We start from the raw sequence: 57,671 nt of genomic DNA, 5'->3' as shown, positions 1-57,671 counted from the left end.
CGCCAGCTTCGGCCTGCGCAACCGTATCGTGCGCATGCCACTGCTCAAAGGCACTGTGTCGATGACCCTCGACGGCAAGCAAGGCTGCCAGAAGCTCATGGGCCGGATCAAAAACCCGGACCTCGGCTCGATGCGCATCCTGCACCTGCCCCACTCGTGGAACCACTGCATGGGCGATCACATCATCGCCTTTACCGTGTGGCCGATCAGCGCCCAGGAAACCCTGGTCACCACCAAATGGCTGGTCCACAAGGATGCCGTGGAAGGCGTGGATTACGACGTCGAGCGCATGCGCCAGGTATGGGACGCCACTAACGACCAGGACCGACGCCTGGCCGAAGAGAACCAGCGCGGGATCAACTCCACCGCTTACCAGCCCGGGCCGTACTCCAAGACGTACGAGTTTGGCGTGGTGAACTTTGTGGATTGGTACAGCGAACGGATGCTGAACAACCTGGGCGCTGAACCTGCGGCGTACCTCAAAGGCGTCGCGGCTCACGAATAACTGAGCCACCGGCAACCAAAATGTGGGGGCCGGCTTACTTGCGATCGTGGTGTATCAGCCAACTGAGTTGTTGAATGACACTACGCTATCGCGAGCAAGCCCGCTTCCACACGCAGATTTGCGCTGTACAAAAAACATCCAACAATGCGCAGGCCCTCTGATATTCACGCTCCCAGCCTTTACCCAACAACTTATCCACAGAGCCACCCACAGCAATTGTGGGCAACTGCCCTTCTCTCTCGAAATAAAATCAAGAAAATCCGTGACTTATTCAAAAACCGCGTATTTATCCCTGCCTGATCACTTTTTGATCTAAAGCCCTGAAGCCACGGTTCATGTGGGCTGCAGCGGTACGCGAACACCTTATCCACAGAAGCACCAACAGACTTTGGGGGCAACTTTGGCCGACCTGTGGAAAACCTGTTAAAGCCAAGCAGAATCGGGGCTTGGAGGGGATTTAAAGGCTGAATGTACGATATTGATCAGATTTTGACCAAACAAGTAAAAGCCTCTGTCTACGCGGTCTGCAGCGGATAGCAAACATCTTATCCACAGAAGCACCAACAGACTTTGGGGGCAAGTCGAGATCGGGATTTTGCTTTTTCCACAGAAAAACCCGAGTAAAAACCGAAGGTTATGTTGATCAGTTTTCGTACAGTGGGCTGCGGGCCTTTATTTGCCTGGGGTCCAAGGAGCCGCGAACAGGTTATCCACAGATGCGCCAACAGGGATTGTGGGTAACCAGTGATCACAACGTGTTGGTCGCCCTCCAGCGCAGATTAAGACCGTTCTGTAGGACATAGACTTCTGTCGCTAAGGACGCTTCCTTTTCGTCGCTGACGGGCCTGCCTGTGGGCTTGAGAACGGGTCGCGTTCGTCGTCTTATTTCCAGTGCCCTGTTGGCGAACCGGAGAGAAACACGGATGAATAAAGGATATTTCATTGGCCTGGGTGACAAGACCACCTGCGGCGGCGAAGTGCTGGATGGTGATAAAAGAATCAATTTCTATGGCCTGCTTCATGCTTGCGAAGGTGACCGGGTCACCTGTGGCAAGAACGGCGAGACGTATAAGATCCTCGGCGGCATTTCCCACATGAACAGTCATGGCAGGCTTATGGCTGGCACGCTGGACAGCGTCAGCGGTTGCCCTTGCCAAGCCCGACTGATTCCTTCGGTGTCCACGGCCTCCTACAGCAGCCTCAGCGCTGCACCGCGAGCCGCTGAAGCGGCCCCAGCCACTCGTTCTGTGGCGCCGCATCAAGCCAATTTCACCCCTTCGAACACGCCAGCCCCAACGCCATTCACCAGCCTGCAGGGCCAGGAACCGGGTTTCTATATTGCGCCCAAAAGCATGACCCGCGAAGCACTGGAAGCCACGCTGTTCCCGGTGCGCGATCCGGCGGTGATGAGCAAGTTCCAAGCGCTCAATCCGAATGTCGGCGATGTGAAAGCCGGCTCGATGATTGTGCTCAGCGACCCGCACAACATGTCCTGCACCTACCCGGAAGCGCAATTGATGCAGGCCGCGCAACAGGTCCAGGCGTCCCTCGATCCCCTGACACCGGAGGAGGCCGAGTTCATGCTCCGCCACGCGGCTGAAATCGCCAGCTTTAGCGGGCAGACCTCAACCTGGCTTGGCGTCAGCGCGGTGGTGATGGAAAAGCACCTGAGCAACCTGCGCGACACCCTGCAAGCCATGGAGCGCTTGCATCAGGAAAGCTATCGTCAGCACGGCCACCTGAAATCACCGCAGTTCTTCGCCGATCGCCGACACCTGATCAACCAACTGGATGCCCACCTGTTGAACTCCACTCGATTGCGTGGCCAGACAACCTTGGGCGACCACCCGAAGTTGAAAGCGGCGCTGGGCATTTCCAGCAAGAGTCTGGTGCATCACTGGAACAAGGCCGGTGCACCGGGGCAGATTCCGGGCTATGCCACCCATGTGGAAGCGACCAGTCGTGCGGCCAAGTACATGACGGCGGGGGGGTATATCGGTATCGGGATGGGTGGCGTGTCTTCGTTACTGGCGATTCAGCAGGTGTGTAACGGCGATTCTGGAGAGGCGTGTAAGAGGGTCAAGTTTACGGAAGGGGGGAAGTTTGGCGGATCCACCGCTGTTGGTACTTGGGGTGGTAGGGCTGGCCAACTTGCCAGTGGTCCGATCTGCGTGGCGCTTGGTGTTTCTACGGGTATAGGAGGGGTTGTGTGTGTCGCGGCCTTGGTAGGGGCTAGCGCTTGGGTGGGTACAACTCTCGGTGGCATGGGTGGCGAATACATGGGTGAGAAAGTCTACGAGGTTACTCAGCCGTGACGAGTATCGACACTTGGTCTCCCTGGATTGCGATTATTGTCACTGGTGGCCCATTTCTGCTTGGAATATTGAGTACGGCATTCAGTCTGTACCTGAGCCGCTGCCACCTGGACGCCATCAAGGACGCCTTGAAGAACAGCCGTTATATCTATATTTGGGGATCAAGCCTGGGGAAACGAGGTTTGATTTGGTCCCTCTTGGAGATCGCAAAAATCACCCAGATGATTCTTATGCCAAGGTCATCACTCATCATCGGCGAACTGGACCCTGACGATCTCGAAAACTTCCCCCCGAACCTTAAACGGCTATTGAAAATCGACTTTGCGATATTGATTATTGGTTGTGTTTGGGTGGTGATTGTATTTGTGCTGGTGAAGTTCAGGTGACTTGGGGTGGCGGATGGGCAGCCAGTTATACCAGTGGTCCGATTTGCCTGGCGCTTGGCGTTTCTACAGGTATCGGCGGTGTGGTCTGCGTCGCGGCCATAGTGGGGACTGGCGCTTGGGTGGGTACAACTCTCGGTGGCATGGGTGGCGAATACATGGGTGAGAAAGTCTACGAGGTTACTCAACCGTGACGAGTATCGACACTTGGTCTCCCTGGATTGCAATTATTGTCACTGGTGGCCCAGGTTTGCTTGCGGCTACAGGCCTTGCATACAGTTTGTACCTGAGCCACCGTCACCTGGACGCCATCAAGGAGGCCTTGAAGAACAGCCGTTATATCTACCTTTGGGGACCAAGCCTGGGCAAGCGGGGTTTGATTTTGTCGCTTCTGGAAATAGCGAAAATCGCCGGGATGGTTGTGTGGTCGAAGGCGTACATCCGTATGGGAGAGGTGGACTCTGTTGATGTAGAAAATTTCCCCCCTCACCTGAAACGGCGCCTGATCGCAAATATGACCATGATCCTCACTTCCATGGCCTGGATGGCAGGTGTAGCTGTGCTGCTGAAGTTCAAGTGACTGGATTAATTACGACTCCAGATTGAAAGCAATCCTCAGACCTTCGAGTCGTAGCCTGCGGCATCACCGGGGCCGAAGCGGATACCCGGGTATGCCACCCCTATGCAAGTGACCCGCCGTGCCGCCCCGTACATGACCACCGGCAGGCATATCGGTCTCGGGGTTGGCGGGGCGTTATCGTTGCGGGTGCTTAGCGCACCACACCTTCCTCGATCAATAACTTGAGGATCGCCTGGGCCCCCTCTTCCGGACTGACGCCCTTGAGTACTTGCCCACCGCCGCCACTGGCCTTGGCCGTCGCAGCCTTCATCCGGTCAGCGCCGCTTTTGGCCTTGATCACCTTCAGACGCTTAGGCCGGGGCTTGGCCGGTTGCAACACGGCGCCTGTGAATAACTCATCCTCCACCACATGCACCTCGTGGGCCTCCAATACGCCCCGCTGCGCCGGACCGTAGGCACTTTGCCGAGGTTTGGGTGCGGCGTTGTCCACCGTGGCGAGGAACGGCAAGCGCACTTTCAAACGGCGCCGTTGACCGCGTGGCAGGGCTTGCAGCACATGGGCCACGCCGGCATCGATGGATTCCACCTGGGCCAGGCCAACGATCAGCGGCCAACCCAACTGGTCGGCCAGCAGGTACGGCAGCATCCCCGAACCTTCACCGGTTTCCGCCTGGCTGCCGGTGAGGACCACTTGGGTGTCGGAACCGCGCAGATAATCACTGAGCACCGGCAAGGCGTCGGCGCCCTCCGGTTGTTCCAGCACGTACAGTTGGGTAAGCCCCATGCCCAGATAAGCGCGCAGGGTCGGTTCGGCAATATCGCCTGCGTGCAGCACTTGCAGGTTATCCCCAGCCAGTTGCAAACCCAGTTCCACGGCGCGCGCGTCTTGTTCGGCACGGCGCGGCCGGCCGGAGGTCGGGTGGGCGCCGATAGACACCAGGCTGATTACATTGGTCGTCATGGCCATATCCTTTACTTAAGCCGCATCGCGCTTGGCGCCATTGCGGTAGGTCTCGACCGCCGTGATCAAGGCTTGCAGAATCGCGGCGCTTTCGCCGATCACCGACAAGTCGGCACGCTTGATCATGTCGCAACCGGGATCGAGGTTGATCGCCACCACCTTGTCGCAGGCACCAATGCCTTGCAGGTGCTGGATCGCCCCGGAAATGCCCACGGCCACGTATACCCGGGCGGTCACCCAGATGCCGCTGGCGCCGACCTGACGATCACGCGCCATAAAGCCATCGTCCACCGCGACCCGCGAGGCCCCTTCGGTCGCGCCCAGGGCGGCGGCGGTCTGGTGGAACAAGTCCCAGTCCTTGACGCCGTTGCCACCGGAGAAAATAAACTCGGCTTCGGCCATCGGAATCGCGCCGGGGTCCACCGCGACCGCGCCCAGGTCTTCAATACGCGGCAAGCTGCGCGCCAGGGCTGTGGATAACTCCACGGGCAGCACTTCATGCCGCGTGTCACTGACCGGATCCGCGCACTCTGCAGCGGCCAGAATCATCCGCGGCAATGGCCGTACCAAGTCTTCCTGGCCCGCACCGGCACGGCCGATGCACGTTTGGTCCTTGACCTGCCAGACACGCGTGGCCGGGCGTTCCTGGATGCTCGCCGCGAAGCGCCGGCCGAGTTCCGCGCCGCCGCTGCGGCTATCCGGTAGCAGCCAGTGGCGCGGGTTGAACTGGTTATCCACAGCCCGCAGGCCCTGGACCCGCTGTTCCGGTGAATAACCCTCGAACACTGGACCCTCCAACACCAGCAGGCGGTCCACTCCGGCGCTGTCGAAGGCGCTTTCCTTATGCTCACCGAACACCACCGCCAACACCGCGCCGTCGCTGCCGGCCAACTGTCGCGCCAGGCCCAGCAAGTCGCGGTCGTGGCTGCTCAAACGGCCACCGACCATGTCCGGCACTACGTTGATATAGAACGCCGGGGTCGTGATCTGATGCAGTGGCAGTTGCACCGCCACCGCCGCCGTACGCTTGGCCGCACCGCCCTGCTGGGCGCCGCTGCGGTCTATACGCTTGATGCCGTTGGGGCCGATAAAACCGACACCGTGGACATTTTTGCGCACCACACCGTTGGGCCCCATCCAGCTGTGTTGTACCGGCTGCATGGCCGCGTGCAGCGGATGCAGGCGGTTGCGGGCGATCCATTCGGCCCGTGGGTCGCGGCGAATAATGTCGCTCATCAATGCACCTCCGCGGGTTCACGCTTGGCCGGTGTGCTGGCGGCTGCGGCGTCGTCCAGCAACGCGTCCGCCACCAACTCGGCAATGTCCTTGATCAACGGACGCGGTTCGACCACGCCTTCGAGCATCGCCGTACATTGTGGACAGCCCACGGCCACCAGTTCGGCGCCGGTCTCGCGGATGTCTTCCATACGCATATCGGGAATCCGCTGCTTGCCGGGAATATCGGTGATCGGCGCTCCGCCACCGCCACCACAGCAGCGCGAACGGAAACCGGAGCGTTGCATTTCCTTGACCTCGATACCCAGCGCCCGCAGCACATTGCGCGGTGCTTCGTACTCGCCGTTATAGCGACCCAGATAGCATGGATCGTGATAGGTCACGCTATCGCCTTTATGCCGGCCCAGGCTCAGTGCGCCAGCCGCGATCAACTCGGCCAGATAAGTGCTGTGATGCTGCACAAGGTAGTTGCCGTCGAACGCGCCGTATTCGTTTTTCAGCACATGAAAGCTGTGCGGATCGCAGGTGACGATGCGCTTGAAGCTGTACTTGGCCAGGGTCTGGATATTGCGTGTCGCCAGCAACTGGAACGTCGCTTCATCGCCCAGGCGCCGCGCAACGTCGCCGCTGTCGCGCTCTTCCAGGCCGAGCACGGCGAAGTCGACCTTGGCCGCTTTCAACACTTTGACGAACGCGCGCAAGGTGCGCTGGTTGCGCATGTCAAAAGCACCGTCACCGACCCAGAACAGCACGTCAGCGGTCTTCTTCTCGCTGAGCAGGTTCAGGTTCAAATCCGCCGCCCAGTTCATCCGCCCGCCCGGGGCAAAACCGCCGGGGTTGTCGGTGGCGATCAGGTTTTCCAGGACTTCGGCGCCCTTGTTCGGGGTCGCGCCTTTTTCCAGGGTCAGGTGGCGGCGCATGTCGACAATCGCATCGACGTGCTCGATCATCATCGGGCACTCTTCCACACAGGCTCGACACGTGGTGCAGGACCACAGCGTCTCGGCATCCACCAGGCCGTTGACGATCGGCTGGTGCGGATTGCCGCCGTGTTCACCAATCGGTTTGCCTGGATAAGGGCTGCCGGCGAACTTCGCATCGGTGCCACCCGCCAGGCCGACCACCATGTCCTGGATGAGTTTTTTCGGGTTCAGCGGCTGGCCGGCGGCGAATGCCGGGCACGCGGCTTCGCACTTGCCGCATTGCACGCACGCGTCGAAGCCGAGCAGTTGGTTCCAGGTGAAATCCTTGGGTTTTTCAACGCCCAGCGGGGCGTTTTTGTCTTTCAGGTCCAGCGCTTTCAGACCGGTCGAGCGGCCACCGCCAAAGCGTTCCGCGCGACGGTGCCAGGCCAGGTGCAAGGCACCGGCAAAGGCGTGTTTCATCGGGCCGCCCCAGGTCATGCCGAAGAACATCTCCGACACGCCCCACAGCACACCTACACCCAGCAACGCCGCCAGCAGCCAGCCGCCAAAGTCCGCCGGCAGGATGCCGGCTACCGGCAAGGTCACCAGGAAGAAACTCACCGAGAACGCCATCAGGCTTTTCGGCAGGCGCATCCACGGGCCTTTCGACAAGCGTGACGGTGGATTGCGGCGACGCAGATAGACAAAGGTGGCGCCGACAAACATCAGCACCGAAGCCAGCAACAGCGCATAGCCAAGGAGGCGATTGTGCAGGCCGAAGCCATGCACCAGCACCGCCAGCAGCGCCGACAGCACAAAACCCAGCGCCGTGGCGACGTGGGTATTGGCGATGTACTTGTCGCGGGCGACCACATGGTGCAAGTCAACCATGTAGCGCTTGGGCATGGCCAGCAGGCCGCCGAGCAAATCCACCTTGGAAGCCCGGCCACGACGCCACATGTTCACCCGCCGCAGGGCGCCCAAGACGGCAAGCCCCAGGGCAGCAAACAAGAGAATAGGAAGCAAGATGTTCAACATAGTGAAGCTCCCAAAGACCACACAGGTCTAATGTGGGAGCGGGCTTGCTCGCGAAAGCGGTGGTCCGCCACCGGATGCATCGACTGACACACCGCCTTCGCGAGCAAGCCCGCTCCCACATTTTTTACCGAGCCCACATGGGCTCGGTGTCGGGTCAGAAATCCTTGCACAGGCGCAGGGCGTCATAGATCGCGGCGTGGGTATTACGCTGCGCCACACAGTCGCCGATGCGGAACAGCAAGTAGCCCTCGCCCGCCTCGCTCAGGCACGGCTGCGGCTGGATCGCGAACAACGCTTCGACGTCGATCTGGCCTTTGTTGCGCGAGCCCGGCTTGAGCGCGTAGTAGATCTCTTCGTCAGGCCGCACGCCGTTCTCGATCACCACCTGATCGACGACGCGTTCCTCCTGGGCGCCGGTGTATTCGTTCTCCAGCACCGCCACCAGCTTGTCGCCTTCGCGATAGACCTTTTCCAGCATCATGTCGCCGGTCATGATCACTTCCTTGGGGTACATGCTGCGGTAGTAGGTCGGGAACGACGTTCCGCCCACCGCCACGCCCGGCTTGATGTCGTCGGTGACGATTTCGACCTGGCTGCCTTTATCCGCGAGGAAGTCGGCCACCGACATACCGGTGAACTCACAGATAGTGTCGTAGACCAGCACGTTCTTGCCCGGCGCAACCTTGCCGTCGAGCACGTCCCAACTGCTGACCACCAGCCCTTCGGCCGCGCCCCAGTGTTCGTTCTGTTCGATGAACGGATGCCCGCCGACGGCCAGCACCACCACATCCGGACGCACGTCGAGAATGGTCGCGGCATCCGCGGCCACGCCCAGGCGCAGATCGACTTTCAAACGCGCCAGTTCCAGTTGATACCAGCGGGTGATGCCGGCGATCTGATCGCGCTGTGGGGCCTTGGAGGCCGTGGTGATCTGGCCGCCAATGAACTCCTTTTTCTCGAACAAGGTCACATCGTGCCCGCGTTCGGCGGCGACGCGTGCGGCTTCCATCCCTGCCGGGCCGGCGCCGACCACCACCACCTTGCGCTTGGGCCCGGTGGTTTTCTCGATGATGTGCGGCACGCCCATGTATTCACGGGAAGTCGCGGCGTTCTGGATGCACAACACATCCAGGCCCTGGTATTGACGGTCGATGCAGTAGTTGGCGCCGACGCACTGCTTGATCTGGTCGATCTGGCCCATCTTGATCTTGGCGATCAGGTGCGGGTCGGCGATGTGCGCACGCGTCATGCCGACCATGTCCACGTAGCCGCCTTCCAGAATGCGCGTGGCCTGGTTCGGGTCCTTGATGTTCTGCGCGTGCAGCACCGGGACCTTGACCACTTCCTTGATGCCGGCCGCCAGGTGCAGGAACGGCTCCGGCGGATAACTCATGTTCGGGATAACGTTGGCCAGGGTGTTGTGGGTGTCGCAACCCGAGCCCACCACGCCGATGAAATCCAGCATGCCGGTGTCGTCGTAGTACTTGGCGATCTGCTTCATGTCCTCGTGGGACAGGCCGTCCGGATGGAACTCGTCGCCGCACAGACGCATGCCCACGCAGAAGTCGTCACCGACCTCGGCGCGCACGGCTTTCAGTACTTCCAGGCCGAACTTCATGCGGCCTTCGAAGGAGCCACCCCATTCGTCGGTACGCTTGTTGACCCGCGGGCTCCAGAACTGATCGATCATGTGCTGGTGCACCGCGGACAGTTCGACACCGTCCAGGCCACCGGCCTTGGCGCGTCGCGCGGCCTGGGCATAGTTGCCGATCACGCGCCAGATTTCCTCCGGTTCGATGGTCTTGCAGGTCGCGCGGTGTACCGGCTCACGCACGCCGGACGGCGACATCAGGGTCGGCCAGTTGAAGCCGTCCCAACGCGAGCGACGGCCCATGTGGGTAATCTGGATCATGATCTTGGCGCCATGCTTGTGCATGGCGTCGGCCAGGTTCTGGAAGTGCGGGATGATGCGATCGGTGGACAGGTTCACCGAACTCCACCATTCCTGCGGGCTGTCGATGGCCACCACCGACGAACCGCCACAGATCGCCAGGCCGATGCCGCCCTTGGCTTTCTCTTCGTAGTATTTGACATAGCGGTCGGTGGTCATGCCGCCGTCGGTGGCATACACCTCGGCGTGGGCAGTACTGAGCACGCGGTTGCGAATAGTCAGTTTGCCGATCTGGATCGGCGCGAACATTGCTTCGAAAGCCATGGCAGGGTCCTCGACTTACAGCGGCTTGACGGTGAACAGGCCATCGTCGTGGCCTTCTTCGGAGCCGCCGTAGACTTGTTCGGCGACGGTGCGAATGCTGCTGCCGCGCGCTTGCAGGATCTGGTCCATGGCGCCGGCAAACCAGCCGGTGAACATGTAGTCGACCTTGCGCCCGACCTTGCCGTACACGTAGACGAACGCCGAGTGTTCCAGCTTGACGCTGGCGGTGCCTTTGTCGAGGTCGATGTCCTGGATCTTGAACAGGCCCCAGCCGCGTTGCGACAGACGTTTCATGTAGTGCTCGAACACCGCGACGCCTTCCAGGCCGTGGCACTCGGCCTCTTTCTCGCACCAGTGCCAGGCGGATTTGTAGCCGGCCTTGTAGAGGATTTCAGCGTAGGCGTCAGCGCCGAGGACTTCTTCGATACCCATGTGGTTGTTGACGAAGAAATGACGCGGCACGTACAGCATCGGCAAGGCATCGGAGGTCCAGATACCGGTTTCGCTGTCGACTTCAATAGGTAATTGCGGGGCGATCTTGGCCATGGAAACTTAACTCCAGAAAATTCGTGATGTTGTGCATTTCGTAGCAGCTGTAGAGGTACCAGGCTGCGTTGCGTGTCCGCAGGACCGCCCTCGGGGGCCGCTTCGCAACCCGGCGCAGCCTCGTACCTCGACAGCTGCTACGGGGATCGTTGTTCAGGGGTGGGCTTATTCGCCCCAGACATCCTTGAGGACGTTGACCCAGTTCTCGCCCATGATCTTGCGTACCACATGCTCACTGTGGCCGCGCTTGAGCAGGGTCTCGGTGAGGTTGGGGAACTCGCCCACCGTGCGGATGCCCAGCGGATTGATGATCTTGCCGAAGCTGGTCAGGCGGCGGGCGTAGCCCTTGTCGTGGGTCAGCATTTCGAAGAAATCCTGACCATGGCCCTGGGTGAAGTCGGTGCCGATGCCGATAGCATCTTCGCCGACGATATTCATGGTGTATTCGATGGCTTCGGCGTAGTCGTCGATGGTCGAATCGATCCCCTTGGCCAGGAACGGCGCAAACATGGTCACGCCGACAAAACCGCCGTGGTCGGCGATGAACTTCAGTTCTTCATCGGATTTGTTGCGCGGATGTTCTTTCAAACCCGACGGCAGGCAGTGGGAGTAGCACACCGGCTTTTTCGATTCGAGGATGACTTCTTCGCTGGTTTTGGAGCCGACGTGGGACAGGTCGCACATGATGCCGACGCGGTTCATCTCGGCGACGATTTCACGCCCGAAACCCGACAGGCCGCCATCGCGCTCGTAACAGCCGGTGCCCACCAGGTTCTGGGTGTTGTAGCACATCTGCACCACGCCAACGCCGAGCTGCTTGAAGATCTCGACGTAACCGAGCTGGTCTTCAAAGGCATGCGCATTCTGGAAGCCGAAGATAATCCCGGTCTTGCCCTGCTCCTTGGCACGACGAATATCGGCGGTGGTTTTCACCGGGATCACCAGGTCGCTGTTTTCGCGGATCAAGGTCTGGCTGGCGACGATGTTATTGATGGTGGCCTGGAAGCCTTCCCATACCGACACGGTGCAGTTGGCCGCGGTCAGGCCGCCCTTGCGCATGTCTTCAAACAGCTCGCGGTTCCACTTGGCAATGATCAGCCCGTCGATAACGATGCTGTCGGCGTGCAATTCGGCTGGGCTCATCAGGCGTCCCCTTTATAGGTGATTCATGCGCCGAATCGTCTGCCGGCGCTTTGGGGCCAGCATATGCCCAGGGACTGACCGAGCCGGGTGCAAAAACGACAGGGGAATTGCCGAAAGCGTCAATCGACGACAAAGGGTGCACAGACGTATCTGTCTTGCGTCTGTTCTTTGCCCTACGCTTGAGCCAGAATTTGACGATCAACCGATATGAGACGGCGTAATGAAACCGATTTTCCTGGCCCTGGCACTTATCGCAAGCGCTGTTCACGCAGCCGAAGACCCCGACAGCACCCCGTGCGACGGCATCGAAAACGACAAGCAAACCCTGGAATGCGCCAGCTACAACAAAACCACCGCCGCGCAGTTGCTCAACGACAACTATCACAGCCTTCAGGAACGCCTGGCCAACCTCTATGGCAGCGCCCCCTCCGAACTGGCGGACATAACCGCTCGTCTGAAGGATGCCCAGCAGAAATGGGAAAAACTGCGCGACGCGGATTGCGCCATCGAAACCTTCCCGGCAGTCAGCGGCAGCAAGGCCTATGCGATTGCACAGAACGACTGCCTGGCGCGGATGAGTGATGAACGGTCGGAGTTCCTCGAGTCGATCGGACAGGAGTAGGTAGTTTCAATGGGTATTGAGGAAGATCGACATTACTGACATCGGTTATCCAGCGAACACTTCATCTTAAATAGGTTATTGAATGAACATCTGCGGCATCGAAATCAAAGGCAGTGAAGCCATGATCGCCATCGCATCGCTCGACGGTCAGGCATTCAACCACATTGCCCTGGCCACCAAGAAAATCGCGCTGGAAGACGATGATGAAGCGGCCAACGTCAAAGCGTTCGCGGCCCAGGTAAAGGCGTTCGTGCAGGCCAACGCCATCACCCGTATCGCGATCAAGAAGCGCGGTAAGAAAGGCGAGTTCGCCGGTGGCCCGACCACATTCAAGATCGAGGGCGTGTTTCAGTTGCTCGACGGCTGCGAGGTGATATTGCTGTCGCCGCAGACCATCAACGCACAGAACAAAAAACACGACTTCGCCCTGCCGGCGACGCTGAACAAGTATCAGCATGAGGCCTATAAAACGGCGTGTGCGGCGCTGCTGAAAAAGTAGACACCGCGAAAGAGGGCTGGCCCTGTGGCTGGGGCTTCCCTTTGACTTGCCTATGGCTGGGGCTTTCCTGTGGCGAGGGGGCTTGTCCCCCGTTGGGCGGCGCAGCAGCCCCAATAAAACCACTGGGGTGTGTCAGGAACTAGGCGGTGGCAGATTCAGGGCTGCTGCGCAGCCCAACGGGGGACAAGCCCCCTCGCCACAGGACAAGCCCCCTCGCCACAGAACAAGTGACTTCCTCACAGAACAAGTCACCTCCTCACAGAACAAGTCACTTCCTCACAGAACAAGTCACTCCTCACAGGACAAGTCACTTCCTCATGGGACAAGTCACCCCTCAAACCACCTCCCCGCGCCGATCCTCCCGCGGGCATTTGGCAAATCGCGCCCGGTAGCTGCGGGTGAAATACGACGGCGATTCAAACCCGCACGCAATACTCACCTCCAGCACGCTCAGACCGCTCTGGCGCAAGAGCTGTCGGGCCTTTTCGAGGCGCAGGCCGAGGTAGAAATTGCTCGGGGTGTCGTTCAGGTGCAGGCGAAACAGGCGCTCCAGTTGACGGCGTGTGACCTTGATTGATTCGGCCAGCGCCAGCGTGCTTAACGGCGGTTCGGTGTGTTGCTCCATCTCGCCAATGACCTGCACCAACTTCTTGTTAGTGATGCCGTAGCGCGTGGCAATTTGCATGCGCTGGTGGTCTTTGCGCGGGCGGATGCGGCCAAGCACGAATTGTTCGGACACCTGAATCGCCAGATCCGCGCCGTGCGCCTGGCTGATCAGGTCAAGCATCAGGTCGATGGAAGCCGTGCCGCCGGCGCAGGTGATGCGCCGACGGTCAATTTCAAACAGCTCCTGAGTCACGCTGAGCTGTGGATAAGACTCCTTGAAGGCCTCGATCGCTTCCCAATGCAGGGTCAGCCGATGACCGTCGAACAAGCCGGCCTCGGCCAGCACGCAGGCACCGGTGTCGATGGCGCCGAGGATCACGCCCTCGTGGTCGAGGCGGCGCAGCCAGTGCTGCAGGGTCGGAGTGGCGAATTTCAGCGGTTCGAAACCCGCCACCACCAGCAGGGTCGCGCCCTTTTTCAGCGGTTCCAGGGCCGCGTCGGCGTTGACCGACATGCCATTGCTCGCGAGCACCGCGCCCCCATCGGCACTCAACACGTGCCAACGGTACAACTCACCACGAAAACGGTTGGCGACACGCAGCGGTTCAATCGCGGAAATAAAGCCAATGGCGGAAAACCCCGGCATCAGCAAAAAGTAGAAGTCCTGGGACATGGTGCGCGCTCGTGGGACGGGTAGCGTGGTCACTGTGATACGCCAGTTCAATCGGTCATTCAAGAACACAGGTCGCCGCAGTGCAAGAGCGGGTCGCCGCCGTGCGTTTTATCGCCGTTCAAGCTGCGTAAGTTGGCTACACGGTGCACAAAGACGCCGAACTCCACAATAACGATCTGCCGAGGGCCCCACCATGAACCGAATGATCAGCCGCTGCGTGCTTGCACTTGGCGTCAGCGCCATCTTCAGCACCAGCGTATTGGCAGCCGATGCAGCGTCCTGCCGAAACGTGCGCATGGGCGTAGTCAACTGGACCGACGTGATCGCCACCAGCGCCATGGCCCAAGTGTTGCTCGATGGCCTCGGCTACAAGACCAAACAGACCAGCGCGTCCCAGCAAATCATCTTTGCCGGGATTCGCGACCAGCGCCTGGACCTGTTCCTTGGCTACTGGAACCCGCTGATGACCCAGACCATCACGCCGTTCGTCGAAGCCGGGCAGGTGAAAGTACTCGACAACCCCAGCCTCGAAGACGCCCGTGCGACCCTGGCGGTGCCAACCTACCTGGCGGACAAAGGCCTGAAAAGCTTTGCCGATATCGCCAGGTTCGAGAAAGAACTGGGCGGCAAGATCTACGGCATCGAGCCGGGCTCGGGCGCCAACACCCAGATCAAGGCGATGATCGCCAAGAATCAGTTCGGCCTGGGCACATTCCAACTGGTGGAATCCAGCGAGGCCGGCATGCTCGCCGCCGTGGACCGCGCCGTGCGCCGCAAGGAGGCCGTGGTGTTTTTCGGTTGGGCGCCGCACCCGATGAACGTCAATGTCGAGATGACCTACCTCACCGGCAGCGAGGGCGCTCTCGGCCCGAATGAGGGCAAGGCGACCGTCTGGACCGTAACCGCGCCGAACTACGCAGAACAATGCCCGAACATCCACAGACTGCTGACGAACCTGACCTTCACCGCTGCCGACGAGAGCCGCATGATGCAGCCGCTGCTGGAACACAAGGACGCCCTCGTATCCGCCAGGCAGTGGCTCAAGGATCATCCGCAAGACCAGCAGCGCTGGCTGCAAGGCGTCACCACCTTCGACGGCAAACCAGCGGCGAGCCATCTGCAACTGAGTAGCCAATAACCTTTTTAGACACACCGTTTCGCAGCCGATGGCGGCTGCGAACGGCATCATCACGCCTGTAAGGAACCCGACTCATGAATCACGACGTCATCATCACCTGCGCACTCACCGGTGCTGGCGACACGACCGCCAAGAGCCCGCACGTGCCGGTCACCCCCAAGCAAATCGCCGCTGCCGCCGTCGAAGCGGCAAAAGCCGGGGCCACGGTCGTGCATTGCCACGTGCGTGATCCGCACAGCGGCAAATTCAGCCGCGATGTAGCGCTGTACCGCGAAGTGATGGAGCGCATCCGTGAAGCGGACATCGACATCATCGTCAACCTCACCGCCGGGATGGGTGGCGACCTGGAAATCGGCGCTGGCGAGCATCCCATGGCATTCGGTCCCAATACCGATCTGGTAGGCCCGCTGACTCGGTTGGCCCATGTGGAAGAACTGCTGCCGGAAATCTGCACCCTGGACTGCGGCACCCTGAACTTTGGCGATGGCGACACTATTTACGTTTCCACCCCGGCGCAACTGCGAGCGGGCGCCAAGCGTATCCAGGAACTGGGCGTGAAGGCCGAACTGGAAATCTTCGACACCGGTCACCTGTGGTTCGCCAAGCAGATGATCAAGGAAGGCCTGCTGACCGACCCGTTGTTCCAGCTGTGCCTGGGCATTCCGTGGGGCGCACCGGCGGATACCACCACCATGAAAGCGATGGTCGACAATCTGCCCGCCGATGCGGTGTGGGCGGGGTTCGGGATCGGCCGCATGCAGATGCCGATGGCGGCCCAGGCGGTGTTGCTGGGCGGCAACGTGCGGGTGGGTCTGGAGGACAATCTGTGGCTGGACAAGGGTGTGCTGGCGACCAACGGACAGTTGGTGGAACGTGCCAGTGAAATCCTCAGCCGCCTCGGCGCGCGGGTCATGACCCCGGCCGAAGGTCGCCTAAAAATGGGCCTCACTAAACGCGGTTAACCACCAGCCGAAACCGGATCAAAAGTGTGGGAGCGGGCTTGCTCGCGATGGCGGTACATCAGCACTGAATACATCAACTGACACACAGCCATTCGCGAGCAAGCCCGCTCCCACATTCGAGCCGGTGACCACACACAATCTGCGAATCCCCAAGGAACGTCACCATGCGCTTTATCACTGAAATCAAAACCTTCGCAGCCCTGGGCAGCGGAGTTATCGGCAGCGGCTGGGTGTCCCGCGCCCTGGCTCATGGCCTGGATGTGGTGGCCTGGGACCCGGCGCCCGGCGCCGAAGCGGCGCTGCGCAAACGCGTGGCCAACGCTTGGGGCGCATTGGAAAAACAGGGCCTGGCAGCGGGCGCGTCCCAGGACCGCCTGCGGTTTGTCGCCACTATCGAAGACTGCGTGAAAGACGCCGACTTCATCCAGGAAAGCGCCCCGGAACGCCTGGAACTGAAACTCGAATTGCACAGCAAGATCAGCGCCGCAGCCAAGCCCGACGCCTTGATCGGATCCAGCACGTCCGGACTGTTGCCGAGTGAGTTTTATGAGGGCTCCACCCACCCGCAACGCTGCGTGGTCGGCCACCCGTTCAACCCGGTTTACCTGCTGCCGCTGGTGGAAGTGGTCGCAGGAAAACACACCGCGCCCGAAGCTGTGCAAGCGGCCATCAAGGTCTATGAATCCCTCGGCATGCGCCCTTTGCATGTGCGCAAGGAAGTCCCTGGTTTTATCGCTGACCGCCTGCTGGAGGCACTCTGGCGCGAGGCGCTGCATCTGGTCAACGATGGCGTCGCGACGACCGGCGAGATCGATGACGCGATTCGCTTTGGCGCCGGTTTGCGCTGGTCGTTCATGGGCACGTTCATGACCTATACGTTGGCGGGCGGCGACGCCGGCATGCGCCACTTCATGGCGCAATTTGGCCCGGCGCTGCAATTGCCGTGGACCTATCTGCCTGCGCCCGAGCTGACTGACAAGCTGATCGATGATGTGGTTGAAGGCACGCGCGAACAGTTGGGTGACCACAGCATCTCGGCGCTGGAGCGTTATCGTGATGATTGCTTGCTGGCGGTGCTGGAGGCGGTGAAGGTGACGAAGGAGAAGCATGGGATGGCGTTTGCCGAATAGGGTTGGGTTGACCCAAGAGCCGCCCCTCACCCTAACCCTCTCCCCGGAGGGGCGAGGGGACCGATTGGGGGATATTGCAGTTTTACGCCGACCTGAAAGGTCAGCTGTGAATCCATAATCAATACGGTTTTTCAGGTCGCAAATTTTCTCAGCACACTTCGGTCAGTCCCCTCGCCCCTCCGGGGAGAGGGGACTGATTGGGGGATATTGCAGTTTTACGCCGATCTGAAAGGTCTGCTGTGAATCCATAATCAATACGGTTTTTCAGGTCGCAAATTTTCTCAGCACACTTCGGTCAGTCCCCTCGCCCCTTTGGGGAGAGGGTTAGGGTGAGGGGCTGGCCCTCAAACCCACCACATTATTATCTGCGGAACCCCCAACCATGCCCGCTCTCACCACCTACAGCACAAAAATCATTCCCGACTGGGTCGACTACAATGGCCATCTGCGTGACGCGTTCTACCTGCTGATTTTCAGCTACGCCACCGATGCGCTGATGGACACCTTGGGGCTTACCAGCGACAACCGCGACGCCAGCGGCCACTCGCTGTTCACCCTGGAGCTGCACCTCAACTACCTGCACGAAGTCAAGCTGGGGGCCGAAGTCGAAGTCCTTACCCAACTCATCGCCCACGACCGCAAGCGCCTGCACCTGTATCACAGCCTGCACCTTGTCGGCGACGAAAAGGAGCTGGCCGGCAACGAACAGATGCTGTTGCACGTTGATCTGGCAGGGCCACATTCGACGCCGTTCAGCGAGGCCGTATTGGCCAAGCTGACGGCCATCAATGACGAACACCTCGAGCTGCCCAAACCAGCCTTGCTCGGCCGGGTCATCGGTCTTCCCTCGCAAAAATAAGGAATCGCAATGCACACCGCCACCGCTGTTGCCGACTTCCGCACATACCCGTTGATCAGTGCCCTGACCCACCTTGAACGATTGCCCGATCAGCTGCGGGTGCAATGGGCCGACGGTCGGGTCAGCCCGTTTCATTATCAATGGCTACGGGACAACTGCCCGTGTCCGCAGTGTGTCTACAGCGTGACACGTGAACAGGTACTGGAAATTGTCGATGTCGACGAGGACCTGGTAGCCGTCGACGCCCACATCGAACAAGGCCTTCTTTGCGTACGCTGGCACGGCGGCCACACCAGCCGCTTCGATCCAGGCTGGCTTCGGGCTCACGCCTACGACGACGAATCCCGCGCCGAGCGCCTGGCAGCCAAACCGAAGAGCCAGCTCTGGGACCGCGCGTTCGAGTGGCCGGTCTTCGATTACGCCGCGCTGATGGAAGATCCCGCGGCCCTGCTGCAATGGTTGCTGGCGCTACGTGACAGCGGCCTCACTCATGTGCGCGGCGTGCCCACCGAGCCCGGTTCACTGACACTGATCGCCAAACGTATTTCGTTTATCCGCGAGAGCAACTTCGGGGTGTTGTTCAACGTGCAATCAAAGGCCGACGCCGACAGCAACGCCTACACCGCTTTCAACTTGCCGCTGCACAGCGATTTGCCGACTCGCGAGCTGCAACCGGGACTGCAGTTCCTGCATTGCCTGGTGAACGATGCCGACGGGGGCGAGAGTATTTTTGTCGATGGGTTCGCGATCGCCAACGCTCTGCGTGATGAGGACCCTGAAGCCTTCCGCGCCCTGTGTGAAATTGCGGTGGAGTTTCGCAACAAGGATCGCCACAGCGACTATCGGCGCCTGGCACCGATTATCGCCCTGGATGCCTTGGGCGAAGTCGCCGAAATCCGCATGGCCAACTTTCTGCGCGGGCCGTTCGAGACCAGCGTGGCGCAGATGCCGTTGCTGTACCGTGCATATCGGCGTTTCATCGCCATGACCCGCGACGAGCGTTTCCGCCTGGTCAAGCGCCTGAACCCCGGCGAGCTGTGGTGTTTCGATAACCGTCGCACCCTGCATGCGCGCAATGCCTTTGACCCCGCATCCGGCGCCCGGCACTTCCAGGGTTGCTACATCGACCGGGATGAGTTGCTGTCGCGCATCCTGGTGCTGCAGCGCTAGAAAAAAAGCCCCGATCAAGCCGTGACAAGATCGGGGCTGAGTGCCTTGTGTGAGCCGTGCATCCCGAGGGTGACCAAACCGTCAAGCTGCTAGCTTGAAACCAGTGTGCCTAGTCCCTGCGCGGAGCAGTTAGCCGAAAACGACCTGCTCATAGGTGTCACGGTCATTCGTGCATTCAGGCCTTGCCGGCCCGCCAATGGCCCACCAGAATCAAGCCTGATCTCCCGCTCTTTTCACCAGGATGAACGTCATGATGCATGCGGATTTGATTGACCAGGATGACCTGCTGAGCCAACTGCGCTCGCTGGGTTTCGAGGTGTCCAGCGGCGCCACCGCCGAGCAGGCGTGCGAATGTGCAGTGCGCGGCCTGGACCCGGCACGGGCCAAGGCACTCAAGGGCATGGTTGAGCAGATGTACACCAGCAGTGCAACGATTTTGCCGGCGGTGCGCCAGGCGATCGATAAGCAGTTGTTGCCAGCGTTGGTGGCATTCAGGCAGGGTTCCGGGGGCTGATCCACCGCTATCGCGAGCAAGCCCGCTCCCACATTTTGACTTGTGAACACGGTCAAATGTGGGAGCAGCGGTGCGACGATTCGATTTGCTCGCGATGCAGACGCCTCGGTCTACAGCCTTACGCTGGCGAACGTCGACTCATTGCGCGCCTGGCTCAAGGCCGACATCGGCCCGGACAACGGTGACAACACCAGCGCCGTCGGAATCGGCATCATCGCCACTTGCTGGGTAGTATTGGAGCCCACGCGCTCATCGCGAGGCGGAATGCCGAAGTATTCGCGGTAGCACTTGGAGAAGTGCGGTGTAGACACGAATCCGCACACCGAGGCGACTTCGATGATCGACATCGGCGTTTGCTTGAGCAATTGCCGCGCACGGATCAGGCGCAACTTGAGGTAGTAGCGCGACGGCGAGCAGTGCAGGTATTTCTGGAACAGTCTTTCCAACTGCCGCCGGGAGACCGTGACGTACACCGCCAGCTCATCCAGGTCGATGGGTTCCTCCAGATTGGCTTCCATCAGCGCCACGATTTCCTGCAATTTCGGCTGGTTGGTGCCGAGCATGTGCTTGAGCGGTACACGCTGGTGGTCCTGCTCATTGCGGATGCGTTCGTAAACGAACATCTCGGAAATCGCTGCCGACAATTCACGACCGTGGTCACGGCTGATCAGGTGCAACATCATGTCCAGCGGCGCGGTGCCGCCGGAGCTGGTAAAGCGATTGCGGTCCAGGGTGAACAGGCGCGTGCTCATCGATACCCGTGGAAAGGCTTCTTGCATAGCCGCCAGGCATTCCCAGTGCACACTGCAGTCAAAACCGTCCAGCAGCCCAGCGCACGCCAGGGCCCAACTGCCAGTACAGACGGCGCCGAGGCGACGCGACTGGCGCGCCTGGCCCTGCAGCCAGGACACGTGCTCACGGGTCACCGAACGCTGGATCCCCACGCCGCCACAGACAATTACGGTGTCGAGGGCCGGCGCTTTGTGGATGGAGGCATCGGGGGTGATTTGCAGCCCGTCGCTGGCCCACACCTGGTTGCCGTCGACACTCAGGGTCGTCCAGCGGTACAGCTCGCGACCGGACAACTGATTGGCCATGCGCAGCGGTTCCACCGCGGAGGCCAGGGAAATCAGCGTGAAATTGTCCAACAGCAAAAAGCCGATGGATTGAGGCGCACGGTTCTGGGGTTGAGCCCCGGCGTTGGACGATGTCATCGCGGTATCTCCTCACACAAAGCGGGTGATGGCCTCAGGCGAGGCTCTTGTTATTGCGCTCATCATCCGGCGGGAGAGAGGCTTTGGAATTGATAGAGCAAATGCCATGCCTAAACTTGAATGCACATTCAATAAATCCTGAAAACGACCTGCTGAAGCCTTTAAACAAGCCCGCGGATCGAGTGTCGGATATGACCCGAAAAGGAGGTGCGAGCAGTCCCGTCCCGGGGCTGTGAGCAGAACGGTAGCACTTGTGGGAAGGCGCTTTCAGCGTGTGTAGGAAGTGTGTCACCGCAAGCACAGGTGACGAGTGGTCAGGCGCAAAATCGTTTGCAAGCTACTTATCTATTTGCGACGCGCTAAAAGGTGGCGCTCGGGGGTTCTATGTTCACTTTATGAGCAGGGTTGCCTGCGCTATCGCATTCGCGAGCAAACCCGATCCCACATCTGTTCGGCGTTCGCAAGAGGGCTCGGGCGAACGTGGGAGCGGGCTTGCTCGCGAATGCAGCCGACCCGGTTTTACGGGATCAGCACTCCACCATGCTCACGGCCAGGCCGCCTCGCGAGGTTTCCTTGTATTTGTCGTGCATGTCCGCCCCGGTATCGCGCATGGTGCGGATCACCCGGTCCAGCGAGATGAAGTGCTGGCCGTCGCCGCGCAATGCCATCTGCGCCGCATTGATCGCTTTCACCGCGGCGATTGCATTGCGTTCGATGCACGGCACCTGCACCAACCCGCCGACCGGGTCGCAGGTCAGGCCCAGGTTATGCTCCAGGCCGATTTCCGCCGCGTTGCACAATTGCTCCGGCGTGGCGCCGAGAATCTCCGCCAGGCCCGCCGCCGCCATCGCACAAGCCGAACCCACTTCCCCCTGGCACCCGACCTCGGCGCCCGAGATCGAAGCATTCTTTTTACACAGAATCCCCACCGCTGCCGCACCGAGAAAGTAGTCCACCACGTTGGCTTCGGTGACCTCCTCACTGAACTTCATGAAATAGTGCAGGACTGCCGGGATGATCCCCGCCGCGCCATTGGTCGGTGCCGTGACCATGCGCCCGCCGGCCGCGTTTTCTTCGTTCACCGCGAGCGCGAACAGGTTGACCCATTCCATGGCGCTCAGGGTCGAGCCGATCACATTGGGCTTGTTCAACTCCAGCAAACTGCGGTGCAACCTGGCCGCTCGTCGCCGTACATTCAGGCCACCAGGAAGAATGCCTTCGTGCTTCAGGCCCTGCTCCACACAGTCTTGCATGGCGTGCCAGAGCGTCATCAAGCCGCTGCGGATTTCCGCCTCCGAACGCCAGACTTTTTCATTGGCCAGCATCAGCTCGGCAACCCGCAGGTTGTGGGTCTTGCACAGGCTCAGCAACTCCACTGCGCTGGAGAAATCGTAAGGCAACTCGGTGCGATCCGTGTCCGCCACGCCGCTGCGGGCCTGGGCCTCGTCCACCACAAAACCGCCACCGACCGAGTAGTAGGTGTCACGGTGCAGCTCGGCCTCATCACCGAACACCACCAGGGTCATGGCATTGGGATGGAACGGCAGGTTTTCATCGAGCAGGCGCATGTCCCTTGACCACAGAAAAGGCACCGGTAACCGGTTATCCAGCAGCAGTGTGTTAGTCTTTCGGACGGTATCGATGCGGGGGCCGATCTGAGAGGGGTCAATCGCATCCGGCCATTCGCCCATCAGCCCCATGATCACGGCGTTATCACTGCCGTGGCCAATACCGGTGGCCGACAATGAGCCGTAGAGTTGAACCTCGACGCGCCGCACCTGCTCCAACATACCGCGTTCGCGCAGCACCTGAACGAACAACGCCGCAGCCCGCATGGGGCCGACGGTGTGAGAACTGGAAGGGCCGATGCCGATCTTGAACAGGTCGAAAACGCTGATAGCCATTGCCGTGAAACTCCTCGATAGCACACGCCAGGCGCAATAACACCTGGTGGCGGAGCTGCTACGCTCAAGTCGCCTGATGGCGGCATCATCAAGCTTTCGTTGCTCCCTGCGGCGTCTCACACCGACATACCCATGCTCGCCAGCGTCGTCCCCGTGCATTGGGGCGAAATGGCCGTTTTTTGCGGTGCAAATCGCCAAAAAGTACTGTTTTGGCTTTGGAAAAATCTGTATGCGACGTCACCGACACTGGATACGACCATCCCTGTACTGGATACGACGCCCCCTGTAGGCGTCAGATTTTCACTGGTACATGATCAGTCTCGACTCGTTTGCAAGGCACTGAGGCCGCGCGTTCATCGCACGCCCCAATTGCAACACTTATAAGCGCGGTCAAGCACCGCTAGAAAAACACCAGGAGTCCACGTTCATGAAAGGTTCCCACCCGTTGTTGTTGACCGCCATGCTGAGTCTGTCGCTCGCCGCCAATGCTGCTGAGCCGGAACACTGCAGCACTGTCAACTTCTCCGACGTCGGCTGGACCGACATCACCGTCACTACCGCGACGACCAGCGTCGTCCTTGAAGCCCTAGGCTATAAAACCAAGACCACGATGATTTCCGTACCGGTGACCTACAAGTCCCTGGCGGACGGCAAGAACATGGACGTGTTCCTCGGCAACTGGATGCCGACCATGGAAAACGACATCAAGCCGTACCGTGACGCCGGCACCGTCGACACCGTGCGCGCCAACCTGGAAAACGCCAAGTACACCCTGGCGGTCCCTGAGGCGCTGTACAACAAAGGCCTGAAAGATTTCGCCGACATTGCCAAGTTCAAGAAAGAGCTCGGCGGCAAGATCTACGGCATCGAGCCGGGCAACGATGGCAACCGCACCATCCAGAGCCTGATCGACAAGAATGCCTTCGGCTTGAAGGACGCCGGGTTCAAAGTGGTCGAGTCCAGCGAAGCCGGCATGTTGTCCCAAGTCGAGCGCGCCGAGCGGCGCGGGACCGATGTGGTGTTCCTGGGCTGGGAACCACACCCGATGAACACCCGCTTCAAGATGAAGTACCTCACCGGCGGTGACGATTCGTTCGGCCCCGATTACGGCAAGGCCACCATCTACACCAACACCCGCAAAGGCTACGTCGAGGAATGCAGCAACGTGGGTCAGTTGCTGAAAAACCTGGTGTTCAGCCTGGACATGGAAAGCACCCTGATGGGCAATGTCCTGGACGACAAGATGAAGCCCGAGGCCGCGGCCAAGGCCTGGCTGAAAAAGAATCCGCAAGTGCTCGACACCTGGCTCGCCGGGGTAACCACCATTGATGGCAAACCCGGAGCGCAAGCGGTGAAAACCTACCTCGCCAACTAGGCGAATACTGCCCCCCACACACAACCGCTAACCCCGGGTCGGCGTGCCGCCCCGGGATGTTTTCCCACTTCGCATGTGGACACTCACTACCATGCTGACTGATCATAAAATCCCGCTAGGCCAGTACATCGCTGCCTTCGTCGAATGGTTGACGCAAAACGGCGCCGACTACTTCGACGCAATCGCATCGACACTGGAAACGATGATTCAAGGCGTGACGTTTGCGCTGACCTGGTTCAATCCACTGGCATTGATCGGTCTGATTGCGCTACTCGCTCACTTTATTCAACGTAAATGGGGATTGACTGTTTTTGTCATCGCCTCTTTTCTGCTGATCCTCAACCTGGGGTACTGGCAGGAAACCATGGAGACCCTGGCGCAGGTGCTGTTCGCCACCCTGGTCTGCGTGGTGATTGGTGTGCCGCTGGGGATCGTCGCCGCACACAAGCCCATGTTCTTCACCGTGATGCGGCCGGTACTCGATCTGATGCAGACCGTACCGACCTTCGTCTACCTCATCCCTACCCTGACCCTCTTCGGGCTGGGTGTGGTGCCCGGCCTGATTTCCACGGTGGTGTTCGCGATTGCCGCACCTATCCGTCTGACTTACCTGGGTATCCGTGATGTACCGCAAGAGTTGATGGACGCCGGCAAGGCCTTTGGCTGCTCGCGCCGTCAACTGCTCTCGCGCATTGAGCTGCCCTACGCCATGCCGAGCATTGCCGCCGGCATTACCCAATGCATCATGCTCTCGTTGTCGATGGTGGTGATCGCCGCCCTGGTGGGCGCGGACGGCCTCGGCAAGCCCGTGGTCAACGCGTTGAACACCGCCGACATTGCGCTGGGCTTTGAAGCCGGCCTGGCCATCGTGCTGCTGGCCATCATGCTCGACCGCATTTGCAAACAACCCGATGCCAAAGTAGGGGGTGATGCATGAGCATTATCCGATTCGACAATGTCGACGTGATCTTTTCCAAAGACCCACGCGAAGCGCTCAGCCTGTTGGACCAAGGCCTGAGCCGCAATGAAATCCTGAAAAAGACCGGGCAGATCGTCGGCGTGGAAAACGCCAGCCTGGATGTCGAGAAAGGCGAGATCTGCGTGCTGATGGGCCTGTCGGGTTCCGGCAAGTCGAGCCTGCTGCGCTGCATCAACGGCCTCAACACCGTCAGCCGTGGCCAGCTGTTTGTCGAGCACGAAGGTCGACAGATCGACATCGCCTCGTGCACCCCGGCAGAGCTGAAAATGATGCGCACCAAACGCATCGCCATGGTGTTCCAGAAGTTCGCCCTGATGCCGTGGCTGACGGTGCGTGACAACATCAGCTTTGGCCTGGAAATGCAGGGTCGCCCCGAGAAGGAGCGGCGCAAGCTGGTGGATGAAAAGCTTGAGCTGGTCGGCCTGTCCCAGTGGCGCAACAAGCGGCCTGACGAACTCTCCGGCGGCATGCAACAGCGCGTCGGCCTGGCGCGCGCACTGGCAATGGACGCCGACATCCTGTTGATGGACGAGCCCTTCTCGGCCCTCGATCCGTTGATCCGCCAAGGTTTGCAGGATGAATTGCTGGAGCTGCAGCGCAAGCTGAGCAAGACCATTGTCTTCGTCAGCCACGACCTCGACGAAGCGCTGAAACTCGGTAGTCGTATTGCGATCATGAAAGACGGCAAGATCATCCAGTACAGCGTGCCGGAAGAGATCGTGCTGAACCCGGCCGATGAGTATGTGCGCACCTTTGTCGCGCATACCAACCCCTTGAACGTACTGTGCGGCCGCAGCCTGATGCGCACCCTGGACAACTGCAAGCAGGTCAACGGCTCGGTATGCCTGGATCCGGGTGACGATTCCTGGCTGGAACTGGCCGAGGGCAACACCATCAAGGGCGCCCGACAGAATGGCATGCCGATGAACCTGCAAAACTGGGCACCGGGGCAAGCCGTGGAAGGCCTGGGCCGCGTACCGACGCTGGTGGATTCGAATATCGGCATGCGCGATGCGTTGCAGATTCGCTACCAGACGGGCAACAAGCTGGTGCTGCATGACAACAACAAGGTGGTGGGGATCTTGGGAGACAGTGAACTCTACCATGCCCTCCTGGGCAAAAACCTGGGCTAGCCCCTTGATCGTCCGCCCATCACTGTAGGAGCGAGCTTGCTCGCGAGAAACGAATAGGCGACACGGGCTGCCAGATATCGCTGCGTTATCGTTGACGTTTTTCGCGAGCAAGCTCGCTCCTACAGTGAAGCGGTGGTGTCAGGGAGACACCACCGGCCTTTCGACTATCAGCTATACACCCGGCCGAGGAGTTGCCGATGGCTTTCAAACTGATCGAGCACATCCCGGGTAATCTGCTCCGGGGTGAAGCCCATCAGGTCGTATTCCTGAGGCCCGTTGTGCAGGTAGACCTCGGCACGGTAGTAACGGGTGCGTTCTTCCTCGGGCAGATCGCCAGGCGCCGCCGTGTAGCCATCCAGGCTCACTTCATACACAAACGGATTGCCTTCCGGCATCTCGATCCGCACGCCAATGCAACGCTTGGACTTACCCAACAAGGTCTGCACTTCCAGCCCCTGGTCCCGCAACGCAACAGCCGCTTCTTCCAGCGCTGGCGTGACCTTCTTGTCCATGAAGCGCTGCACGATGGCCTGGCTCGGTTGCAGCTCCAGCGCGGTCAAACGCTCACTGAAACCACGCCGACCACGTTCAGCCAGTTGCGCTTGCTCCTGTTCGATCGCCACATCCTGGCGCATGGCCTTGTGCAGGCCGAACATGAAGCAGATCAGTACCACCGAGAACGGCAGTCCGGCCAGCACTACCATGGTTTGCATGGCTTCAAAGTTACCGGCAAACAGCAGGCCGACGGTCACCAGGGTGATCACCGCCGACCAGAAAATCCGCAGCCAATGCGGCGCATCCTCGTCAACGCTACCGCCCTTGCAGGACAGGTTCGCCATCATCACCGCGCCAGAATCCGCGGGCGTCAGGAACAATACAAAACCGACAAAGATCGACACCCCGATCACTACTTTCGACGCGGGGTAATACTCCAGCAACTGGTAGATCGCCATGGATGGCTGTTCCAGCGCCGTCTTGCCCAACTCCACCGCGCCATGGTTGAGTACCAGGTCCAGGGCCGAGTTACCGAAGATCGACAGCCACGCCAGGGTAAAGCCCAGCGGGATCAGCAGCACGCCGGCCACCAGCTCACGCACGGTACGCCCACGGGAAATACGCGCGATGAACATCCCCACGAATGGCGCCCAGGAAATCCACCAGGCCCAGTAGAACAGTGTCCACAAGCCCATCCAGCGCTCGGATGCCGCACCGTCGCCTTCATACACATACAGGTCGAAGGTTTTCAGCACGAGGCCGTTCATGTAGTCACCGATGTTCTGCACGAAGCCGTTGAGCAAATGCAGGGTCGGTCCGAACAGCAGCACGAAAATCAGCAAGCCACTGAACAACACGATGTTGAGGTTGGACAAGCGACGAATGCCGTTTTCCACCCCCGACACCGCCGCGATGGTCGCCACGCTACTCATCACGATGATCACGATCAGCAGGTTAGTGTTGCTGTGTGCCATGCCGAACAGGTTCTCAAGCCCCGACGACACTTGCATCGCGCCGATTCCCAGGTTGGTCACCAGGCCCAACAAGGTCACGAACATGCCGAAGCCGTCCACCGCGTGACCGGCGGCGCCCTTGACCCAGCGCTCGCCCACCAGCGGGTACAGCGCCGAACGCAACGCCAGCGGCTGGTTATGACGGTAGGCAAAGTACGCCACGGCCAGGCCGACCAGCGCGTAGATCGCCCAGCCATGCAGGCCCCAATGCAGGAACGTCAGTTGCAGGGCCTGGCGCGCGGCCATCTGGGTCGCGGCCGCGCCTTCGGGCGGGTTGTAGTAGTGGTCCAGCGGTTCGGATGCGCCGAAGTACAACAGCGAAATACCGATCCCCGACGAGAACAACATGCCGGCCCAGGCACCGTAGCTGAAGTCCGGTGTGTCGTCCTTGCTGCCCAGCTTCAACTTGCCATAGGACGAAAATGCCAGGCCCACCACGAATACCAGGTAGGCGGCGATGACCACCATGTAATACCAGCCAAAGCTTTTCGAGAGCCAGGTCTGGGCGACGCCAAGCAGCCTGCCGGCCTCTTGCGGGGCACTAATCAAAATCGCAGTCAACAACAGAACCAGCGCGGTAGAGGTGTAGAACACCCAACCGTTGACCCGTACCTTTTCCGGCGGGGTCTTTATAAGAGAGGCAGAACTCATGGCACAGATGCTCCAGGCAGTGCGAGAGAGGAACGCAAGGCAGCGCTTGACCCATGCCATCGTTTTTTCGGCAGCCGACGGACGGGTGATATAAAGACACCCCGAAAATCGTTGAGCCCCGGCGAAGCTGTGACTTCGGGCGTTTCAAAGGTTTTTCAGGTGTCAGATGTCGCCGTCTGCGGGTAGGCAATACCTGCAGGCAGCGACCATTTGTCGCAGATCTTATTCTTTGTTGATTGAACGTTCAATCAAAACAAAATAGACTGGCCCGCAAGCCGACGGACGTTGATCGCTCGTCGCCAGGCCTAAGGAGAGGTGCTACATGCCCAAGGTCGGTATGCAACCCATACGCCGCCAACAGTTGATCGAAGCCACATTGACGGCCATCGATCAGGTTGGGATGGGAGATGCCAGCATTGCGCTGATCGCCCGTCTGGCCGGCGTTTCGAACGGCATCATCAGTCACTACTTTCAGGACAAGAATGGCCTGATCGCCGCCACGATGCGGTACCTGATGAATGTGCTGATCGAGAACGTCCACGAACGTCGGCGTGACCTGGCGGATGACAGCCCACGGGCGCATCTCCAGGTGATTATCGGAGGCAACTTCGACGCCAGCCAGGTCAACGGCCCGGCGATGAAAACCTGGTTGGCCTTCTGGGCCGCCAGCATGCACCACCCGTCTTTGCACAGGTTGCAGCGGATCAACGATCACCGTCTGTATTCCAACCTGTGTTGCCAGTTCCGCCGCGTGTTGCCAGTGGCCGATGCACGCAGCGCAGCCCGCGGCCTGGCGGCCCTGATTGACGGTTTGTGGTTGCGCGGCGCCCTGTCGGGAGACGCTTTCGACACGGAGCAGGCGCAACGGATCGCTTACGAATACATGGATTTCCAATTGGCCAAGCAGGTGAGTTAGAGCACACATAAACGCTCAACCCCTGAACGTCCGCCGATCAGTGCTGCCACCACTCAATGGCCCACTTTTCAGCGGGTAACGCCAACCACTTATGCACTTGCGAGGACTTTATGGCCCGTTTCGAATTGCAAAAACTCTACATTGACGGCGGCTACAGCGACGCTGGCAGCGATGCCACCTTCGAAGCCATCAACCCGGCTAACGGTGAAGTTCTCGCCAACGTGCAACGCGCCACCTTCGATGACGTTGAGCGTGCTGTGGTCAGCGCCGAAAAGGGCCAGAAAATCTGGGCCGCGATGACCGCCATGGAACGTTCGCGCATCCTGCGTCGCGCCGTCGACATCCTGCGCGAGCGCAACGATGAACTCGCCGCACTGGAAACCCTGGACACCGGCAAGGCGTTCTCCGAAACCAAATATGTCGACATCGTCACCGGTGCTGACGTGCTGGAATACTACGCAGGCCTGGTGCCCGCCATCGAAGGCGAGCAAATCCCGCTGCGTGACACCTCCTTCGTCTACACCCGTCGCGAACCGCTGGGCGTGGTCGCCGGTATCGGCGCGTGGAATTACCCGATCCAGATCGCTCTGTGGAAATCCGCTCCAGCCCTGGCGGCCGGTAACGCGATGATCTTCAAGCCAAGCGAAGTGACTTCCCTGACCACCCTGAAACTGGCCGAGATCTACACCGAGGCCGGCGTTCCAGCAGGTGTGTTCAACGTACTGACCGGCAGCGGCCGTGAAGTCGGCACTTGGCTGACCGAGCACCCGCGCATCGAGAAAGTCTCCTTCACCGGCGGCACCGACACCGGCAAGAAAGTCATGGCCAGCGCTTCGAGTTCCTCGCTCAAGGAAGTGACCATGGAATTGGGCGGCAAGTCGCCACTGATCATCTTCGACGACGCCGATCTGGATCGCGCCGCCGATATTGCGATGATGGCCAACTTCTACAGCTCCGGTCAGGTCTGCACCAACGGCACCCGCGTATTCGTGCCCACGCATCTGCAAGCGGCGTTCGAGGCCAAGATCGTTGAACGCGTTGCGCGCATCCGCGTCGGCGACCCGCAAGACGACAACACCAACTTCGGCCCGCTGGTCAGCTTCGCCCACATGGAAAGCGTGCTCGGCTACATCGCCAAAGGTAAGGAGCAAGGCGCACGCCTGCTGTGTGGCGGCGACCGCCTGACCGACGGCGACTTCGCCAAGGGCGCATTCGTGGCACCGACCGTGTTCACCGACTGCACCGACGAGATGACCATCGTGCGTGAAGAAATCTTCGGCCCGGTGATGAGCATCCTCACTTACGAAACCGAAGAAGAAGTGATCCGCCGCGCCAACGACACTGACTTCGGCCTGGCTGCCGGCCTGGTGACCAAGGACCTGAACCGCGCCCACCGCGTGATTCATCAACTGGAAGCCGGTATCTGCTGGATCAACGCCTGGGGCGAGTCCGACGCCAAGATGCCGGTTGGCGGCTACAAGCAGTCGGGTGTCGGCCGTGAAAACGGGATCAGTTCGCTGAACAACTTCACGCGCATCAAATCGGTACAGGTCGAGCTGGGCGACTACGCCTCGGTGTTCTAAAGCCGAGCCTTGCGTTGCCTGCGAGGCCGCCATCGCGAGCAAGCCCGCTCCCACATGTTGACCGTATGAACCCGATCAACTGTGGGAGCTGGCTTGCCTGCGATCGAGTGCGAAGCACTTGCCAGACCTGACCAAATTTCAAAGAGGGTGCATTTATGTCCCAAGAATACGACTACATCATTGTTGGCGCGGGATCGGCCGGTAACACCCTGGCCACCCGCCTGACCGAAGACGAAGGCGTCACCGTCCTGCTGCTGGAAGCCGGCGGCCCTGACTACCGTCTCGACTTCCGTACCCAGATGCCCGCCGCCCTGGCGTTCCCGCTGCAAGGCCGTCGCTACAACTGGGCCTACGAAACCGATCCAGAGCCACACATGGATGGCCGCCGCATGGAATGCGGTCGTGGCAAGGGCCTGGGTGGCTCTTCGCTGATCAACGGCATGTGCTACATCCGTGGCAATGCCATGGACTACGACAACTGGTCGAAACTGCCGGGCCTGGAAGACTGGAGCTACCTGGACTGCCTGCCGTACTTCAGAAAAGCTGAAACCCGTGACATCGGCCCCAACGACTACCACGGTGGCGACGGCCCGGTCAGCGTGACCACGCCTAAAGCCGGGAACAACCCGCTGTTCCACGCCATGGTTGAAGCCGGCGTGCAAGCCGGTTACCCGCGTACCGAAGACCTGAACGGCTACCAGCAAGAAGGCTTCGGCCCAATGGACCGCACCGTGACGCCGAACGGCCGTCGGGCCAGTACCGCGCGCGGCTACCTGGACGTGGCCAAGAAGCGTTCGACGCTGACCATCGTCACTCACGCGCTGACTGACAAAGTCTTGTTCGAAGGCAAGCGTGCCGTGGGTGTGCGCTACCTGATCGGCGCTGCCGAAGAGCGCGTCGAGGCCCGTGCCCGCAAAGAAGTGCTGGTGTGCAGCGGCGCTATCGCTTCGCCGCAACTGCTGCAACGCTCCGGCGTTGGCCCGGCCAAGCTGCTGGAAAGCCTCGACATCCCGGTGGTTCATGACCTGCCAGGCGTCGGCGAAAACCTGCAGGATCACCTTGAGCTGTACCTGCAATACGCCTGCACCCAGCCCGTCTCGCTGTACCCGTCGCTGCTCTGGTACAACCAGCCGGCGATCGGTGCCGAGTGGCTGTTCAACGGCACCGGTATCGGCGCCAGCAACCAGTTCGAAGCCGGCGGGTTCATCCGTACCCGTGAAGACTTCGAGTGGCCGAACATCCAGTACCACTTCCTGCCGGTCGCGATTAACTACAACGGCAGCAACGGTGTGAAAGAACACGGTTTCCAGGCGCACATGGGTTCCATGCGCTCGCCAAGCCGTGGCCGCGTGCAATTGAAGTCGAAGAACCCTCGCGACTACCCGAGCATCCTCTTCAACTACATGGCCACCGAGCAGGACTGGCAGGAATTTCGCGACGGCATCCGCCTGACCCGTGAAATCATGCAACAGCCGGCACTGGACCCGTTCCGTGGCCGCGAAATCAGCCCGGGCATCGAGGTACAGACCGACGAGCAACTGGATAAATTTATCCGCGAGCACGCCGAAACCGCGTTCCACCCGTCCTGCTCGTGCAAGATGGGCACCGACGAGATGGCCGTGGTCGATGGCGAAGGTCGTGTGCATGGCATGCAGGGCCTGCGGGTGGTCGATGCCTCGATCATGCCGATCATCACCACCGGCAACCTGAATGCGCCGACGATCATGATCGCCGAAAAAATCGCCGACAAGATCCGTGCCCGCCAGCCACTCCCACGCAGCACAGCCGACTACTACGTGGCGGGCGATGCGCCAGTGCGTGGCAAGCCGATGCGTGAAGTGGGGCCGATGGCGCAATAACTGATACACCGCGGCGCGCCCTTCGCGAGCAAGCCCGCTCCCACATTTTGATGTGTGAATACAGTCAAATGTGGGAGGGGGCTTGCTCCCGATGGCCCCCGACCAGCCAACACAAATCTTCTCAGCCCCTTCCTGCACCGCCCTGCCCTTGATCCCATCCCCCGCGACGGCCTACTCTAATGGTCGCGCAAACGTTTCACCTTCCCACCGACGCGCCGACACTTGTCCGGCCACGAGGCTTTCTCATGTTTGATGTCGTTTCTTCGAGCAAATGGCCTACCGGCTTTCTGATCAATCCAAATGTTGAACCGCTGGACCCGAAATGGCTGAAGGAATTCAGCAAGATCCCGGCCGCTGCCGTCAGCGATTGCCTGGGGCGTAACGTCGGTGGCCTGGGCCTCAAGGCCTTCCATGGCAACGCTCCGATGCTCGGCAGCGCGCTGACCGTGCGCGTGCGTCCAGGTGACAACCTGATGATTCTCAAAGCCATGCAGATGGCCCGTCCGGGCGATGTGCTGGTGATCGACGGCAGCGCCGACCTGACCCGCGCGGTGTTCGGCGGCATCATGCGCGCCATGGCCTTGAAGGCCGGCATCGTCGGCGTGGTGATCAACGGTGCCTTGCGCGACCTCGACGAATGGCAGACCGGCGAACTGCCAGCGTATGCCATCGGCGGCGTACACCGTGGTCCGAGCACCGACGGCGGCGGCGAAATCAACGTGCCGATTTCCTGTGCCGGCATGTTGGTGATGCCCGGTGACCTGATGATCGGTGATGGCGACGGCGTCGTGGCCGCGTCCCGCAGCGAACTGCCGGAGTTGCTGGTGCGTTGCCACGACCTGCTGGCCCGCGAACAGGCTACACTCGCCGCCATCGAAGCCGGCACCCTGGACCCTGATCGTTTTGACGCGATCCTGCGCGCCAAGGGTTGCCCGGTCTAACCCCCAAAGCAAAAGCATCGCAGGCAAGCCAACGCCCACCTTTGAATGTGTTCACAAATCAAAATGTGGGAGCGGGCTTGCTCGCGAAGGGGCCCTTCAGGCCACCACCGCCCACCAGGAAGGCCCCATGTTCGACGCTCACCCGCAGCTCAGAAAACACTTCGCGGCCCTGCGCACCACCGCCGAATTCTTCTCTTTGCGCTACGTGCGCGAATCCGGCCTGTTTCTGTCAGTGCGCAAGAACGTCGCCGAACCGCCACACCTGAGCCAGGACCAAGGCGCCATGCTCACGGTGCGCCTCAACGGTGTCGAAGCCTACGCCGCGACCCACGATATTTCCCTGCCCGGGCTGCAAGCCGCGCTTGAGCGCGCCGAACAGCAAGCACGGCGGATCAAGCCGCATGCCCTGCTCGACCTGCGCGAGCAGCCAGTGTCCAGCGAAGTCGCTGATTATTTGTCGCCCGACCTGGATCAGCCCTTCCCGTCCCTGAGCGAGTGCTACCAACGGCTGGGCGCCGAGTCCGCCACCGTGCCCAAGGATGAGCGCTTGGTGAGTTGGGAGGTCAGCCTCGGCACCACCCTCGTCGAACAGATCTACCTCAACAGCGCCGGGGCCGTCCTGCGCCAGGCCCAGCGTTTTGTCTTCCCGGGCATCAACGTGACCGCCTATGACGGCAACGACAGCCAGACCCGGACCTTGGGTGGCAGCAACTTCGGCCAGCAAGGTGGCTTCGAGGTGGTCAAGCGTTTCGGCCTGATGGGCGCCGCCACGGAAATTGCCGATCAGGCGCTGCAACTGCTGCTGGCACCGAATACGCCTCAAGGTCCGCGTGACCTGCTGCTGATGCCTGACCAAATGATCCTGCAGATCCACGAGTCCATCGGGCATCCGCTGGAGTTGGACCGCATCCTGGGTGACGAGCGCAATTACGCGGGCACCAGCTTCGTCAAGACCAGTGACTTCGGCCAGCTGCAATACGGCTCCAAACTGCTGAACGTGACGTTCGACCCCGATATTCCCGAGCAACTGGCCAGCTACGGCCATGACGACGACGGCACGCCCGCCCGTAAACAGTTCCTGATTCGCGAGGGCCTGTTGCTCAAGCCTCTGGGCGGTGCGCTGTCGCAATATCGCGCAGGCTTGGGTGGCGTCGCCAACAGTCGCGCCTGTAGCTGGAACCGCGCGCCCATCGACCGCATGGCCAACCTCAATATCGAGGCCGGCGACCAGAGCCTGGCGCAACTGATCGCTGGCATCGAGCACGGCATTCTGATGTCGAACAATCGCTCCTGGTCCATCGACGATGCGCGCAACAAATTCCAGTTCGGTTGCGAATGGGGTCAATTGATTGAAAACGGCGAACTCAAGGGCGTGGTGAAGAACCCCAACTACCGGGCTATTTCCGCGCAGTTCTGGCGCAAGCTCAGCGCCGTTGGTGACGCCAGCACCTTCAAGGTGTTGGGCACGCCCAACTGTGGCAAGGGCGAACCCAATCAGGTAATCCGCGTCGGCCATGCCGCGCCGGCTTGCGTATTCAGCGATGTCGATGTGTTTGGAGGAGATGCCTGATGCAGGCGTTCAAGGGCTTGGTGGATTGGCTCAAGCAGGCCATCACCGAAGAGGAACAGTTTCATCTCGGTTACGCAGCGGAGTCATCCGAATTCGTGCGCTTCAACCATGCGCGCGTGCGTCAGGCTGGCCAGGTGCAACAGGCGAGCGTGAACTTGAAGCTGATCAACAACGGCCGCCACGCCGACCTCGGCATCACCCTGGGCGGCTCCCCCGAACTTGACCGCCAGCGCTTGGCCGAAGGCCTGCAACAGTTGCGCGAAACCTTGCCGCTCCTGCAACGGGATCCTTATCTGCTGCTCAACCACAGCGCCTGGCACAGCCACAACACACAGCTTCAGCCACTGCCGGAGCTGGATCAGGTGCTGGCGGACATCAGCCTCGCCGCTGAAGACACCGACCTGGTCGGATTTTATGCTGCGGGCCCCATAAGCCGCGGCTTCGCCAGCTCATCGGGAGCGTTTGGCTGGCACCAGGCGAACAGTTTCAACTTCGACTTCAGCCTGTTCCATGCCAACGGTGAAGCGGTCAAGGCCAGTTATGCCGGCGATGCCTGGAACAGCGCGGCGTTTGCCCAGCGCTTTCAACAGGCGCGCGAACAACTGGCGTTCCTGGGCCGACCACTGCATCCACTGACGCCGGGCGAATACCGGGCGTACCTGGCGCCGGCGGCCATGGAAGAGATCATCGGCATGCTCGCCTGGGGCGGTTTTTCTGCCCAGGCCATCGCCAGCAAAAGCAGCCCGTTGCAGCGTTTGTATGCCGGCGATCAGACGCTGAGCCCGTTGGTGGGCATGAATGAACAGGTCAGCGCGTCCCTGAGCCCGGCGTTTTCCCGGGACGGTTATCCGCGTAGCGACGTGACCCTGATCAGCGCCGGCGTGGCCGAGGGCCGCCTGGTCAGTTCGCGCAGCGCCGCCGAATACGGGTTGAGCGCTAACGGTGCCGACAGCGACGAATCGCCCAGCGCCTTCCAGATGGCGGCGGGCGATCTGGCCCAGGCCGACATCCTCGAGCAATTGGGCACAGGCTTGTATATCAGCAACCTGTGGTACCTGAACTACTCTGACCAGCCGGCAGCCCGCCTGACCGGCATGACCCGCTTCGCCACGTTCTGGGTGGAAGATGGCGAGATCAAGGCGCCGGTCAGCACCATGCGCTTCGATGACAGCGTCTACCACCTGCTGGGTTCACAGCTGGAGGCGTTGACGGCCGAACGCGAGTTGCTGCTGTCGGCCAGCACCTATGGCCAGCGCGATACCTCATCCAACTTATTGCCCGGCGCGCTGATCAAACGCCTCACCTTGACCCTGTAGGCACATTAGCCCCGGCGATGCTGCGTTGGGTTTTGTGGAGACGTCAAGGCACGTCTCCTACAGGGGAATGCCCCGCGTCTTGATGAACCTTCCTTTACATGCAGCCCATTGGTTGATGGGTTGTTGTCGCCCACCGAAAACCTCGATATAAACGTCAGTGGCGTCCCGCCACCCTTCAACCCACTTGCCGCCAAGTGATGCATGACCTCGCCTGGGAAAGGCGAGCCGGAGCGTTGACATGCACCAAGGAAGTTTTGTCATTGAGAAGCTGTTCAAGCACTACAACGTTCACGTAGAGCGACTCGGCAACGACCCGCAGAGAAAGACCGTGCTGCTGGTCAACGGCGCGCTGTCCACGACCCGCTCGTTTGCCCGCACCAGCAAGTGCCTGGCCGAGCACTTCAATGTGCTGATGTTCGACCTGCCGTTCTCCGGCTATTCGCGCCCCCACAACACCGATCTCGACTTGGTGACCAAGGACGACGAAGTGGAGATCCTCAGGGCGCTGGTGGAACGCTTTGAAGTCAACCACCTGGTATCGGCCTCCTGGGGCGGCATCTCGACGCTGCTGACCCTGGCCCGCAACCCGCCCTCCATCGAAAGCTCGGTGGTGATGGCCCTGGCGCCTAACCTCAACCAGGCCATGCTCGAATACGTGGAGCGCGTGCGGGTACTGATCGAGGCCGACGATAAATCCGCCGTCGGCCACCTGCTCAACGAAACCGTCGGTAAATTTCTCTCGTCCCGGCTCAAGCGCAATAACCACCGCCATCTGTCGAACATGGCCACCACCGAGTACCGGCAGGCGCGCTTTCATATTCATCAGGTGCTGGCCCTGGGCGATGGCAACTACCTGCCGCAATTGCGCCGGATCGAAACTCCTGTGCACTTTCTCAACGGTGCGCTGGACGAATACACCCCAGCCATTGAAGCGCAGTCGTTCAAGCAGTATGTCGGGCGCAGCAGCTTCGCCACCGCCGAACACACCGGGCACTTGCTAGACCTCGAGTCCCGCGAAGCAGCGATCGCCGTGCATCGGATACTGATCGATTTCCTGGTGGGCAAAGACGTTCCGCTCTCCGATATAGACCAACCGCCAGTGGGAAATGAGGCAGCGGATGGCGCATAATCGGCACCCCATCGCCAGCTGAGAAAAGGGACCTCATGCCCAATCGTGTCGAGCTAGATGCCAAGACTGCCCGCTGGATTCCTTGGGTGGTGGCGATTGCCTTCTTCATGCAGTCGCTCGACGGGACGATTCTAAATACAGCCCTGCCCGCCATGGCGCAGGACCTGGCGGAAAACCCACTGCGCATGCAAGGCGTGATCATCGCCTACATGCTCACCGTGGCCTTGCTGATCCCGGCGTCGGGCTGGATCGCCGACCGCTTCGGCACCAAGAACATCTTCTTCAGCGCCATCCTGCTGTTCAGTCTCGGCTCATTGCTCTGCGCGCTGTCCCACAGCTTGTCCATGCTGATCGGCGCTCGGGTGATCCAGGGCCTTGGAGGCGCGCTGATGTTGCCGGTGGGGCGGCTGGTGGTACTGCGCGCCTATCCGCGTTCAGAGCTGGTGCGCATCATGGGGTTCATCACGATTCCCGGCCTGCTCGGCCCGTTGCTCGGCCCAACCATGGGTGGCTGGATGGTGCAGTACCTGACGTGGCACTGGATCTTCCTGATCAACCTGCCCGTGGGGCTGATCGGTTGCTATGCCGTGTGGAAGTTCATCCCCGACCTGCGCGGCAACGAACGCACGCGCTTCGACAGTCTGGGATTCCTGTTGTTTGGCGCGGCGATGGTGCTGATCACCATCGCCATGGAAGGCCTTGGCGAACTGCACTTGCCGCACCTGCGCGTGATGTTGCTGCTGTTCGGCGGCATGGCGTGCCTGGCGGCCTATTGGCTGCGGGCCGGGCACATCGAAAACCCGCTGTTCTCGCCGCAGCTGTTCAAGACCCGGACCTTTGCCGTGGGGATTCTCGGCAACCTGTTCGCGCGCCTGGGCAGCGGTGCCCTGCCGTTCCTGGTGCCGTTGCTGCTACAGCTTGCCCTGGGTTACTCGCCCTCCCAGGCCGGGATGAGCATGCTGCCCCTGGCGGCCGCGGCAATGGTCGCCAAGTCCCTCGCGCGGACGCTGATCGAGCGTCTGGGTTATCGCATCGTCTTGACCGGTAACACGCTGGCACTGGGGTTGATGTTGGCGAGCATGGGCCTGGTCAGCGAGCAGACACCTTATCCGTTGTTGCTGGCCATGCTGGCGGTGCTCGGGGCGATCAACTCGCTGCAGTTTACCGCGATGAACACCGTGACCCTGATCGACCTCGATGACGCCCAGGCCAGCAGCGGCAACAGCCTGTTATCGGTGGTGGCGCAACTGGCCCTGAGCCTGGGGGTGGCCTGTGCCGGCGCCTTGCTCGGCGGCTTTACCGCTGAATCCGGCAACGATGGTGTCAACACCGTGCTGGGAGCATTCCAGTTGACCTTCCTCACCGTGGGCATCATGGCGATGCTGGCGGCGGCGATTTTCCTGCAACTGTCGCCCAAGGATGGCAAACGCGTGGTCAAGCGCGAGCACGATGTGGAGCACTAGAAGCGGCTGTGAGCCACAAGCCACAAGCCGCAAGCCGCAAGCTTTTAGCTTGCAGCTTGCGGCTAGTGGCTAGTGGCTAGTGGCTTACAGCTGCCCCTCACCCCTTCATCAGAACATGCGGGGAATTCCACAGGGGGGCTGTTACACTACGCGACATTTTGTTTTGCAGAGCCAGTCCCGTGACCACCATCGCCACCGCTTTTAATACTTTGCCGCTGTCCGCCGCCATACTGGCTAACCTCGACTCGCTGGGTTATGTCGAGATGACGCAGATCCAGGCGCAAAGCTTGCCGGTGATCCTCAAGGGGCTGGACCTGATCGCCCAGGCCAAGACCGGCAGCGGCAAGACCGCCGCCTTCGGCATCGGCCTGCTGAACCCGATCAACCCACGCTATTTCGGCTGCCAGGCCCTGGTAATGTGCCCGACCCGCGAGCTGGCCGACCAGGTCGCCAAGGAAATCCGCCGCCTGGCCCGCGCCGAAGACAACATCAAGGTGTTGACCCTCTGCGGTGGCGTGTCCCTCGGCCCACAGATCGCTTCGCTGGAACACGGCGCGCACGTCATCGTCGGCACCCCGGGACGCATCCAGCAACACCTGCGCAAGGGCTCGCTGGTGCTCGACGGCCTGAACACGCTGATCCTCGACGAAGCCGACCGCATGCTCGACATGGGCTTCTACGACGCCATCGAAGACATCATCAGCAAGACCCCGGCGCGCCGTCAGACGTTGCTCTTCTCGGCCACCTACCCGGTCAGCATCAAGCAACTGGCGTCCAAGTTCATGCGCGCGCCGCAGCAAGTGAAGGCCGAGGCGTTCCATTCGGACGAGCAGATCGAACAGCGTTTCTACGAAATTTCCCCGGAAGAGCGCATGGACGCGGTGACCAAGGTGCTGTCGCACTTCCGCCCGGCCTCCTGCGTGGCGTTCTGCTTCACCAAGCAGCAAGTGCAGGAAACCGTCGACCACCTGACCGCCAAGGGGATTTCCGCGGTCGGCCTGCATGGCGACCTGGAACAGCGCGATCGCGACCAGGTGCTGGCGATGTTCGCCAACCGCAGTACGTCCGTCCTGGTAGCCACCGACGTGGCCGCGCGCGGCCTGGACATTGACGCACTGGACATGGTGATCAACGTCGAACTGGCCCGCGACTCGGAAATCCACATTCACCGCGTCGGCCGTACCGGTCGTGCCGGTGAAACCGGGATTGCCATCAGCCTGGTGGCGCCGTCCGAAGCTCACCGTGCCCAGGCCATCGAGCAACTGCAGAAGTCGCCGCTGAACTGGGACCAACTGGACAACCTCAAGCCGCAAAGCGGTGGTCCGCTGCTGCCACAGATGAGCACCTTGTGCATCGCCGCTGGCCGTAAAGACAAGGTTCGCCCGGGCGATATCCTTGGCGCACTGACTGGCGAAGCCGGTATCCCGGGCGCCCAGGTCGGCAAGATCGCGATCTTTGACTTCCAGGCCTTCGTGGCCGTGGAACGCGGCATCGCCAAGCAGGCGTTGCAACGCTTGAACGACGGCAAGATCAAGGGCCGTTCGCTGCGCGTGCGGATCCTGTAAAGCTCTCAAGCTATTGCAGAGATCTAAATGTGGGAGCGGGCTTGCTCGCGAATGCGGTGTATTGGTCACCTGATTATTTGACTGACACACTGCATTCGCTAGCAAGCCCGCTCCCACATTTTTGACTGTATTTCATATCAGTATTTTGTGAGGACTCCGTTTTGCGCTCGACCGAAGTTGTGATCATTGGCGCCGGCGCCGCAGGCTTGATGTGCGCGCTGACCGCCGCCGGGCGTGGGCGCACGGTGATGTTGATCGACCATGCGAACAAGGCCGGCAAGAAGATCCTGATGTCTGGCGGTGGTCGCTGCAATTTCACCAATATGTACACCGAACCGGCCAACTTCCTGTCGCAGAACGCACACTTCTGCAAGTCGGCGCTGGCCCGCTATACCCAGTGGGATTTCATTGGATTGGTGGCCAAGCACGGCGTGCCGTACCACGAGAAAAAACTCGGCCAGCTGTTCTGCGACAACAAATCCAGCGACATTCTCGGCATGCTGCTGGACGAGTGCATCCAGACCGGCGTGAACCTGCATCTGGACACATCGATCCAGCAGATCGACAAGCTCGAGTCGGGTTATCGGCTCCAGACCACCCTGGGCGAGCTGCATTGCGAATCCCTGGTAATCGCCACTGGCGGGTTGTCGATTCCTACGCTGGGCGCCACCGGGTTCGGCTATCAAGTGGCCAGACAGTTCGGCCATGAACTGTTGCCGACCCGTGCCGGCCTGGTGCCGTTCACCATCACCGATCAGCTCAAGGAACTGTGCACCGAGCTGTCCGGCACTTCGGTGGATTGCCTGGTGAGCTGCAATGAGCAGAGTTTTCGCGAAAACATTCTGTTTACCCATCGTGGCCTGAGCGGGCCGGCGATCTTGCAGATTTCCTCCTATTGGGAGTCCGGCGATACCGTCGAAATCAATCTGCTGCCAGACCATGACGCCCACGCCTGGCTGCAACAGCAACAAGCCGAACGGCCCAACAGCGAACTGAAAACCCTGCTCGGGGAGATTTTCACCAAGAAGATGGCCAATCTGCTGGCAGAACAGTGGTTTGTTTCCAAGCCGATGAAACAGTACACCCATGCGGAATTGGCGGAGATCGCCCACACGCTGGGAAGCTGGCAGTTGATCCCGGCGGGCACCGAGGGTTATCGCACGGCGGAAGTGACCTTGGGGGGCGTGGATACGCGGGAGGTATCGTCCAAGACCATGGAGTCGTTGAAAAGCCCTGGCTTGTATTTCATCGGCGAAGTGCTGGATGTGACCGGGCATCTGGGCGGGTTCAATTTCCAGTGGGCCTGGGCTTCGGGCTACGCGGCGGCGCAATACGTCTGACACAACACGGTAAAAATGTGGGAGCGGGCTTGCTCGCGAAGGTGGTGATTCAGCTGACGAATTCGGTGACTGACACACATTCGCGAGCAAGCCCGCTCCCACCCTTGATTTGCGGCGCCTGGAAGAAATTTTGCGCACCAATGTGATCGTCACGCTTGCCGTAGCGTCATTACTGCCTCAATTTAGCGACATTGTCCCGGAAGACCCCAGACTTCATGTCATCGACCTCGTTCAAGCAGTCCATGCGCCGCCTTTGGGCACTGGATAAGTTCAGTTACAGCGTACGGGTATTCATCGCCCTCACCGGCAGCATGACGCTGTGCTGGTATCAGGATGAAATGACCCTGTTGATTCCGCTGTTCCTGGGAATTATCGCCAGCGCCCTGGCCGAGACCGATGACAGCTGGCAAGGCCGCCTCAACGCCCTGGCAGTCACGCTGGTGTGTTTCAGCGTGGCGGCACTGTCAGTGGAGCTGCTGTTTCCCTATCCCTGGGTTTTCGCCATCGCCCTGGCCTTGGCCAGTTTCAGCCTGACCATGCTCGGCGCGCTGGGTGAGCGCTATGGCGCGATTGCCTCGGCCACCTTGATTCTGTCGGTCTACACCATGATCGCCGTGGACCAGCGCGGCGGCGCTGTCACCGACTTCTGGCACGAGCCGTTGCTGTTGGTGGCCGGGGCCGCCTGGTACGGCGCGCTCTCGGTGTTGTGGCAGTTGCTGTTTTCCAATCAGCCGGTGCAACAGAGCCTGGCGCGGCTGTTTCGCGAGCTGGGGCGTTATCTCAAGCTCAAGTCATCGCTGTTCGAGCCCATTCGCCAGCTGGATGTAGAAGCGCGGCGCCTGGAACTGGCCCAACAGAATGGGCGTGTCGTGGCCGCGTTGAACGCGGCGAAGGAAATCATCCTGCACCGCGTGGGCAATGGTCGACCGGGCTCGAAAGTCAGCCGCTACCTCAAGCTCTATTTCCTGGCCCAGGACATCCACGAGCGCGCCAGCTCCTCCCACTATCCCTACAACGCCCTGGCCGAAGCCTTCTTCCACAGCGACGTGCTGTTCCGCTGCCAGCGCCTGTTGCGCCAGCAAGGCAAAGCCTGCCAGACGCTTGCCGAATCGATCCAACTGCGCCAACCGTTCGTGTATGACGCCAGCTTCGCCGAGGCCCTGGGCGACCTGAATGCGTCCCTGGAACACCTGCGCATCCAGAGCAACCCGGCTTGGCGCGGCCTGCTGCGCTCGCTGCGCGCCCTGGCCGCCAACCTCTCGACGCTGGACCGCTTGCTCAGCGACGCGAGCAATCCCGACAGCCTGGCGGAGGCCAGCGACAGCAATCTGCTGGATCGCTCGCCACGCAACCTCAACGAAATGTGGACCCGTTTGCGCACCCAACTGACGCCCACGTCGTTGCTGTTCCGGCATGCGTTGCGCTTGTCCCTGGCGCTGAGCGTCGGCTATTTCATGGTGCATCTGATCCACCCGTCCCAGGGTTACTGGATCATCCTCACCACGCTGTTCGTCTGCCAGCCGAACTATGGCGCCACCCGGCGCAAGCTCGGCCAGCGGATCATCGGCACAGCCATTGGCCTGACGGTGGCCTGGGCGCTGTTTGATCTGTTCCCCAGCCCCTTGGTGCAGTCGATGTTCGCGATCGCCGCCGGGCTGGTGTTCTTTATCAACCGCACCACCCGCTACACCCTGGCCACCGCGGCGATTACGCTGATGGTGCTGTTCTGCTTCAATCAGGTGGGCGACGGCTATGGGCTGTTCCTGCCACGCTTGTTCGATACCCTGCTGGGCAGCCTGATCGCCGGGCTGGCGGTGTTCCTGTTTCTACCGGACTGGCAAGGTCGACGCCTGAACAAGGTGCTGGCCAATACCCTGACGTGCAACAGCATCTATCTGCGGCAAATCATGCAGCAATACGCGGCCGGCAAGCGCGACGACCTGGCTTACCGCCTGGCGCGACGCAATGCCCACAACGCCGATGCCGCGCTGTCCACCACCCTGGCGAATATGCTGATGGAGCCGGGACACTTCCGCAAGGAAGCCGACGTTGGCTTCCGCTTTCTGGTGCTGTCCCATACCTTGCTCAGTTACCTCTCCGGGCTCGGCGCTCACCGCGAAACCCAACTGCCATCTGAAGTCCGTGAACACTTGATCGAAGGCGCCGGCAAGAGCCTCGCAGCGAGCATCGACGAGATCGCTGCGGGACTGGCCAACAAGCAATCGATCGCCATTCAAAGCGATGCCGAAGAAGCCTTGGCGGTGGACCTGGAACAGATGCCCGATGAGATCGATGAAGGACAACGCTTGGTACAGACGCAGTTGGCGTTGATCTGTCGGCAGCTCGGACCGCTGCGAACTTTGGCCGCGCATCTGATAAAGGAGTAACGGTCGCAGTTGAGCGGCAAGCCACCAGCGACAAGCTGCAAGCAGGTTCACGGCGCTTTCTCTTGCAGCTTGAAGCTTGCCGCCTAACCACTGCGCGCAGCGCCCTACATCCCATGCCGCTTCAAGAGACGCGCATAACTGCCATCGGCCTTCATCCGGGCAATTTCCCGATCAAACCCGGCGACGATCTGCTCATGCTTCGGGTTTTTCAGGCTGACGAGGATATGCAGGCTGTTTTCACTCAAGGCCTTGGGCAAGAACTCCAACGCGTTACGCACCTGCGGTGACTCCCGCGCCAGGTAATAGCGCGCGACATACTCATCTTCCACCGTCAGCCTTACCCGTTGAGCCGCCAGCATACGCACCGCCATGGCAAAGTTATGCACCGGGATTTTCTGCAGCCTGGGCTCGGCGTCAAACTCCGCCGAATAAGCATAACCACGCACCACGGCAATGGGATACGGCTGCAGTTGCTGCAGGTTCTGGAACTCCACGGAATCGTCTCGGCGCTTGATGAAACGCACGCGGTTAAGCAAATACTCGACGGAAAACTGCCCCAACTGCTTACGCGTATCGTCGTACCAGGCATTGATCAGCACGTCATAACGGCCGTCCCCCACTCCCATCAGCGCCCTGGCCCATGGCACTTGCTTGAAATCACTGGGATAGCCGGCGCGCGCCAGGGCCGTGGTGACGATGTCGGTGGCCAATCCGCCATTGAGCAGCGTGGCATCGGTAAACGGCGGCCACGCATCAGCGACCAGACGCAAGCGTTCTGCGGCCGCTGTCTGGGCCAGCGACAGCAGTACGAGCACAGCAACGGCACGAGACAATCGCAACATGCTTAATGTCCTTGCTCAGCGGGCAGATCGTTGCGGGCGGTGATGCCCGGCCGGAGGACGGCCAGACTCTGACTGTAGCTTATCGCTCGCGCTGTGCAGCAGCTTACACAAAGCGTCCAGCGGTGAAAGGCTCCAGTGATGGCAATTTGACGCCATTCACACAATAGCCGATTTTCAGCTGTTTGCACGGCCCCCAAGACAGGCTTCGGTCACGGCATTACTATCCAGGACAGGTTTTTACGCGAGCGGCAACAATGACAATTGACTGGGTTTGCAAACATCACACCGATCTGGACAAGGACCAGTTGTACGCCATCCTGCGCCTGCGCCAGGAAGTGTTCGTGGTTGAGCAAAAATGCCTCTATCAGGACATCGACGACCAGGACCTGGTGGGTGACACCCATCACCTGACGGGCTGGAAAGATCAGCAACTGGTGGCCTACCTGCGGCTGCTCGACCCGACCTCCCGCAACGGTAACGTGGTGATCGGGCGAGTGATCGTCGCACCGGTGGCACGCGGTATCGGGCTGGGCCATCAGATGATGGAAAAAACGCTCAGGCAGATCGAGGTCATCTGGCCCGAAACGCCGATCTTTCTCTCGGCCCAGGCACATTTGCAGGGGTATTACGCAGGCTATGGATTTGTGGCGGTGGGCGCGGAATACCTCGAAGATGGCATTGCGCACATCGGCATGCGTCGTCAGGGATAACCCAAGACCCGCTTGATCTGCGCCAGATTGCCTTCAATCCAGCGCGGATCGATCGCCCCCCAGCTGCGAATGCGATAGCGTCCGGCATGATTGCGAGCACCGTCTTCCTGCTCGAACTCACACACGATATCCAGGTCCGCCAACGCGGCAATCGTGTCCTGTGCCGTGCGGCGGGGCATGCCGGTGATGTCGGTCAGGGCCGGGACGCTGCTGGCTAACTGGCTGTCGATCAGATACGCCACATACAGACGCCGGTAGAAACTGCTCTTGGTCTTGCTGACATCCATGCTGCCGTCCTCTTGGGTTATTCCCGCGCCTTGCCTGCCAGGTCCCGATACGTCAGGTAAACCCGCAGGTCAAACTCCACCTGATGATAACCGGGCAACATGTGCTCGCAGAGCTTGTAGAACGCTTTGTTGTGGTCCGATTCCTTGAAGTGCGCCAGCTCGTGGACCACGATCATTTTCAGGAACTGCGGCGCAGCCTCCTTGAACAAGGCGGCGATACGGATCTCTTTCTTCGATTTGAGGTTGCCACCCTGCACCCGGGAAATACTGGTGTGCAGGCCCAGGGCGCGGTGAGTCAGGTCAAGACGATTATCGAACAGCACCTTGTCGATGGCCGGCGCATTGCGCAGATGTTCCTGCTTCAATGCCAGGGCATAGCTGTACAGCGCCTTATCGCTTTGCACGTCATGGCGCTCGGGGTAACGCTGTTGCAGATACTCGCCCAGTTGATCCTTGGCGATCAATTGGCGCACTTGGTCTTGCAGGGCAGCGGGATAAGCCTGGAGGTATTTCAGCGCGGTCATGGGCTCGGACGACGGGGGTGGAATGGTCGCCAGTGTAACCAATTCAGCAGGGGCCTGCGCACAGCTCGAAAGACCGCGGCCAGAGGCTGATCTCCTCGGCAATCAACGGCAGGGCGATGATCGGCCCCTGGATCAGTTGGCAACCATGGGCCTTCAACCACTGGCATTGCTCCAGGGTTTCAACGCCTTGGGCAATCACCAACAAATCGAAATGCCCACACAGCTCGATAATGCTGCGAGCCATCGCCGCATCCCGACGCGAGCCCGGCAGGCGGGCAATCAGTTGGGGCGCGAGTTTGACGGTATCGAACGCGAGGTTGCGCAGGTGCGCCAAGGAACAGTGACCTGCGCCGAAATCATCCAGGGCGAGACGTACACCCACGCGCCGCAACAACTTCAGCTGCTTGGTGGATTCCTCGAGGTTTTGCATCAGGCTTTCTTCGGATATTTCGACTTCCAGTTGCCGGCCGTGCAACCCATGTCGCTCCAGCACCTGCTGCAGTTGGTCGGCCAGATTGGGCATATTGAACTGGCTGCTGCTCAGACTCACACTGAGCACCCAGTCATCGCGCATGATCCGCGCCCACGCAGCCCGTTGGGCGGCCACCTGCTGGTAGATCCAACTGCTGAGCTGGCTGATCAATCGCGCCCCTTCAAGCAACGGCAGGAACAACCCTGGCGGCACATCACCGACGCTCGGGTGCTGCCAGCGCAGTAACGCTTCGACGCCTCTTAAATGACCATCCTCGAGGGACACCTGGGGTTGATACACCAACGTGACGTCTTTGTTGTCGATCGCTGTGCGCACGCTGTTTTCAAGCATCAGCCGCGAGCGGGCGCGGCCGTTCATCTCCTGATCGTAATAGCGATATTGCTGACGGCCCGCTCGCTTGGCTTCGTACATGGCAATGTCCGCCGCATGCAGCAAGCCGTCCAGATCGTTGCCGCAGTCGGGGAACGTCGCAATGCCGATGCTGACACCCAGCATGACGTCCAGGCCGTCGACTTGCTGGCAGATGGATACCCGCTCGATGAGCTTTTCGGCGATCTTTGCCGCCTGCTCCGGATACTCCAACTCCAGCAATGCGGTGAATTCATCACCGCCCATGCGCCCGAGAATGTCGTAGCCGCGCAGGCAGGTTTTCAATTGCGCCGAGACCCAGCCCAGCATCTGGTCGCCAGCCTCGTGCCCAAGGGAGTCGTTGACCCGTTTGAAACCGTCCAGATCCAGGTACAGCAGCACTAATGTGTGCTCGTTGCGCTCGTTACGTTCGTGGTGCTGTAACACGGTTTCCACGGCCTGATAGAAACCACGCCGGTTGAGCAGCCCCGTCAGCGGATCGGTCACCGCCTGGAACTCCAGTTGCTCGTGCAAATGGCGCACTTCAGACATATCCAGCACGGTGACCACCATTGCCTTCTGCTCATCCGGCAAGGGCGCGCATGACATCGCCACGGGCAGTTGTTGGCCGGGGACGGTGCGCAAAATGGCGTCATGCAAGCGCCAGGTCTCGCCTCGACGATAGCCTGCGTATAACTCGGACTCGCGCCAGTCAGGCACGTGAGGTTTTTGCAGGAACCCCAGCAGCGTCTGGCCTTGCAACTCGCCAACCGGCGCATTGAGCAATCGCGAAATCGCCGGGTTGGCGTAGCTGATGACGCCGTCCTCGCCCACCACCAGAATGCCTTCGGCGGCGTTCTCGAGCACCGAGGCATTAAAGGCCCGCGCCAGCTCCAGGTCGTGGCTCAAACGCTGCAACGCCCGTCGGTTGCGCTGGTGCTCCAACAGGGCCTGAACCTTGGGCTTGAGGATGAGCGGGTCGAACGGCTTGAGCAGGTAGTCGATACCACCGCTGGCGTAGCCTTCAAGTACCGCCGTCGGAGAATGGGCGCTGGCGCTCAAGAAAATGATCGGCGTCATGCAGGTACGCTGGCTGCCGCGCATCAGCCGAGCCACTTCAAAACCATCCATACCGGGCATTTTTACATCCAGCAATACCAGGTCTACGTCATGTTCCAGCAGTAACGCCAAGGCTTCGAGACCGGACGCTGCGGTGACCACTTGCCAATCCTCGCACTGCAGAAGCGCGCGCATGCTGATCAGGTTTTCCGGGTAGTCATCGACCACCAGGAGTACCGAAGAGCCTTCGCCGTGCTGGGTTGGAACGCATTCCATGCTGCTTCTTATCCTTGAAGATGTATTCCGGTCACTTTTGAGAGAAAAAGCCGGACAAATCGTGAGGTCTCACTCTAGCCTTGGATCCTGTAAAGCAGAAGTGACGACGGTGCCATCGTTGTGCCAAAGATCACTGAGCCGACTAACGGTCAGGCGCCACAGGCCCCCTATCATGGGAAAGATGGCTTTTTGACAGACTCTTGACGCCAATAAATCGCCTTAAAGTGATTAACAAACGTTTACCAGCCGCTTATAACGAATAGGCGAACACGCGGGCCAAAGCCTTTTGGCTCTTCTTACGTTTTTAAAAGGCGCACCTCATGATCGACCTGTCCACCTGGAACCTGAGCATTCCCGTCGGAACCCCACCTGCCACAATCAACACTCCCAAGCTGCTCAGTGGTTTCAACGGCAAATACTTCCAGGCCAAAGGCAGCAGCGTGCAATTCTGGACACCCGTTACCGGTACCCGCACCGAAAATGCCATCTATCCCCGCAGCGAGCTGCGAGAAACCTACACCGATGGGCGACTACGCAATTGGACCTATACCGAAGCCGACAACTTCCTGCGCGCCACCTTGGCGGTCAACCAGGTGCCTTCCTCCGGCAAGATCGTGATCGGCCAGATTCACGCCTATGACAGTCAAAAGCCGTTGTTGAAAGTCGAGTACCAATACAAGGAGAAAACCCAGAGCGGCAACATCGTCGCCAAGGTTCGCATGCGCCCGGATGACAGCAAAGGCCGGGTGATCATCGTCGCCGAGAATGTTCCGCTGGAGCGAAACTTCACCTACGTCATCAATTTGAACAAGGCCGGGCTCTTGAGCGTCCAGGCGGCCAGCGGGCAATGGAACGAACGCATCGGCGCGGCCTGGGGCAAAAAGCCGTTGTACTTCAAGGCCGGGGTCTACGTTCAGGACAACAAGGGCGACAGTAAGGAAGGTGGCAAAGTGACGTTTGCCAAGCTGGATATTGATCACAACTGACGTCCCCCCTGGGCTGCCGTATTGGTTATTGCAGCTGTGCGTGGGAGGCCTTCGGGTCTGCCGGGTCTTAACGCCTAGGTCTGCGAACCCGCGTACAGTTGCCACTCCATTTGTTTCGCAGCAAACGGTGGCCATTCTTCTCTTGAGTTAAGGATTTGCCATGAAGGCACAACTACGCATCTGGTCCAGGACGTGAGCGATGTGTTCCGGGTCATTGAGCACCGGGTCACTGACATTCCATCGCGTAAACGAAGCAAATTCCGGCCGAAAAAAAGCCCGCATCGCTGCGTAATGCTGTTCAATTAAGAAAGTCGCGTGCCGAACACCATCTTGTGGCGAGGGGGCTTGTCCCCCGTTGGGCTGCGCAGCAGCCCCAGTCAGGAAAAACGCGGTGTATCAGACAATTCTCGGCGCCCGGTTTTGGGGCTGCTGCGCAGCCCAACGGGGGACAAGCCCCCTCGCCACAGGAGATTTTCAGCCTTAACTGAACGGCATTACGCATTGCTGCGGGCTTTTTTAAACACCTAAGGCTCAGTTCACCTTGGCGTTCAACTCACCTTTCAGATAACGCTGGTACATCGCCTCCAACGAGATCGGTTTGATCTTCGAGGCGTTGCCCGCCGTGCCAAAGGCCTCATAACGCGCGATACACACGTCACGCATGGCGGTGACGGTGGCGCCGAAGAATTTGCGCGGATCGAATTCGCTCGGGTTGGTGGCCATCAGGCGACGCATTGCGCCAGTGGACGCCAGGCGCAGGTCGGTGTCGATGTTGACCTTGCGCACGCCGTGCTTGATGCCTTCGACGATTTCTTCAACCGGTACGCCGTAGGTTTCTTTGATATCGCCGCCGTACTGGTTGATGATCGCCAGCCACTCTTGCGGGACCGAGGAAGAACCGTGCATCACCAGGTGGGTGTTAGGGATGCGCTTGTGGATTTCCTTGATGCGGTCGATGGCCAGCACGTCGCCGGTAGGCGGCTTGGTGAACTTGTAGGCGCCGTGGCTGGTGCCGATGGCGATGGCCAGGGCATCCACCTGGGTGCGCTTGACGAAGTCAGCGGCTTCTTCCGGATCGGTCAGCATCTGGCTGTGATCCAGCACGCCTTCGGCACCGATGCCGTCTTCTTCGCCGGCCATACCGGTTTCCAGCGAACCCAGGCAACCCAGCTCGCCCTCCACCGATACGCCGCAGGCGTGAGCCATGGCCACGGTTTGTTGGGTGACGCGCACGTTGTAGTCGTAGTCGGTCGGGGTCTTGCCGTCTTCACCCAGGGAGCCGTCCATCATTACCGAGGAAAAGCCCAGCTGGATCGAGCGCTGGCAGACGTCAGGGCTGGTGCCGTGGTCCTGGTGCATGCACACCGGAATGTGCGGGAACTCTTCGATAGCCGCCAGGATCAGGTGACGCAGGAACGGGGCGCCAGCGTATTTACGCGCACCGGCCGAAGCCTGGACGATCACTGGAGAGTCAGTCTTGTCAGCGGCTTCCATGATGGCGCGCATCTGCTCAAGGTTGTTGACGTTAAAGGCTGGTACGCCGTAGCCGAACTCGGCTGCGTGGTCCAGCATTTGACGCATGCTGATAAGTGCCATTGTCTCTCTCTCCCGGTCGAGGGTCGTTAATCGTGCAAGCGTGCCGTAGCGGCGACTGCTATTCAAGTTATTGCAGGTCAGGGTTTGCATACCTGCCCTGCTGAATCGTTTTTTGTGTATCCGGCTCAACACCGATACCACGTTTGTAACCGAATCAGGCGTGGGAGCGGGCTTGCTCGCGAAAGCGGTGTGTCAGTCACCGAATTCGTCAGTTGAACCACCGCCTTCGCGAGCAAGCCCGCTCCCACACTTGGATCTCATCTATTTTGAAATCGTATGCTTACTGGGCTTTGCAACCCCGGCCGATCAAATCGTCGGTGGCCACCCAGTAAACCAGGCCTTCCTCACCCTTTGTGTGAAACGCCAACTGGTCGTTGCTGTACAGCGTCCCCGAGGCAGCCACCTCCTCTTTGAGGCGATAGACCTGATCCGCCCCGCCCAGGCGTACATCCACCTGGCTGTGGCTGTCATCGACAAACCGCCAGATCACGTGTGCCCGACTGTCACAGGTCCAGGTCGTCCATGTGTCCTGCGGTTCAGCCGGGTTGCCGAACATGTCCAGGTTGCTGCAGCCGGCCAATAACGCCAGGGCCGCCAGCGCGATAACGCCTTTCATTGCCACTCCTCGAACGGCGGCACGAAGCCGCCACTGCTGTCGGTTAGTGAGTCAGACCCATCAAGGGCAACCCTGTTCCTTACCTTTGGGCGGGGAATCGTATTTCTCCAGCCTATCAGGCCCAATCCGCTTGCTGATCACCGGCAGGGTTTCGGCCTGCCACTCAGACTGATAGCACGCATGTTCCGGCTCCACGCTTTCAGCTTCGGGCGCCGCCTTCGGTGCGCTGCCGCAGCCAGCCAGCAGGCCCGCAGCGATCACCAGCGCAAACGACTTGATCATGGGAATACTCCTTTTCCGGACCGTGAGCCTTAGCCTTTGGCCCGGCTTTCCAGCACTTCAACCGCGGGCAGGACCTTGCCTTCAACAAACTCAAGGAACGCGCCACCACCGGTAGAAATGTAGGAGATTTGATCGCTGACGCCATATTTATCGATAGCCGCCAGGGTGTCGCCGCCGCCAGCGATGGAGAACGCCGAGCTTTGTGCAATCGCCTGGGCCAGCACTTGGGTGCCGTTGCCGAACTGGTCGAACTCGAATACGCCGACCGGTCCGTTCCACAGGATGGTACGGGACGCTTTCAGCAGTTCGGCGAAGTTGGCTGCAGTTTGCGGGCCAATGTCCAGGATCATGTCGTCAGCCGCGACATCCGCAATCAGCTTGACGGTGGCTTCGGCGCTTTCGGCAAACTCTTTGGCGACCACGACATCGACCGGCAGCGGCACGCTGACTTTGGCGGCGATGGCGCGGGCGGTGTCCAGCAGGTCCGGTTCGTAGAGGGATTTGCCCACCGGGTGACCGGCAGCCGCGAGGAACGTATTGGCGATGCCGCCGCCGACGATCAGTTGGTTACAGATCTGGCTCAAGCTGTTGAGCACGTCGAGCTTGGTGGACACCTTCGAACCGGCCACGATGGCCGCCATCGGCTGGTCCGGGGCACCCAGCGCCTTACCCAGGGCCTCGAGTTCAGCGGCCAGCAATGGACCTGCCGCGGCGACTTTAGCGAACTTGGCGACGCCGTGGGTCGAACCCTCGGCGCGGTGAGCGGTACCGAAAGCGTCCATCACGAATACGTCGCACAGGGCCGCATATTGCTGGGCCAGTTCGTCGCTGTTGTTTTTCTCGCCCTTGTTGAAGCGCACGTTTTCGAACAACACGATGTCGCCCGCCTTGACGTCAACGCCGCCCAGGTAGTCCGCCACCAGCGGCACTTCACGGCCCAACGCCTTGCTGAGGTAATCGGCTACCGGCTTGAGGCTGTTTTCGGCCGAGAACTCACCTTCGGTCGGACGACCCAAGTGGGAGCAGACCATCACGGCCGCGCCTTTTTCCAGGGCCAGCTTGATGGTCGGCAGCGAAGCCAGGATTCGCGCATCGCTGCTGACAACACCGTCCTTGACTGGGACGTTGAGGTCTTCGCGAATCAGTACGCGCTTACCTTGCAGATCGAGGTCGGTCATCTTCAACACGGTCATGGGTCGCATTTCCTGAGTTACTGTTTGTGAGAGACAGAAAGGGCTGAAGCGGTTTGCAGATAATGTTCTGCAACATCCAGCATTCGGTTGGCAAACCCCCATTCGTTGTCGAACCAGGCCAGGATGTTCACCAGCCGTGGGCCGGAAACGCGGGTCTGACTGGCATCGACAATCGCCGAATGTGGGTCGTGGTTGAAATCACAACTGGCGTGGGGCAACTCGGTGTAGGCCAACAAGCCTTTGAGCGGGCCGCGGGTAGCGGCTTCGCGCAGGATCCGATTGACCTCGCCGGCGTCGGTGTCGCTGACAGTCTGCATCGTAATGTCCAGGCACGACACGTTCACGGTTGGCACACGCACTGCTTTGGCCTGGATTCGCCCGGCAAGTTCCGGCAGCAAGCGTTCGATACCGCGAGCCAGGCCGGTGGACACCGGAATCACCGACTGGAAGGCCGAGCGCGTACGGCGCAGGTCTTCATGATGATAAGCGTCGATCACCGGCTGGTCGTTCATCGCCGAATGGATGGTGGTGATCGACACATACTCCAGGCCAATCGCCTGATCCAGCAAGCGCAGCAGCGGCACACCGCAGTTGGTGGTGCAAGAGGCGTTGGATACCAGCAGTTCGGCACCGCTCAGGCAATCCTGATTGACGCCGTAGACGATGGTGGCGTCGACATCCGCCTCGCTGGCCATCGGCTGGGAAAACAGCACGCGCGGTGCGCCGGCGTCGAGAAAGCGCTGGCCGTCGGCACGCGTGTTGTAGGCACCGGAGCATTCCAACACCAGGTCGACGTCCAGCGCCGCCCAGTCGATGCCCTCGGGCGTGGCACTGCGCAGGACCTGCACGCAGTCGCCATTGATATGCAGACAATCGCCGTCGACCCGCACTTCGCCGGGGAACCGGCCGTGGGTGGAGTCAAAGCGTGTCAGGTATTCGATGCTGGCCATGTCGGCCAGATCATTGATCGCGACAATCTCAAAGCCCGCCGTCGCTCCCCGTTCGAACAGAGCACGCAAGACGCAACGACCAATCCGGCCGTAGCCGTTGAGTGCAACTTTGTAGCGACGCGGTTGAGGCATGGGGTTCTCGATTACCTTGGGTAAAGGGGGGAATGTACCGCCGCCTTCGCGAGCAAGCCCGCTCCCACAGTTGAAACGCATTCCAAATGTGGGAGCGGGCTTGCTCGCGAAGGGGCCAGTACAAGCACCCCAATCTACAGCCTTAGTCTTCCAGCAGCTCTTCAGCCTGGCCCAGGATATTTTCCAGGGTGAAACCGAACTCCTCGAACAGCGCTGGCGCTGGCGCCGACTCACCGTAGGTGGTCATACCGATCACGCGACCTTCCAGGCCCACGTACTTGAACCAGAAATCCGCATGCGCCGCTTCGATGGCGATACGCGCGCTGACCTGCAACGGCAGCACCGATTGCTTGTAGTCGGCATCCTGGGTATCGAACACGCTGGTGCAAGGCATGGAAACCACACGCACCTTGCGGCCCTGTTCGGTCAGCTTGTCGTAGGCCTGAACGGCCAGGCCGACTTCGGAACCGGTGGAGATCAGGATCAGCTCAGGCTCGCCAGCACAGTCCTTGAGCACGTAGCCACCACGGCTGATGCTTTCGATCTGGGCGGCATCGCGCTCCTGATGCTGCAGGTTCTGACGCGAGAAGATCAGCGCCGTAGGGCCGTCCTTACGCTCGATCGCGTGCTTCCAGGCCACGGCCGATTCGACCGCGTCCGATGGACGCCAGGTGTCCAGGTTCGGCGTGGTACGCAGGCTGGTCAGTTGCTCGACCGGCTGGTGCGTCGGACCGTCTTCGCCGAGGCCGATGGAGTCATGGGTGTAGACGTGAATCACGCGTTTTTTCATCAGCGCGGCCATGCGCACTGCGTTGCGGGCGTATTCCATGAACATCAGGAACGTGGCGCCGTAAGGCACCAGGCCACCGTGCAGGGCAACGCCGTTCATGATCGCGCTCATGCCGAACTCACGCACGCCGTAGTACATGTAGTTGCCGCTGGCGTCTTCAGCCGATACGCCTTTGCATCCCTTCCACAAGGTCAGGTTGGAACCGGCCAGGTCAGCCGAACCACCGAGGATCTCCGGCAGCAGCGGACCGAAGGCGTTCAGGGTGTTCTGGCTGGCCTTACGGCTGGCGATGGTTTCGCCCTTGGCCGCGACTTCGGCGATGTAGGCCGAGGCTTTTTCCGAGAAGTCGGCAGGCAGGTCACCGGCGAGGCGACGCACCAGTTCGTTGGCCAACTCAGGGAACTCCGCGGAGTAGGCGGCGAAACGCTGGTCCCACTCGGCTTCAGCGGCGCGACCGGTTTCCTTGGCGTCCCACTCGGCGTAGATGTCAGCCGGGATTTCGAACGGGCCATGGTTCCACTTCAGCGCTTCACGGGTCAGGGCAATTTCCGCGTCACCCAGCGGGGCGCCGTGACAATCTTCCTTGCCCTGCTTGTTCGGCGAACCGAAACCGATGGTGGTCTTGCAGCAGATCAGGGTCGGCTGCTCGCTCTTGCGTGCGGTTTCGATAGCGATCTTGATCTCTTCCGGATCGTGACCGTCGACGTTGCGGATCACCTGCCAGTTGTAGGCTTCGAAACGCTTTGGCGTGTCGTCGGTGAACCAGCCTTCGACTTCGCCGTCGATGGAGATGCCGTTGTCATCGTAGAACGCGATCAGTTTGCCCAGGCCCAGCGTGCCGGCCAGGGAGCTGACTTCGTGGGAAATGCCTTCCATCATGCAACCATCACCCAGGAACACATAGGTGTGGTGGTCGACGACGTTATGCCCAGGACGGTTGAACTGCGCCGCCAGGACTTTTTCAGCCAGGGCAAAGCCCACCGCGTTGGCCAAGCCTTGGCCCAGCGGGCCGGTGGTGGTCTCGACGCCCGGGGTGTAGCCGAATTCCGGGTGCCCCGGGGTACGACTGTGGAGCTGGCGGAAGCTCTTCAGGTCATCGATGGACAGGTCGTAGCCGGTCAGGTGCAGCAACGAGTAGATCAGCATCGAGCCATGGCCGTTGGACAGCACGAAGCGGTCACGGTCGGCAAACGACGGGTTGCTCGGGTTGTGCTTCAGGTAATCACGCCAAAGTACCTCGGCGATATCCGCCATGCCCATAGGGGCACCGGGATGGCCGCTGTTGGCTTTTTGCACGGCATCCATGCTGAGGGCACGAATGGCGTTGGCACGCTCACGACGGCTGGGCATCGCTGTTCTCCTGCGGATATTGAATCGAGAGTGAATAAAAGAAACGGAAAAAAGGACCGGCATTTTCCCTCAGCCACCGCCTTCGGGCAATGACAGATAGCGACTTATGCAGGTTTTTCCTGTGCTTTGGACTGCATTCCCCTGGCGAACACTTCCCGCCGTTCGTCTAAAGGTTATAGCGCTTGCTTATAACCGCCACTTATCGACCAATATCAAAACTTTTTGATATTGGCCTTGCGAGGATTTAAAGCCGTCACTAGACTGCTGGCCTTATGAACTTACCCGCGCCTTCCATTCGCCCCGACGATTGCGATGAGCTGGCGGCCCTGTGCAAGGCCGGCGGCGATCCGTTGCGCCTGAATGTATTGCGCGCGCTGGCCAACGATTCGTTCGGCGTGCTGGAG

The 57,671-nt window shown here is 60.4% G+C and carries 49 protein-coding genes (2 of these 49 only partly in view); 29 read left to right on the top strand and 20 right to left on the bottom strand.

Features of this window, described 5'->3' with window-relative positions:
* The 4 genes from gbca to AC6CIA_RS12745 form a co-directional block, all read left to right on the top strand.
* A protein-coding gene (gene gbca / locus AC6CIA_RS12760; protein ID WP_339532041.1) for a glycine betaine monooxygenase oxygenase subunit crosses the window boundary here: on the top strand, window positions 1–505 show its 3' portion. 791 nt of this gene lie to the left of the window's left edge; 505 of the gene's 1,296 nt are visible here — the last part of the coding sequence; the start codon falls outside the window, past its left edge; it ends in the stop codon at window positions 503–505.
* A gap of 923 nt (window positions 506–1,428) precedes the next feature.
* On the top strand, window positions 1,429–2,820 hold the full coding sequence (locus AC6CIA_RS12755; RefSeq protein WP_498312434.1) for a PAAR domain-containing protein: 1,392 nt from the start codon (window positions 1,429–1,431) through the stop codon (window positions 2,818–2,820).
* A complete protein-coding gene (locus AC6CIA_RS12750; protein ID WP_498312432.1) occupies window positions 2,817–3,206 on the top strand; it encodes a hypothetical protein in 390 nt (129 codons plus the stop codon). Before AC6CIA_RS12755 ends, AC6CIA_RS12750 begins: the two co-directional genes overlap by 4 nt.
* A gap of 187 nt (window positions 3,207–3,393) precedes the next feature.
* Window positions 3,394–3,783 carry a hypothetical protein gene (locus tag AC6CIA_RS12745; RefSeq protein WP_498312430.1) on the top strand — a complete coding sequence of 130 codons (390 nt, stop codon included), beginning with the start codon at window positions 3,394–3,396 and terminating at the stop codon, window positions 3,781–3,783.
* Between the two features lie 190 nt (window positions 3,784–3,973).
* Here AC6CIA_RS12745 and etfB read toward each other — a convergent pair whose 3' ends face one another.
* The 6 genes from etfB to AC6CIA_RS12715 form a co-directional block, all read right to left on the bottom strand.
* Window positions 3,974–4,744 carry an electron transfer flavoprotein subunit beta gene (etfB, locus tag AC6CIA_RS12740; protein ID WP_339528193.1) on the bottom strand — a complete coding sequence of 257 codons (771 nt, stop codon included), beginning with the start codon at window positions 4,742–4,744 and terminating at the stop codon, window positions 3,974–3,976.
* A gap of 15 nt (window positions 4,745–4,759) precedes the next feature.
* Entirely contained in the window at window positions 4,760–5,980 is a 1,221-nt protein-coding gene (gene etfA, locus AC6CIA_RS12735) for an electron transfer flavoprotein subunit alpha (RefSeq protein ID WP_498312428.1), read from the bottom strand.
* Window positions 5,980–7,923, bottom strand: a complete 1,944-nt coding sequence (gene dgcB / locus AC6CIA_RS12730) for a dimethylglycine demethylation protein DgcB (protein WP_498312426.1) — start codon at window positions 7,921–7,923, stop codon at window positions 5,980–5,982. The genes etfA and dgcB overlap by 1 nt, the downstream gene beginning before the upstream one ends.
* 154 nt (window positions 7,924–8,077) lie before the next feature.
* The gene (gene dgcA / locus AC6CIA_RS12725; protein WP_498312425.1) at window positions 8,078–10,138 is read right to left on the bottom strand and encodes a dimethylglycine demethylation protein DgcA; all 2,061 of its coding nucleotides are present in this window, start codon (window positions 10,136–10,138) and stop codon (window positions 8,078–8,080) included.
* A gap of 15 nt (window positions 10,139–10,153) precedes the next feature.
* Window positions 10,154–10,684 carry a DUF5943 domain-containing protein gene (locus AC6CIA_RS12720; RefSeq protein WP_084381872.1) on the bottom strand — a complete coding sequence of 177 codons (531 nt, stop codon included), beginning with the start codon at window positions 10,682–10,684 and terminating at the stop codon, window positions 10,154–10,156.
* Between the two features lie 165 nt (window positions 10,685–10,849).
* Entirely contained in the window at window positions 10,850–11,827 is a 978-nt protein-coding gene (locus AC6CIA_RS12715; RefSeq protein WP_339528183.1) for a dipeptidase, read from the bottom strand.
* Window positions 11,828–12,047: 220 nt separating this feature from the next.
* Here AC6CIA_RS12715 and AC6CIA_RS12710 point away from each other — a divergent pair, with 220 nt between their 5' ends.
* Both AC6CIA_RS12710 and AC6CIA_RS12705 read left to right on the top strand, forming a co-directional pair.
* The gene (locus AC6CIA_RS12710) at window positions 12,048–12,449 is read left to right on the top strand and encodes a lysozyme inhibitor LprI family protein (RefSeq protein WP_339528181.1); all 402 of its coding nucleotides are present in this window, start codon (window positions 12,048–12,050) and stop codon (window positions 12,447–12,449) included.
* A gap of 82 nt (window positions 12,450–12,531) precedes the next feature.
* Window positions 12,532–12,948: a DUF3010 family protein gene (locus AC6CIA_RS12705; protein WP_498312423.1), complete on the top strand. Its 417-nt coding sequence runs from the start codon at window positions 12,532–12,534 to the stop codon at window positions 12,946–12,948.
* Between the two features lie 334 nt (window positions 12,949–13,282).
* Here AC6CIA_RS12705 and AC6CIA_RS12700 read toward each other — a convergent pair whose 3' ends face one another.
* A complete protein-coding gene (locus AC6CIA_RS12700) occupies window positions 13,283–14,227 on the bottom strand; it encodes a GlxA family transcriptional regulator (RefSeq protein ID WP_498312421.1) in 945 nt (314 codons plus the stop codon).
* Window positions 14,228–14,420: 193 nt separating this feature from the next.
* Between AC6CIA_RS12700 and AC6CIA_RS12695 the strand changes: the two genes are divergently transcribed.
* The 6 genes from AC6CIA_RS12695 to AC6CIA_RS12670 all read left to right on the top strand — a co-directional run bounded on the left by AC6CIA_RS12695 (window position 14,421) and on the right by AC6CIA_RS12670 (window position 20,000).
* Window positions 14,421–15,365 carry a choline ABC transporter substrate-binding protein gene (locus AC6CIA_RS12695; RefSeq protein WP_498312420.1) on the top strand — a complete coding sequence of 315 codons (945 nt, stop codon included), beginning with the start codon at window positions 14,421–14,423 and terminating at the stop codon, window positions 15,363–15,365.
* Window positions 15,366–15,439: 74 nt separating this feature from the next.
* On the top strand, window positions 15,440–16,327 hold the full coding sequence (gene cdhC / locus AC6CIA_RS12690) for a 3-dehydrocarnitine:acetyl-CoA trimethylamine transferase CdhC (RefSeq protein ID WP_339528171.1): 888 nt from the start codon (window positions 15,440–15,442) through the stop codon (window positions 16,325–16,327).
* Window positions 16,328–16,491: 164 nt separating this feature from the next.
* On the top strand, window positions 16,492–17,457 hold the full coding sequence (locus AC6CIA_RS12685; protein ID WP_339528169.1) for an L-carnitine dehydrogenase: 966 nt from the start codon (window positions 16,492–16,494) through the stop codon (window positions 17,455–17,457).
* A 382-nt stretch (window positions 17,458–17,839) separates the two neighbouring features.
* Complete coding sequence (locus AC6CIA_RS12680; RefSeq protein ID WP_498312418.1) at window positions 17,840–18,316, top strand: thioesterase family protein; 477 nt, start codon at window positions 17,840–17,842, stop codon at window positions 18,314–18,316.
* A 9-nt stretch (window positions 18,317–18,325) separates the two neighbouring features.
* Window positions 18,326–19,486, top strand: coding sequence for a gamma-butyrobetaine dioxygenase (locus tag AC6CIA_RS12675; RefSeq protein WP_498312416.1), 1,161 nt, complete (start codon window positions 18,326–18,328; stop codon window positions 19,484–19,486).
* Window positions 19,487–19,736: 250 nt separating this feature from the next.
* Window positions 19,737–20,000 (top strand): hypothetical protein, encoded by a 264-nt coding sequence (locus AC6CIA_RS12670; protein ID WP_339528163.1) that lies wholly within the window; start codon window positions 19,737–19,739, stop codon window positions 19,998–20,000.
* A 110-nt stretch (window positions 20,001–20,110) separates the two neighbouring features.
* Here the strand turns inward: AC6CIA_RS12670 and gbdR are convergent, their stop codons facing one another.
* Window positions 20,111–21,214 carry a choline metabolism transcriptional regulator GbdR gene (gene gbdR, locus AC6CIA_RS12665; protein WP_498312414.1) on the bottom strand — a complete coding sequence of 368 codons (1,104 nt, stop codon included), beginning with the start codon at window positions 21,212–21,214 and terminating at the stop codon, window positions 20,111–20,113.
* 527 nt (window positions 21,215–21,741) lie between these two features.
* Window positions 21,742–23,118 carry an L-serine ammonia-lyase gene (locus AC6CIA_RS12660; RefSeq protein WP_498312412.1) on the bottom strand — a complete coding sequence of 459 codons (1,377 nt, stop codon included), beginning with the start codon at window positions 23,116–23,118 and terminating at the stop codon, window positions 21,742–21,744.
* 427 nt (window positions 23,119–23,545) lie between these two features.
* Here AC6CIA_RS12660 and AC6CIA_RS12655 point away from each other — a divergent pair, with 427 nt between their 5' ends.
* The 3 genes from AC6CIA_RS12655 to choV all read left to right on the top strand — a co-directional run bounded on the left by AC6CIA_RS12655 (window position 23,546) and on the right by choV (window position 26,605).
* The gene (locus AC6CIA_RS12655) at window positions 23,546–24,493 is read left to right on the top strand and encodes a choline ABC transporter substrate-binding protein (RefSeq protein ID WP_498312410.1); all 948 of its coding nucleotides are present in this window, start codon (window positions 23,546–23,548) and stop codon (window positions 24,491–24,493) included.
* A gap of 91 nt (window positions 24,494–24,584) precedes the next feature.
* A complete protein-coding gene (gene choW, locus AC6CIA_RS12650; RefSeq protein WP_339528155.1) occupies window positions 24,585–25,430 on the top strand; it encodes a choline ABC transporter permease subunit in 846 nt (281 codons plus the stop codon).
* Complete coding sequence (gene choV / locus AC6CIA_RS12645) at window positions 25,427–26,605, top strand: choline ABC transporter ATP-binding protein (RefSeq protein ID WP_498312408.1); 1,179 nt, start codon at window positions 25,427–25,429, stop codon at window positions 26,603–26,605. The genes choW and choV overlap by 4 nt, the downstream gene beginning before the upstream one ends.
* A 167-nt stretch (window positions 26,606–26,772) precedes the next feature.
* Here choV and AC6CIA_RS12640 read toward each other — a convergent pair whose 3' ends face one another.
* The gene (locus tag AC6CIA_RS12640; RefSeq protein ID WP_498312613.1) at window positions 26,773–28,707 is read right to left on the bottom strand and encodes a BCCT family transporter; all 1,935 of its coding nucleotides are present in this window, start codon (window positions 28,705–28,707) and stop codon (window positions 26,773–26,775) included.
* A 379-nt stretch (window positions 28,708–29,086) separates the two neighbouring features.
* Here AC6CIA_RS12640 and betI point away from each other — a divergent pair, with 379 nt between their 5' ends.
* The 11 genes from betI to yccS all read left to right on the top strand — a co-directional run bounded on the left by betI (window position 29,087) and on the right by yccS (window position 44,833).
* Window positions 29,087–29,680: a transcriptional regulator BetI gene (gene betI / locus AC6CIA_RS12635; protein WP_339528151.1), complete on the top strand. Its 594-nt coding sequence runs from the start codon at window positions 29,087–29,089 to the stop codon at window positions 29,678–29,680.
* Between the two features lie 110 nt (window positions 29,681–29,790).
* The gene (gene betB, locus AC6CIA_RS12630) at window positions 29,791–31,263 is read left to right on the top strand and encodes a betaine-aldehyde dehydrogenase (RefSeq protein WP_498312406.1); all 1,473 of its coding nucleotides are present in this window, start codon (window positions 29,791–29,793) and stop codon (window positions 31,261–31,263) included.
* 155 nt (window positions 31,264–31,418) lie between these two features.
* Window positions 31,419–33,122, top strand: coding sequence for a choline dehydrogenase (gene betA, locus AC6CIA_RS12625; RefSeq protein ID WP_498312404.1), 1,704 nt, complete (start codon window positions 31,419–31,421; stop codon window positions 33,120–33,122).
* Window positions 33,123–33,367: 245 nt separating this feature from the next.
* Complete coding sequence (locus AC6CIA_RS12620) at window positions 33,368–34,063, top strand: RraA family protein (protein ID WP_084378494.1); 696 nt, start codon at window positions 33,368–33,370, stop codon at window positions 34,061–34,063.
* A gap of 127 nt (window positions 34,064–34,190) precedes the next feature.
* Complete coding sequence (locus tag AC6CIA_RS12615) at window positions 34,191–35,633, top strand: TldD/PmbA family protein (RefSeq protein WP_498312402.1); 1,443 nt, start codon at window positions 34,191–34,193, stop codon at window positions 35,631–35,633.
* Window positions 35,633–36,949 carry a TldD/PmbA family protein gene (locus tag AC6CIA_RS12610; RefSeq protein WP_498312400.1) on the top strand — a complete coding sequence of 439 codons (1,317 nt, stop codon included), beginning with the start codon at window positions 35,633–35,635 and terminating at the stop codon, window positions 36,947–36,949. Before AC6CIA_RS12615 ends, AC6CIA_RS12610 begins: the two co-directional genes overlap by 1 nt.
* Before the next feature lie 238 nt (window positions 36,950–37,187).
* Window positions 37,188–38,078 (top strand): alpha/beta fold hydrolase, encoded by an 891-nt coding sequence (locus tag AC6CIA_RS12605; RefSeq protein WP_498312398.1) that lies wholly within the window; start codon window positions 37,188–37,190, stop codon window positions 38,076–38,078.
* 35 nt (window positions 38,079–38,113) lie between these two features.
* A complete protein-coding gene (gene mdtD / locus AC6CIA_RS12600) occupies window positions 38,114–39,541 on the top strand; it encodes a multidrug transporter subunit MdtD (protein WP_498312396.1) in 1,428 nt (475 codons plus the stop codon).
* Between the two features lie 179 nt (window positions 39,542–39,720).
* Window positions 39,721–41,106 (top strand): ATP-dependent RNA helicase DbpA, encoded by a 1,386-nt coding sequence (dbpA, locus tag AC6CIA_RS12595; RefSeq protein WP_498312394.1) that lies wholly within the window; start codon window positions 39,721–39,723, stop codon window positions 41,104–41,106.
* A gap of 161 nt (window positions 41,107–41,267) precedes the next feature.
* Entirely contained in the window at window positions 41,268–42,446 is a 1,179-nt protein-coding gene (locus tag AC6CIA_RS12590; protein WP_498312392.1) for a BaiN/RdsA family NAD(P)/FAD-dependent oxidoreductase, read from the top strand.
* Window positions 42,447–42,661: 215 nt separating this feature from the next.
* A complete protein-coding gene (gene yccS, locus AC6CIA_RS12585) occupies window positions 42,662–44,833 on the top strand; it encodes a YccS family putative transporter (RefSeq protein ID WP_498312390.1) in 2,172 nt (723 codons plus the stop codon).
* Between the two features lie 104 nt (window positions 44,834–44,937).
* Here the strand turns inward: yccS and AC6CIA_RS12580 are convergent, their stop codons facing one another.
* Entirely contained in the window at window positions 44,938–45,675 is a 738-nt protein-coding gene (locus AC6CIA_RS12580) for a substrate-binding periplasmic protein (RefSeq protein ID WP_498312388.1), read from the bottom strand.
* 254 nt (window positions 45,676–45,929) lie between these two features.
* Here AC6CIA_RS12580 and AC6CIA_RS12575 point away from each other — a divergent pair, with 254 nt between their 5' ends.
* Complete coding sequence (locus AC6CIA_RS12575; RefSeq protein WP_498312386.1) at window positions 45,930–46,385, top strand: GNAT family N-acetyltransferase; 456 nt, start codon at window positions 45,930–45,932, stop codon at window positions 46,383–46,385.
* Here AC6CIA_RS12575 and AC6CIA_RS12570 read toward each other — a convergent pair.
* Genes AC6CIA_RS12570 through AC6CIA_RS12560 form a run of 3 tightly spaced genes read right to left on the bottom strand, consistent with a single transcriptional unit; the run spans window position 46,376 to window position 49,372 of the window.
* Window positions 46,376–46,672: a winged helix-turn-helix domain-containing protein gene (locus AC6CIA_RS12570; RefSeq protein WP_498312384.1), complete on the bottom strand. Its 297-nt coding sequence runs from the start codon at window positions 46,670–46,672 to the stop codon at window positions 46,376–46,378. The genes AC6CIA_RS12575 and AC6CIA_RS12570 overlap by 10 nt on opposite strands.
* 17 nt (window positions 46,673–46,689) lie before the next feature.
* The gene (locus tag AC6CIA_RS12565; RefSeq protein WP_084378505.1) at window positions 46,690–47,196 is read right to left on the bottom strand and encodes a M48 metallopeptidase family protein; all 507 of its coding nucleotides are present in this window, start codon (window positions 47,194–47,196) and stop codon (window positions 46,690–46,692) included.
* Between the two features lie 43 nt (window positions 47,197–47,239).
* Window positions 47,240–49,372, bottom strand: coding sequence for a putative bifunctional diguanylate cyclase/phosphodiesterase (locus tag AC6CIA_RS12560; RefSeq protein WP_498312382.1), 2,133 nt, complete (start codon window positions 49,370–49,372; stop codon window positions 47,240–47,242).
* Between the two features lie 320 nt (window positions 49,373–49,692).
* On the opposite strand from AC6CIA_RS12560, the gene AC6CIA_RS12555 reads away from it, so the two are divergent.
* A complete protein-coding gene (locus AC6CIA_RS12555; protein WP_498312380.1) occupies window positions 49,693–50,358 on the top strand; it encodes a polysaccharide lyase family 7 protein in 666 nt (221 codons plus the stop codon).
* A 531-nt stretch (window positions 50,359–50,889) separates the two neighbouring features.
* Here the strand turns inward: AC6CIA_RS12555 and fba are convergent.
* From fba to tkt, 6 genes are all read right to left on the bottom strand, one after another.
* Window positions 50,890–51,954 (bottom strand): class II fructose-bisphosphate aldolase, encoded by a 1,065-nt coding sequence (gene fba, locus AC6CIA_RS12550; RefSeq protein WP_008081027.1) that lies wholly within the window; start codon window positions 51,952–51,954, stop codon window positions 50,890–50,892.
* Window positions 51,955–52,234: 280 nt separating this feature from the next.
* Window positions 52,235–52,570 carry an MliC family protein gene (locus tag AC6CIA_RS12545; protein WP_498312378.1) on the bottom strand — a complete coding sequence of 112 codons (336 nt, stop codon included), beginning with the start codon at window positions 52,568–52,570 and terminating at the stop codon, window positions 52,235–52,237.
* A gap of 60 nt (window positions 52,571–52,630) precedes the next feature.
* On the bottom strand, window positions 52,631–52,852 hold the full coding sequence (locus AC6CIA_RS12540) for a hypothetical protein (protein ID WP_498312376.1): 222 nt from the start codon (window positions 52,850–52,852) through the stop codon (window positions 52,631–52,633).
* 29 nt (window positions 52,853–52,881) lie between these two features.
* Complete coding sequence (locus AC6CIA_RS12535; RefSeq protein WP_498312374.1) at window positions 52,882–54,045, bottom strand: phosphoglycerate kinase; 1,164 nt, start codon at window positions 54,043–54,045, stop codon at window positions 52,882–52,884.
* Between the two features lie 17 nt (window positions 54,046–54,062).
* Window positions 54,063–55,127 (bottom strand): erythrose-4-phosphate dehydrogenase, encoded by a 1,065-nt coding sequence (gene epd, locus AC6CIA_RS12530; protein ID WP_498312372.1) that lies wholly within the window; start codon window positions 55,125–55,127, stop codon window positions 54,063–54,065.
* Window positions 55,128–55,269: 142 nt separating this feature from the next.
* Entirely contained in the window at window positions 55,270–57,267 is a 1,998-nt protein-coding gene (gene tkt / locus AC6CIA_RS12525; RefSeq protein WP_498312370.1) for a transketolase, read from the bottom strand.
* A 272-nt stretch (window positions 57,268–57,539) separates the two neighbouring features.
* On the opposite strand from tkt, the gene AC6CIA_RS12520 reads away from it, so the two are divergent.
* Window positions 57,540–57,671, top strand: the 5' portion of a protein-coding gene (locus AC6CIA_RS12520) for an ArsR/SmtB family transcription factor (protein ID WP_498312368.1). 864 nt of this gene lie beyond the right edge of the window; only the first 132 of its 996 coding nucleotides appear in the window; the start codon lies at window positions 57,540–57,542; its stop codon lies beyond the right edge, outside the window.

Source organism: Pseudomonas sp. GQ91, from assembly GCF_059758795.1.
The sequence above is the reverse complement of the archived record's forward strand: the minus strand, read 5'-3'. Positions and strand labels throughout refer to the sequence as shown.

Coding starts and splice junctions, on each gene's coding strand:
- AC6CIA_RS12755 (WP_498312434.1), top strand. CDS start 1,429: ATGAATAAAGGATATTTCATTGGCCTGGGTGACAAGACCACCTGCGGC.
- etfB (WP_339528193.1), bottom strand. CDS start 4,744: ATGACGACCAATGTAATCAGCCTGGTGTCTATCGGCGCCCACCCGACC.
- etfA (WP_498312428.1), bottom strand. CDS start 5,980: ATGAGCGACATTATTCGCCGCGACCCACGGGCCGAATGGATCGCCCGC.
- dgcB (WP_498312426.1), bottom strand. CDS start 7,923: ATGTTGAACATCTTGCTTCCTATTCTCTTGTTTGCTGCCCTGGGGCTT.
- dgcA (WP_498312425.1), bottom strand. CDS start 10,138: ATGGCTTTCGAAGCAATGTTCGCGCCGATCCAGATCGGCAAACTGACT.
- AC6CIA_RS12720 (WP_084381872.1), bottom strand. CDS start 10,684: ATGGCCAAGATCGCCCCGCAATTACCTATTGAAGTCGACAGCGAAACC.
- AC6CIA_RS12715 (WP_339528183.1), bottom strand. CDS start 11,827: ATGAGCCCAGCCGAATTGCACGCCGACAGCATCGTTATCGACGGGCTG.
- AC6CIA_RS12710 (WP_339528181.1), top strand. CDS start 12,048: ATGAAACCGATTTTCCTGGCCCTGGCACTTATCGCAAGCGCTGTTCAC.
- AC6CIA_RS12705 (WP_498312423.1), top strand. CDS start 12,532: ATGAACATCTGCGGCATCGAAATCAAAGGCAGTGAAGCCATGATCGCC.
- AC6CIA_RS12700 (WP_498312421.1), bottom strand. CDS start 14,227: ATGTCCCAGGACTTCTACTTTTTGCTGATGCCGGGGTTTTCCGCCATT.
- AC6CIA_RS12695 (WP_498312420.1), top strand. CDS start 14,421: ATGAACCGAATGATCAGCCGCTGCGTGCTTGCACTTGGCGTCAGCGCC.
- cdhC (WP_339528171.1), top strand. CDS start 15,440: ATGAATCACGACGTCATCATCACCTGCGCACTCACCGGTGCTGGCGAC.
- AC6CIA_RS12685 (WP_339528169.1), top strand. CDS start 16,492: ATGCGCTTTATCACTGAAATCAAAACCTTCGCAGCCCTGGGCAGCGGA.
- AC6CIA_RS12680 (WP_498312418.1), top strand. CDS start 17,840: ATGCCCGCTCTCACCACCTACAGCACAAAAATCATTCCCGACTGGGTC.
- AC6CIA_RS12675 (WP_498312416.1), top strand. CDS start 18,326: ATGCACACCGCCACCGCTGTTGCCGACTTCCGCACATACCCGTTGATC.
- AC6CIA_RS12670 (WP_339528163.1), top strand. CDS start 19,737: ATGATGCATGCGGATTTGATTGACCAGGATGACCTGCTGAGCCAACTG.
- gbdR (WP_498312414.1), bottom strand. CDS start 21,214: ATGACATCGTCCAACGCCGGGGCTCAACCCCAGAACCGTGCGCCTCAA.
- AC6CIA_RS12660 (WP_498312412.1), bottom strand. CDS start 23,118: ATGGCTATCAGCGTTTTCGACCTGTTCAAGATCGGCATCGGCCCTTCC.
- AC6CIA_RS12655 (WP_498312410.1), top strand. CDS start 23,546: ATGAAAGGTTCCCACCCGTTGTTGTTGACCGCCATGCTGAGTCTGTCG.
- choW (WP_339528155.1), top strand. CDS start 24,585: ATGCTGACTGATCATAAAATCCCGCTAGGCCAGTACATCGCTGCCTTC.
- choV (WP_498312408.1), top strand. CDS start 25,427: ATGAGCATTATCCGATTCGACAATGTCGACGTGATCTTTTCCAAAGAC.
- betI (WP_339528151.1), top strand. CDS start 29,087: ATGCCCAAGGTCGGTATGCAACCCATACGCCGCCAACAGTTGATCGAA.
- betB (WP_498312406.1), top strand. CDS start 29,791: ATGGCCCGTTTCGAATTGCAAAAACTCTACATTGACGGCGGCTACAGC.
- betA (WP_498312404.1), top strand. CDS start 31,419: ATGTCCCAAGAATACGACTACATCATTGTTGGCGCGGGATCGGCCGGT.
- AC6CIA_RS12620 (WP_084378494.1), top strand. CDS start 33,368: ATGTTTGATGTCGTTTCTTCGAGCAAATGGCCTACCGGCTTTCTGATC.
- AC6CIA_RS12615 (WP_498312402.1), top strand. CDS start 34,191: ATGTTCGACGCTCACCCGCAGCTCAGAAAACACTTCGCGGCCCTGCGC.
- AC6CIA_RS12610 (WP_498312400.1), top strand. CDS start 35,633: ATGCAGGCGTTCAAGGGCTTGGTGGATTGGCTCAAGCAGGCCATCACC.
- AC6CIA_RS12605 (WP_498312398.1), top strand. CDS start 37,188: ATGCACCAAGGAAGTTTTGTCATTGAGAAGCTGTTCAAGCACTACAAC.
- mdtD (WP_498312396.1), top strand. CDS start 38,114: ATGCCCAATCGTGTCGAGCTAGATGCCAAGACTGCCCGCTGGATTCCT.
- yccS (WP_498312390.1), top strand. CDS start 42,662: ATGTCATCGACCTCGTTCAAGCAGTCCATGCGCCGCCTTTGGGCACTG.
- AC6CIA_RS12580 (WP_498312388.1), bottom strand. CDS start 45,675: ATGTTGCGATTGTCTCGTGCCGTTGCTGTGCTCGTACTGCTGTCGCTG.
- AC6CIA_RS12575 (WP_498312386.1), top strand. CDS start 45,930: ATGACAATTGACTGGGTTTGCAAACATCACACCGATCTGGACAAGGAC.
- AC6CIA_RS12570 (WP_498312384.1), bottom strand. CDS start 46,672: ATGGATGTCAGCAAGACCAAGAGCAGTTTCTACCGGCGTCTGTATGTG.
- AC6CIA_RS12565 (WP_084378505.1), bottom strand. CDS start 47,196: ATGACCGCGCTGAAATACCTCCAGGCTTATCCCGCTGCCCTGCAAGAC.
- AC6CIA_RS12560 (WP_498312382.1), bottom strand. CDS start 49,372: ATGGAATGCGTTCCAACCCAGCACGGCGAAGGCTCTTCGGTACTCCTG.
- AC6CIA_RS12555 (WP_498312380.1), top strand. CDS start 49,693: ATGATCGACCTGTCCACCTGGAACCTGAGCATTCCCGTCGGAACCCCA.
- fba (WP_008081027.1), bottom strand. CDS start 51,954: ATGGCACTTATCAGCATGCGTCAAATGCTGGACCACGCAGCCGAGTTC.
- AC6CIA_RS12545 (WP_498312378.1), bottom strand. CDS start 52,570: ATGAAAGGCGTTATCGCGCTGGCGGCCCTGGCGTTATTGGCCGGCTGC.
- AC6CIA_RS12540 (WP_498312376.1), bottom strand. CDS start 52,852: ATGATCAAGTCGTTTGCGCTGGTGATCGCTGCGGGCCTGCTGGCTGGC.
- AC6CIA_RS12535 (WP_498312374.1), bottom strand. CDS start 54,045: ATGACCGTGTTGAAGATGACCGACCTCGATCTGCAAGGTAAGCGCGTA.
- epd (WP_498312372.1), bottom strand. CDS start 55,127: ATGCCTCAACCGCGTCGCTACAAAGTTGCACTCAACGGCTACGGCCGG.
- tkt (WP_498312370.1), bottom strand. CDS start 57,267: ATGCCCAGCCGTCGTGAGCGTGCCAACGCCATTCGTGCCCTCAGCATG.